This is a genomic window from Hymenobacter sp., from assembly GCF_036387835.1.
GTDB lineage: Bacteria > Bacteroidota > Bacteroidia > Cytophagales > Hymenobacteraceae > Hymenobacter.
In genome coordinates this window covers 1-41,940 of the sequence record NZ_DASVSY010000003.1, presented here as the reverse complement: position 1 = coordinate 41,940, position 41,940 = coordinate 1, and the positions used below count along the sequence as shown (strand labels likewise).

At 55.4% G+C, this 41,940-nt stretch carries 29 protein-coding genes and 1 tRNA gene; 18 read left to right on the top strand and 12 right to left on the bottom strand.

From position 1 onward, the window contains the following. Positions 1–157: 157 nt before the first annotated feature. Positions 158–233 (bottom strand) — tRNA-Lys (locus VF639_RS00475). Positions 234–313: 80 nt separating this feature from the next. Between VF639_RS00475 and VF639_RS00470 the strand changes: the two genes are divergently transcribed. Then, on the top strand, positions 314–1,030 hold the full coding sequence (locus VF639_RS00470; RefSeq protein WP_331143932.1) for an SH3 domain-containing protein: 717 nt from the start codon (positions 314–316) through the stop codon (positions 1,028–1,030). Between the two features lie 76 nt (positions 1,031–1,106). On the opposite strand, the gene VF639_RS00465 is transcribed toward VF639_RS00470, so the two are convergent. Beyond that, positions 1,107–1,910, bottom strand: coding sequence for an SDR family oxidoreductase (locus VF639_RS00465; RefSeq protein ID WP_331143931.1), 804 nt, complete (start codon positions 1,908–1,910; stop codon positions 1,107–1,109). A 212-nt stretch (positions 1,911–2,122) separates the two neighbouring features. Here VF639_RS00465 and VF639_RS00460 point away from each other — a divergent pair, with 212 nt between their 5' ends. The 5 genes from VF639_RS00460 to VF639_RS00440 all read left to right on the top strand — a co-directional run bounded on the left by VF639_RS00460 (position 2,123) and on the right by VF639_RS00440 (position 12,382). Further along, the gene (locus tag VF639_RS00460; RefSeq protein ID WP_331143930.1) at positions 2,123–4,372 is read left to right on the top strand and encodes a GEVED domain-containing protein; all 2,250 of its coding nucleotides are present in this window, start codon (positions 2,123–2,125) and stop codon (positions 4,370–4,372) included. A 124-nt stretch (positions 4,373–4,496) separates the two neighbouring features. Beyond that, complete coding sequence (locus VF639_RS00455) at positions 4,497–9,725, top strand: T9SS type B sorting domain-containing protein (protein WP_331143929.1); 5,229 nt, start codon at positions 4,497–4,499, stop codon at positions 9,723–9,725. Between the two features lie 316 nt (positions 9,726–10,041). Continuing rightward, positions 10,042–11,454, top strand: a complete 1,413-nt coding sequence (gene rlmD, locus VF639_RS00450) for a 23S rRNA (uracil(1939)-C(5))-methyltransferase RlmD (RefSeq protein ID WP_331143928.1) — start codon at positions 10,042–10,044, stop codon at positions 11,452–11,454. A 2-nt stretch (positions 11,455–11,456) separates the two neighbouring features. Then, positions 11,457–12,035: a hypothetical protein gene (locus tag VF639_RS00445; RefSeq protein WP_331143927.1), complete on the top strand. Its 579-nt coding sequence runs from the start codon at positions 11,457–11,459 to the stop codon at positions 12,033–12,035. Continuing rightward, positions 12,008–12,382: a hypothetical protein gene (locus VF639_RS00440; protein ID WP_331143926.1), complete on the top strand. Its 375-nt coding sequence runs from the start codon at positions 12,008–12,010 to the stop codon at positions 12,380–12,382. Before VF639_RS00445 ends, VF639_RS00440 begins: the two co-directional genes overlap by 28 nt. Positions 12,383–12,565: 183 nt before the next feature. On the opposite strand, the gene thiL is transcribed toward VF639_RS00440, so the two are convergent. After that, positions 12,566–13,594 (bottom strand): thiamine-phosphate kinase, encoded by a 1,029-nt coding sequence (gene thiL / locus VF639_RS00435; RefSeq protein ID WP_331143925.1) that lies wholly within the window; start codon positions 13,592–13,594, stop codon positions 12,566–12,568. Positions 13,595–13,933: 339 nt separating this feature from the next. Here thiL and VF639_RS00430 point away from each other — a divergent pair, with 339 nt between their 5' ends. Beyond that, the gene (locus VF639_RS00430; protein WP_331143924.1) at positions 13,934–14,530 is read left to right on the top strand and encodes a hypothetical protein; all 597 of its coding nucleotides are present in this window, start codon (positions 13,934–13,936) and stop codon (positions 14,528–14,530) included. Positions 14,531–15,279: 749 nt separating this feature from the next. Here the strand turns inward: VF639_RS00430 and VF639_RS00425 are convergent. Together VF639_RS00425 and VF639_RS00420 are read right to left on the bottom strand one after the other, a co-directional pair. Next, complete coding sequence (locus tag VF639_RS00425; RefSeq protein WP_331143923.1) at positions 15,280–17,022, bottom strand: M3 family oligoendopeptidase; 1,743 nt, start codon at positions 17,020–17,022, stop codon at positions 15,280–15,282. 159 nt (positions 17,023–17,181) lie between these two features. Continuing rightward, positions 17,182–18,291 carry a ferredoxin--NADP reductase gene (locus tag VF639_RS00420; protein WP_331143922.1) on the bottom strand — a complete coding sequence of 370 codons (1,110 nt, stop codon included), beginning with the start codon at positions 18,289–18,291 and terminating at the stop codon, positions 17,182–17,184. A gap of 218 nt (positions 18,292–18,509) precedes the next feature. On the opposite strand from VF639_RS00420, the gene VF639_RS00415 reads away from it, so the two are divergent. Continuing rightward, the gene (locus tag VF639_RS00415; protein ID WP_331143921.1) at positions 18,510–19,202 is read left to right on the top strand and encodes a peptidoglycan DD-metalloendopeptidase family protein; all 693 of its coding nucleotides are present in this window, start codon (positions 18,510–18,512) and stop codon (positions 19,200–19,202) included. Between the two features lie 150 nt (positions 19,203–19,352). Here VF639_RS00415 and VF639_RS00410 read toward each other — a convergent pair whose 3' ends face one another. Then, positions 19,353–20,501 (bottom strand): ABC transporter permease, encoded by a 1,149-nt coding sequence (locus VF639_RS00410; protein ID WP_331143920.1) that lies wholly within the window; start codon positions 20,499–20,501, stop codon positions 19,353–19,355. Positions 20,502–20,615: 114 nt separating this feature from the next. Here VF639_RS00410 and VF639_RS00405 point away from each other — a divergent pair, with 114 nt between their 5' ends. The 3 genes from VF639_RS00405 (at position 20,616) to VF639_RS00395 (ending at position 23,455) form a co-directional block, all read left to right on the top strand. Continuing rightward, positions 20,616–21,854 (top strand): exo-beta-N-acetylmuramidase NamZ family protein, encoded by a 1,239-nt coding sequence (locus tag VF639_RS00405; RefSeq protein ID WP_331143919.1) that lies wholly within the window; start codon positions 20,616–20,618, stop codon positions 21,852–21,854. An 89-nt stretch (positions 21,855–21,943) separates the two neighbouring features. Next, positions 21,944–22,891 (top strand): methionyl-tRNA formyltransferase, encoded by a 948-nt coding sequence (gene fmt, locus VF639_RS00400; protein ID WP_331143918.1) that lies wholly within the window; start codon positions 21,944–21,946, stop codon positions 22,889–22,891. Positions 22,892–22,969: 78 nt separating this feature from the next. Beyond that, positions 22,970–23,455, top strand: coding sequence for a dihydrofolate reductase (locus tag VF639_RS00395; protein WP_331143917.1), 486 nt, complete (start codon positions 22,970–22,972; stop codon positions 23,453–23,455). Positions 23,456–23,561: 106 nt separating this feature from the next. On the opposite strand, the gene porU2 is transcribed toward VF639_RS00395, so the two are convergent. Further along, on the bottom strand, positions 23,562–28,721 hold the full coding sequence (gene porU2 / locus VF639_RS00390; protein ID WP_331143916.1) for a putative type IX secretion system sortase PorU2: 5,160 nt from the start codon (positions 28,719–28,721) through the stop codon (positions 23,562–23,564). 84 nt (positions 28,722–28,805) lie between these two features. Then, positions 28,806–29,906 carry a putative type IX sorting system protein PorV2 gene (locus VF639_RS00385; protein WP_331143915.1) on the bottom strand — a complete coding sequence of 367 codons (1,101 nt, stop codon included), beginning with the start codon at positions 29,904–29,906 and terminating at the stop codon, positions 28,806–28,808. Positions 29,907–30,293: 387 nt separating this feature from the next. Between VF639_RS00385 and VF639_RS00380 the strand changes: the two genes are divergently transcribed. Then, positions 30,294–30,656 (top strand): PadR family transcriptional regulator, encoded by a 363-nt coding sequence (locus VF639_RS00380; RefSeq protein ID WP_331143933.1) that lies wholly within the window; start codon positions 30,294–30,296, stop codon positions 30,654–30,656. A 52-nt stretch (positions 30,657–30,708) separates the two neighbouring features. Beyond that, on the top strand, positions 30,709–33,312 hold the full coding sequence (locus tag VF639_RS00375; protein ID WP_331143914.1) for a PspC domain-containing protein: 2,604 nt from the start codon (positions 30,709–30,711) through the stop codon (positions 33,310–33,312). Between the two features lie 324 nt (positions 33,313–33,636). On the opposite strand, the gene VF639_RS00370 is transcribed toward VF639_RS00375, so the two are convergent. Continuing rightward, the gene (locus VF639_RS00370) at positions 33,637–35,055 is read right to left on the bottom strand and encodes a CCA tRNA nucleotidyltransferase (RefSeq protein WP_331143913.1); all 1,419 of its coding nucleotides are present in this window, start codon (positions 35,053–35,055) and stop codon (positions 33,637–33,639) included. Positions 35,056–35,241: 186 nt separating this feature from the next. Here VF639_RS00370 and VF639_RS00365 point away from each other — a divergent pair, with 186 nt between their 5' ends. Next, positions 35,242–36,096 carry a DUF2306 domain-containing protein gene (locus tag VF639_RS00365; RefSeq protein WP_331143912.1) on the top strand — a complete coding sequence of 285 codons (855 nt, stop codon included), beginning with the start codon at positions 35,242–35,244 and terminating at the stop codon, positions 36,094–36,096. A gap of 95 nt (positions 36,097–36,191) precedes the next feature. Here VF639_RS00365 and VF639_RS00360 read toward each other — a convergent pair whose 3' ends face one another. Further along, positions 36,192–36,770: an L-threonylcarbamoyladenylate synthase gene (locus tag VF639_RS00360; RefSeq protein ID WP_331143911.1), complete on the bottom strand. Its 579-nt coding sequence runs from the start codon at positions 36,768–36,770 to the stop codon at positions 36,192–36,194. A 106-nt stretch (positions 36,771–36,876) separates the two neighbouring features. Continuing rightward, entirely contained in the window at positions 36,877–37,278 is a 402-nt protein-coding gene (gene mce / locus VF639_RS00355) for a methylmalonyl-CoA epimerase (protein ID WP_331143910.1), read from the bottom strand. Positions 37,279–37,456: 178 nt separating this feature from the next. Here mce and VF639_RS00350 point away from each other — a divergent pair, with 178 nt between their 5' ends. From VF639_RS00350 to VF639_RS00335, 4 genes are all read left to right on the top strand, one after another. Continuing rightward, on the top strand, positions 37,457–38,671 hold the full coding sequence (locus VF639_RS00350) for an IscS subfamily cysteine desulfurase (protein WP_331143909.1): 1,215 nt from the start codon (positions 37,457–37,459) through the stop codon (positions 38,669–38,671). 118 nt (positions 38,672–38,789) lie between these two features. After that, positions 38,790–39,206: a Fe-S cluster assembly scaffold IscU gene (iscU, locus tag VF639_RS00345; protein ID WP_331143908.1), complete on the top strand. Its 417-nt coding sequence runs from the start codon at positions 38,790–38,792 to the stop codon at positions 39,204–39,206. 92 nt (positions 39,207–39,298) lie between these two features. Continuing rightward, positions 39,299–39,709: a hypothetical protein gene (locus VF639_RS00340; protein ID WP_331143907.1), complete on the top strand. Its 411-nt coding sequence runs from the start codon at positions 39,299–39,301 to the stop codon at positions 39,707–39,709. Between the two features lie 73 nt (positions 39,710–39,782). Then, complete coding sequence (locus tag VF639_RS00335) at positions 39,783–40,109, top strand: HesB/IscA family protein (RefSeq protein ID WP_022826102.1); 327 nt, start codon at positions 39,783–39,785, stop codon at positions 40,107–40,109. 92 nt (positions 40,110–40,201) lie between these two features. On the opposite strand, the gene VF639_RS00330 is transcribed toward VF639_RS00335, so the two are convergent. Further along, positions 40,202–41,443 carry a T9SS type A sorting domain-containing protein gene (locus tag VF639_RS00330; RefSeq protein WP_331143906.1) on the bottom strand — a complete coding sequence of 414 codons (1,242 nt, stop codon included), beginning with the start codon at positions 41,441–41,443 and terminating at the stop codon, positions 40,202–40,204. Positions 41,444–41,940: the final 497 nt, after the last annotated feature.

The following is a 41,940-nucleotide window of genomic DNA, read 5'->3' as shown; positions in this document are numbered from 1 at the left end:
CGTACTCTTTGCAAAGGGTATAGAAGGCGTGCTCAGCCGCTATGCTCTTGCGATACAAGTTAAAATACTCACGGTTCTCAACCCTTCATCTACGCGCGGCTCCACTCATGGTCCCATCAACAAAAAGCCCCGTTTGCAGTTTGCAAACGAGGCTTCGTGGTGATCCCGCTGGGATTCGAACCCAGGACCCATACATTAAAAGTGTATTGCTCTACCAGCTGAGCTACAGAATCAATTACTTTACAACCAAAACTTGTCTGGTTGGCTAATGGTGGCACAAAAGTAGCCGGCCAATTTCTACGCTCCAAACGTTTTGCTGAAAAAGCTCTTTCTTTTTTTCCTGGTTTTATTCTGGCTTTCTCAACCCGCTACAGCCCAGAATGTTACTCCCGAACTTGTTCGCGCTGATTCGGCCTTCGATGCTGGCGCCTATCAGCTAGCCTATCGGCAGTATAAAGCATTGTTGCGGCAGGATGCCGTGGCGTCACCTCGCTTGTTGTTGCGTATGGCGTATGTACAAGAGGGTTTGGGCCATTATCCGGCGGCGCTGTACTATTTGAGTATGGCGCTGGCCCGGCAACCCCGTTTGTCGACCTGGCACAAGATGGCCGACTTAGCCCGCGACCAGCGCCTGGCGGGCTACCCCGAAACCTGGCGGCAGGACTTGCAGCTTACCTTCCGGCGCTACTACTATTTCGGGCTACAAGCGCTGCTGCTTGGCGCCGTGGTGGGTGGCACCTTGCTACTGGTCCGGCGACGGCAGGTAACGCGCGGCTGGTGGGTGGCCTATGGGTTGTACTTAGTGCTTACGGCAGTTTACCTCAACCTGCTAGGCACGGAACGGGCTGCCTTGGTTGTACGCCCCCGGGCGGCCCTGATGGCCGGCCCTAGTGCCGGAGCTGCCTGGCTCACCACCGCCGCCGCCGGCGACCGGCTGGTTGTGCAAGGCCAGCAAGACACTTGGTATCAAGTGCAATGGCAAGGTCAAGAAGCCTACATCCGCACCCAGGATTTGCTGCTGGTGGAGTAGCGGTGAATTTGTGAAATGGCACGGACGGTGCAGGTAGAACCTTAAACCCACCATTTCACAACTTCACAATTTCACCTTACAGCTCCCCTTTTTCCTCTTTGCGGAAATGATTGAGGACCAGCTTATCGGTTAGGGAGGGGAGCCATTTGTTTAGGAAGACGGTGAGCTTGCCCTGGCTGGTGAGCACCAGGTCGCGGCGGCGGTGGCGGACGGCTTCGAGCAGGTGACCGGCTACTTCCTCGCTGCTCATCATCTTCTGCTCGTCGCGGGGCGACTCGCCTTGGGCAGAGCCGTCGGCGGCTAGGGCTACTTGGCGGATGTTGGAGGCGGTGAAACCAGGGCAGGCCAGCAGCACGTGTACGCCCTGAGGCAAAAGTTCCGTACGTAGCGCTTCCAGAAAGCCATGCATAGCAAACTTGGAAGCGGAATAGCCTGTACGGCCCGGCAGGCCCCGGTAGCCGGCAATGCTGCTGATGCCCACCACCGACCCTTTGCTGGCGAGCAGGTGGGGCAGCGCAAACTTGGTGGTGTACACCGTGCCGAAAAAGTTGGTTTGCATCAAGCGGCGGATAACCTCCAGGTCAACGTCCTGAAAGCGGGCGCGCATGCTGATACCAGCATTGTTGAGCAATACATCGAGCTGCCCGAACATCTGCACCGTTTCTGCCACCGCCCGTTCAGAATCCGCTTCTACGCCTACATCGGCGCGGATGGTATGATGCGTAATACCAAGATCAGCTAGCTCGCGGGCGGTGTCCTGAAGGCGGGCTTCGTCGCGACCCGTAACCACAATGCGGGCTCCCGCCTGCCCGAAGGCCACGGCGCAGGCGCGGCCGATGCCAGATGTCCCCCCGGTGATGAGGACCACTTTGTTTTTCATGTCTAACAGAACGCGTTGCCTGCCTTATAGCAGAGCGGTAAAACTACTTATTTCATGGTAAGTGAGCGGTATTTTGTATTAAATCACTGATTTTTATCACCCTTTAAATTAACAAAAACATATATTGTATTTACTATACAAGAAGCTGCGCTTTTGTCGTGGCAATGTGCCTACATTTAGAGTTTATTACGTGACCTTCTCCGCCCTATTCTATGGCCTTAACTTTACGAATGCAACGTCTGGTGCCAGCTTCTTGGCCCGGCACTTTACTGCTAAGTTTATGCCTGCTGCTAGCCCCACTTGTGGGCTGGACCCAATGCCCGCCAACAGCTAGCGCCTGCACACCGGGTTCGGCTCCGGCTTCCAACTATCCCTTCGGGATGGGGATACTGAATGTAACGCTGGGCTCGATCAACAACACGACTCCGGGGGTGCAGGATGGCTTTCAGGATTATTCCTGCACCCTTGGCGCAACCCTCACGGTAGGTCAGAATTATACCCTTAGCGTGCGCACCAATGCAAGCGTCAACGAGACGGTTCGGGTGTGGCTGGACAGCAACAACGATGGGACCTTGAACCCGATGTCGGAGTTGATTTTTTCCTCTAGTGCCTTGCAGTCCCACTCGGGCACTATCTCGCTACCAGCAACCACTGTGCTCGGGACCCGGCTACGGTTGCGCGTCGCCTCCGATTGGGTGAATTCGCTGGTCCCGACCCCCTGCTCTACGCCCCAATACTCGCAAACCGAGGACTACGCCATAACGGCAGTAGCCAACACGGCCGCCCCCGTGGCAGAATTTGTGGCCGACCAAACCACGACTTGCTCGGGCTGCGTGCAGTTTACCGACCAAACGCAAAATGCTCCTACTAGCTGGCTCTGGAATTTTGGCGACAACACCACCAGCACCCTGCAAAACCCCAACCATTGCTACACTACGCCTGGCACCTACACCGTGACCCTGACGGCGACCAACGCAACGGGTTCTAACGTGCGCACGCGCACCGGCTACATCGTCTATAACAGTTCACTACCTGTAGCGGCCACTTGCACCCCGACCACCACGGCTTACTGCTGCGACTACGGCATCACCCGTTTTTCGCTAGGCGCCCTCGTTAAAACGTCTCTTAACGGGCAAGCGGGCTACGAGAATTTCACTTGCGGCAGCCGCGTGCAGCTCACCGAAGGCACTGCTGTTCCAATTAGCGTTACCACGGGCGGCACTACCCCGCACGACACGCGGGTATGGCTGGATTTAAACAACGACGGTGCTTTCACGGGCAACGAGCTGCTGTACACCGCCCTGAACCGTGTCAGCCCTTCAGGCACGTTGACTATTCCGGGTTCGGCAGTGAAGAACGTACCCCTGCGCCTGCGGGTGCTGGCCGACTTTGTGGGCGGTGCCAGCGGCCCCTGTGCTAACCCGCAGTTAGGCCAAGTGGAAGACTACACGGTTACGGTAACGGCCAACACCAACCCACCCGCGGCAGCTTTTACTTCTAATTACGTGCTGGGCAACTGCCAAAACCCAGTGCAGTTCACCGACCAAAGCACCAATGCCCCCACCAGCTGGCTTTGGAACTTCGGGGATGGCAGCACCAGCACGCTGCAGAATCCTTCGCATATATACTCGGCAGCGGGCGTATTCAACGTAACCCTGACGGCCACCAACTCTTTCGGCAACAACGTAGCCACGCAGAACAGCTCCGTCGTGTTTATGCAGCCCTGCGTGTCGTACTGCACTGCTACGGGTACGACAGGCAATATCTGGCTAACCAACGTAGCTGTCCGCCGCGGCACCGCCACCGACCTTAGCAACATCTCGGCAGCTTCTGCCAACGGCTACGGCAACTACGTCAACCAAGTGGTAAATCTGTACCAGGGACAGAATACTACGCTCAGCTTAGACGTGAATACCAACATCCAGCACGTGTTGTGGGCCTGGGTGGACTGGAACCGCAACGGCACCTACGACACGTCAGAGCTGGTGCTTAACGGGGTGACTTCGGCCACAACTTACACGGCCCCCATAGCCATTCCAGCTACCATGAGCAGCCAGGGCTTTACGCGGATGCGGGTGATGGTGCGGCTCAACAACTTGCCTACGCCTACGGCCTGCCAAATCAACCAAAATAACTCGGAAACCGAAGACTATTCGGTGCGCGTGAACCCCGTGCTGGCCACAACGCCCGAGGCCCGCATGTTGCCGGCGCTAACCATCTTCCCCAATCCCGCCGCCGATGGCCATCTGCGCCTGCGCCTCCCCGACCCGGCCGCGGCCGGTACCTACGCCGTGCGTGTCGACAATGTGGTAGGCGCCCAGGTGATGCAGACTTCCGTGAAGCTGACTCCAAGCCAAGAAGTTGAACTAGACCTTTCGGCGCTGCCCCGCGGCTTGTACTTAGTGCGCCTGCAAAACAGCGAAGGGAAAATGGCCACCCGCCGCATCCAAATAGGCTACTAACTGAGTTTTGGCTACTACTTACTGGCTGCCCTTTATTGTTTTATGAGCTTGTGAAGCTTAGTACAACAAGGGGTAACCAGTAGCAGTGTCCTCGCCTCTATCAGCAACAGTTACTCTTTATCGTATGATCAAAACTTTACTCCGCGCCATATTCCTGCTGCTCCTGCTAACGGAGCTGCGCCCGGAGTCGGCGGTGGCTTCTCACTTGTTGGGAGGCGAAATGACCTATCAGTACCTCGATGCCAATGGTCCGACTGGCAACCAGTTTCGCTACCGCATCACCGTCTTTATTTACTTGAATTCGGAATGTGTTGTACCGGGAGTGCCTTCCCAAACCGTGTCGAACGTGCCCGACGGGCGCTGCAATATCTTTCTGAACCTTTATAACAAGACCACCGGGCAGCGCATCATTAGCTCGGAAGGGTCCAACAGTTTTCAATGTGCACAGCTGGTTTGTGGGGGGGGCGTGCAGTTCGACCAACAGCCAGCGGGCACGTTCCGGCTGCCGCGCATCTCTAACCCAAGCATTACGCCGCCGCAGCCGGGTGGATGCAGCATTCCGGCCGGCACGGTACCGTCGGTGCGGTTGGCCCGCTACGAGACCATCGTGAACCTGCCCGTGTCGCTGGCAGGCTACTACGCCGTGTACACCGATGGTACGCGCAACTTCAACATCGACAACCTAAGCAACCCCAGCAGTCAAAACCAGACGCTGTACGTGGACATGGCCCCGCCGCTGCTGCCTAACTCGTCCCCCACTTTCTCGGATACGGCGGTTGTGGTTATCTGCCAGGGCGATACCAGCATCTTGGTCAACAACGCCGTAGACCCCGATGGTGACCGATTAATTTATTCGTTCAGCACTCCTTACAATAGCTTCCAAGGAACCACCCCCACGTTTACCCCGCCGCCGCCGAGCGTCAACTACGCACCGGGATACTCGGCTATCAACCCTTTTGGTACCACTCCCGGCAACTATGCTTTCTTGAATGCCAGCAACGGCATCAGCCGCTACGCCACTTCCCGGGTGGGACGCTTTGTGGTAGCAGTGGAGGTGAAAGAGTACCGATCCATCAACGGCAATGAAGTGCTGATTGGCTCTACGCGCCGCGAGATTCAGCTGGTTTCGCGCACCTGTCAGCCCAACAATTCGCCGCAGTTTACGCCGGCCACCGTAGCTACCCGCACTTTCACCATTGAGGAAGGTCAGCCGCTAACGTTCAACCTGGCCGCCACCGACCCCGATGGCAATCCTATCAACCTGAGGGCGAACAGCGTGCTGCTCGATGGCACGGGTCCGTTCAATGCCACCTTCGGGGGCAGCCAGGGCACGGTGCTGCCGGGGGCACCCACGGGTAGTGCCACGGTGCAGGGCCCCAACGGCAGTGTCAACAGCCAGTTCGTATTCAACAGCCAATGCGGCAACGCCCGCAGCACGCCCTACGACGTGGTCGTAACGGCTACCGACGTGGCTTGCGGAGCCAAAACTGTGGCCGAAGTATTTCAGATTTTGGTAACCAAGGCGGCCGGACCGACGAGCATTACGGGCGAAGCCGTTATCTGCGACCGGACCACCCCGCGGCCGTACACGGCGGGCGGCCCAACGGCCAGTTCCTACCGCTGGACCGTGCAAGGCGGTACTATTCAGGGTTCCAGCACCGGCAATACGGTGCAGGTGCTTTGGAATGGTACCGGCGCGGGCCGCGTGACGGTACGCGGTGTATCAACCTTGAACTGCCCCACCGATTCGGTGTCGCGCACGATTGATGTGCGGCCGGCCGGTGCTTTGGCCGTTACGCCTGCCAATGCCGCTATTTGCCAAGGAGCTTCCACTACGCTTACCGCCTCGGGTGGCGTCAATTATACCTGGACCAGCAGCACCGGCCAAACTTTCACGGGCGCTACTATTACCGTAACGCCTTCGACCACCACCACCTACACCGTCACCACCTCGGACGGAACCTGCACCAACTCGCGAGCCGTAACCGTGACGGTAAATACGCAGGCAGTAGCCAATGCCGGGGTTGATGCCACGGTTTGTTCGGGCGTGGCTACCACGCTAGGCACGGCGGGCCTGACGGGCTATACTTACCAGTGGAGCCCGGCTACTAACTTAAGTAGTGCCACGGCTGCCCAACCGGCTCTCACGTTCACCAACACGGGCACTACGCCTCAATTGCTGACTTACGTGGTAACGGCTACCACCACCCAAGGCTGCATAGCCCGCGATACGGTGACGGTGCTAGTGAACCCGGCCGCCCTAGCGCAAGCCGGCGTCGACCGGGTGTTTTGCTCGGGCGGCGCGGCCACTCTTGGCAACTCGGCCAGCGCCGTGGCAGGCAGCACCTACGTCTGGAGCCCGGCCGCTGGTTTAAGCACCACCAACACGGCTACCACCAACGTCACGCTCACCAACACCACATCGGCGCCTATTGTCAACCAGTATATTCTGACCGTAACCACCAGCAACGGCTGCGTGGCCCGCGATACAGTGCGCGTTACGGTAAACCCCGCGGCTACTGCTGATGCCGGCACCGACCGGACCGTGTGTTCCGGCGTGGCTACCACTCTCGGCACGACGGGCCTGACGGGCTACACCTACGCCTGGAGCCCGGCTACCGGCCTGAGCAACAGTACCGCCGCCACGCCCACTCTGACACTCACCAATACGAACCCGACGCCACAGGTTCTGACGTACACCGTAACGGCCACCACTGCTGAAGGCTGCACCAACACCAGCACCGTCCGCGTGACCTTGAACCCGGCCGCTGTTGCAGCAGCGGGTGCCGACCGGGCCGTGTGCTCGGGCGTGGCTACTTCCTTGGGAGCTTCTGCTTTAACCGGCTACACGTACGCCTGGAGCCCAGCCACCGGCCTGAGCAGCGCCACCAGCGCCAACCCTACGCTCACCTTACCGAACACCGGCACCACGCCGCAGGTGTTAAGCTACATCGTGACGGCCACAACCAGCAACGGCTGCGTAGCGCAGGACACCGTACGCGTCACCATCAACCCGGCCGCCGTAGCCAATGCCGGCGCCGACCGGGCCGTATGCTCCGGCGACCAAACAACCCTTGGCGCGGCCTCGCTTACCGGCTATAGCTATCAGTGGAGCCCGGCTACGGGCTTGAGTAGTGCCACCACTGCCCAGCCTATCTTCTTGCAAATTAACACTGGTACTACGCCCCAGGTTGTAGTTTATACCCTCACGGCCACTACCGCCGAGGGCTGCGTGAATACCAGCACCGTGCGCGTGACAGTCAATCCGGCCGCGGTTGCCAACGCGGGTACCGACGCCGCGGTTTGCGACGGCAGGCGCATAACCTTGGGCACAACGGGCCTGACGGGCTATACCTATCAGTGGAGTCCGGCCACCAACTTAAACAACGCCACGGCCGCCCAGCCCACTTTCACGGGCGTAAACACCACCCAGAATCCGCTCACCTTGACCTACATTGTGACGGCCACTACGGCGCAGAACTGCGTTGGCCGCGATACGGTGCGCATCACGGTGAACCCACGTCCGCTGCCCGATAGTATTCAGGGGTCGGCTTCGGTGTGCCCTACGGTGCAGGGAGTAGCTTACTCGATTCGGAATGCGCGCGGCACGGCGTATCAGTGGCTGGTAACGGGTGGCACTATTGCCAGCGGACAAGGTACGGCGGCTATTACCGTCAATTGGGGCACAGCCTCTACCACCGCCAGGGTGCAGGCTTTCCGTTTGAACGCGCTCGGCTGCTCTTCCGACACGGTCACGTTCCCGGTACGCGTCAATCAGCAGCTTACCACGCAGCGGCCAACGGGCCCTTTGAACGTGTGCTTGGCTGATGGCCCCTTCACGTACCAAACTCAGCTTACCAGCGGCTCGACCTATGGCTGGCAGATAGTAGGAGGCACGCAGGTAGGCACCAACCAAAACACGGTGCAAGTGAACTTCACTCGTGCCGGCATTGCCAAGCTCATCGTGACGGAATCGAGCAACCCAGCCGGGGGCCGCTGCTTGGGTCAGAGCGATACGCTGTACGTAACGGTCCGGCCTTCTCCGGCCAGCAACCTGGCCATCAGTGGTTTAACGCAGGCTTGCGCAGCGGGGGGGAATCTGACCTTTACGCTACCGGGCGCCACGACTTCTACGTATCAGTTTCAGTTGAATAATGTGGCCATTACCAGCACTGGCAACACCCTCACGCTGCCAACACCAGCCGTGGGCACCTACACCCTCACGGCCCGCGAAACCAACGCCAGCCTCTGCGCCGGTCCGCTTTACACAAAGACCTTTACGGTAGTGCCCGCTCTGGCAGTAGCTGGCCCGGCCAGCTACTGCCCTGACGCACGCACCGGTCTGAGCTACACAATAGGAACCGGCCAACCAGGCGCCGTTTACCAATGGACGGTAACGGGCGGCACCATCGTCAGCGGCCAGAACTCCACCACTATCCGGGTTGATTTCCCGGCAGGCACCGCCCCAGCTACTATTCAGGTAACGGAAACCACCAGCGTCGGCTGCGCCGCTTCGCTCACGGTGCGCCCCGACAATGCCAGCACCAACTTGGTGGTAGCGTCCGTCGAAACACAGGATGACCGCCGAATCACGCTTACGCTCAACGTGCCCAACAACACCGGCAATACCAACCGCGTGAACATCATGCGGCGGCCAGTGGGCAGCACGGGCGCCTTCGCTGCGGTGGGCACTGCCGCTACCACCGCCACTACCTTCACCGATACGAATGTGGACGCCGATGCCAGTGCCTATGAATACCGCCTGGACCTAACCAACGCCTGCGGCCAGCAACTCAGCAGCACCCAGCACACCACGATTCGCACGCAGGCTACCGCCGCAGAAGGTGGGGCCGGGCGCGATGAAGGCAAGGTCACTGTAACGTGGAATCCGTACGTGGGCTTCTCGGTGCGCGAGTACCAGATTTTCCGCCGCGTCAGCAACGGCACCGAGGAGCTGGTACAAACCGTAGCCGCCAGCGCCACCAGCATCACCCTAACCACTGGCAGTGCCGGCTTCGACCAGTGTTTCCGGGTGCAAGCCATTGGAGCCACGGCCGGCACGCCCCTTTCTTCCTCCAACTCGGCCTGCGTAGAGTTTGCCAACGACCTGGTGTTCTACAACGTGGTGACGCCAAACGGCGACGGCCTCAACGACCAGTTTATCGTGAAAAACGTGGAACTCTATAGTGGCACGACCCTCACCGTATTCAACCGTTGGGGCAAGGAGATTTACAAGACCAGCAACTACCGCAACACCTTCGACGGCGCCAACTCCCCGGCCGGCGTGTACTACTACCAGCTCCAACTGGCCGGTGGCCGCTCCTACAAAGGCTGGTTTGAAGTGGTCAAATAGGATCACGGATTTTTTCGAATTAGATGGATTGATTGGATTTTGTGAACGGTTCTTTGGTTGGAAAAGGCGCTTCGCTAGAGGCGCCTTTTTCTATTTCATGAACTCCGGCTATTATCTGGCTAACTGGATTGAAGCAACCCTACTTCATGGCAACCGGTATTCTGCTATGAACACGGACGACGGGAGCACGACTACTCTTCATTCTCCGTTCTGTAATTGAATAATAAACGATGATAGCTTAAACTCATATCCGACCCAGCCACAAAATCCGATCAATTCGTCTAATCCGAAATAATCCGTGACTAGCTTTGCCCCTGTGAATAAAGCAGCTAAGAACATTCCCGCGCAGGCTTTGCGCGAAGTTGAGATTCAAGACATGGTGGCCGAGGGCAAATGCCTCGTGCGCATTGATAACCTGGTGGTGTTTGTGTCGCAGGTAGCGCCCGGCGACGTGGTGGACCTGCGTATCACCCGCAGCAAAAAGAACTTTCTGGAAGCCGTGCCCACGCACTTCCACAAATACTCGGAGCGCCGGGTACAGCCATTCTGCGAGCATTTTGGCACCTGCGGCGGCTGCAAGTGGCAGCATATCGGCTACGATACGCAGCTGCAATACAAGCACCAGCAGGTAGCCGACACGCTCCAGCGCATTGGCAAAGTGGCCCTGCCCGAAATTCAGCCCATCATGCCTTCGCCGTCCCAGACCTACTACCGCAACAAGCTGGAATACACCTTCAGCTTTATAGGCTGGCTGACCGAAGAGCAGATCAAGGACGAAACCACCGACTACGACCGGCGCGTGCTCGGCTTCCACACCCCCGCCCGCTTCGATAAGATTCTGGACGTGAACCACTGCTGGCTGCAACCCGACCCAAGCAACCAGATTCGGCTGGCCGTACGCGACTATGCGCGCCAACACGATCTGCGTTTCGGCAACATTATCAAGCAAACCGGCTTGCTGCGCAACCTCATCATCCGCACCGCCAACACCGGCGACATCATGGTGATTTTGCAATGCTACCGCCAGCACGAGGCCATCGAGCCGCTGCTGAACTACCTCTATGAGCGATTCCCCCAAATCACTTCGCTCAATTACGTCCTCAACAATAAAGGCAACGAAACCTTCCACGACCTAGAGGTGGTGTGCTACAAAGGCGAGCCGTACATTCATGAGGAAATGGAAGGTTTACGCTTCCGCGTCGGCCCGAAATCGTTCTACCAAACCAACTCCGAAGGCGCCTACAACCTCTATAAAGTAACCCGCGACTTCGCTCAGCTCACTGGCAACGAACTGGTATACGACCTGTACACCGGCGCCGGCACCATCGCCAATTTCGTAGCCCGCCAGGCACAGCACGTGGTGGGCGTCGAGTACGTAGAGCAAGCCGTGGCCGACGCTCGCATCAATTCCGAAATCAACGGCGTTACCAACACCGAATTTTACGCCGGCGACATGAAAGATGTGCTCAACGCCGACTTCATTGCCCAGCACGGCCGCCCCGACGTTGTTATCACTGACCCGCCCCGCGCCGGTATGCACGAAGACGTGGTGCGTCGCTTGCTGGAAATGCGTGCCCCGCGCATCGTGTACGTCAGCTGCAACCCCGCCACCCAGGCCCGCGACTTAGAGCTATTGGATGAAGCGTATAAAGTGTCCCGCGTACAGCCCGTAGATATGTTTCCGCACACTCACCACGTAGAAAATGTGGTGGCGTTGGAGCTGCGGTAGTTATGGCAAAGGATATGAGCTACGAAGAAGTCACCGAGTCTATTCGACAAGGTAAACTTGTCATTGCACGCGACTGGCTTGACGACTTCACAAGTATCTTCCCGCTTTTTTGCCTTATCACCCTGAGCATAATGATGCTCCTTGATGCACCTCCTGATTCACGTCAGATAGCTGTTTCACTTGTTTTATTTTCAGGCGGTCTTTTTCTGTATGGATTATATTGTTTAATCCAAGAACGAAATTTGACAACTGTTGAAACCTACTTGAGCGCAACTGAAAACAGACAATTAGTTACGCATGTATTTGAAAGCTCAGGCTGGAAAATCATTCATAACAACAGCCAACTTGTTGTGGCCACTATTCCCCACAAGTGGTATGGCTTCGTAGGACAAACAGCAAGAGCAATAATTCAAAATGATAGTGTCCTCTTGAATGTAATGCATCATAGCTCAAATAGAGGAAGATCTGCTTTCTCTTTTGGGCTTAATAGTAGAGAATTGTCTCTGCTCATAGACATGCTTAGAAAGAAGCCACCATCTAATATTGAACTAACATGGACTACGCCAACGACCCCGAGCTGAACGGCAAATACCTCGGTACCATCACCAAGGATTTCGCCACCGTCTCCGATACCATCATGGAAGCCTCTTCCCAAGTACGGAAGATGGATATTTCTAAATACCCGATTTTCGTGTTTGCCCGGCAGGAAGTACCGCTCGGCAGCCTGCTCATCAATGCCGACGAACTGAACCTGGAGTGGCACGTGTTTGCCTCGTTTCTGGAGCTGTTCGTGCAGCAGGGCATCATCAGTGCCGAGGGCGTCGAAGCCTTTCAAAGCACCTACCGCGACGCCGACGAATACTGCTGCCTGTTCGTACTGGACAAGGAGTTCACCAACTTCGTCTATATCCCCTACCCGGAAGACTAGATCACGGATTTTTCGGATCAGGCGGATAGGTCGGATTTCGTGGACGATCGAGCGCCGAGGTCAGGTTTGACTTCGGCGTTTGCTTTTAACAACACTGTAAAACAACGGGCTTAGCACAGTGTTAAGCTTGGTTGAAATCGTCCACAAAATCCGACCTATCCGCCTAATCCGAAAAATCCGTGATTAGAAGTGGTTGAAGCCTTGGGCCCGCAACGGCACGGGCTGGCCAGATTTGGTGACCAAGTTGGAGCCTTCGCTCTTCTCTACCATGTGGCCGATGATGGTGATGTCGGGGTGGTTTTTGAGCAGGGCGTGGGCCGCGAGGGGGACGGTAAAGAGCAATTCGTAGTCTTCGCCGCCGTTGAGCATGCACATGATGGGGTCGAGGTTGAACTCCTCAGCAACCTCTAGTGTGGGATTCGCAATGGGCAGGTTTTCAGAGAAAATGCGGGCCCCGGTGCCACTGGCCTGGCAGAGGTGCAAGGTTTCCGAAGCCAGCCCGTCGGAAATATCGATCATGCTGGTGGGCACTACGCCGAGGTCGCGCAACTCGTGAATGACGTCCATGCGGGCCTCGGGGCGGAGCTGGCGCTGGAGCACGTAAGGATATTTGCCGAGTTCGGGTTGCGTTTCGGGGTCGGCTTGCCAGGCTTGCTTTTCGCGCTCCAGCACTTGCAGGCCAAGATAGGCGCCGCCCAGGTCGCCGGTTACGCAGATCAGGTCGTTGGGGCCGGCCCCGCTACGGCGTACGGCTTTGCCAGCCGCCACCTGCCCGAGGGCCGTGATGCTGATGGTGAGGCCGCCCGGGCTGCCCGTGGTGTCGCCGCCCACCAAATCCACGTCGTAGGCTTCGCAGGCGAGGCGCATGCCTTCGTAGAGTTCCTGCACGGCTTCCACCGAAAACCGCGCGCCAATACTTACCGCTACCACTAGTTGGGTGGGCGTGGCATTCATGGCCGCTATATCCGATACGTTGACAGCCACGGCTTTGTAGCCCAGGTGCTTGAGTGGGCAGAAAGTGAGGTCGAAGTGTACTCCTTCCACTAGCATATCGGTGCTGATTACTATTTCATGGCCCGCCGGCGGAGCCAGGATGGCCGCGTCATCGCCAATACCAAGCTTGGTACTAGGCTGGCGCAGTGTAATGGTATCCTGGATGCGGCGGATAAGGCCGAATTCTCCTACACTATCAAGAGGCGTGATGTCGCTCATAAAACCGCTAATTGGCGCTGGTTAATTGTTTCGTTGGAAAGCCTGGTTCAGGCTCAGCCGACGGGTCGCAAAGGTAGGCAGAGCGACACTAGAGGTGCTTGTTGGTTGAAACTTTGCGCTGCTATTTACGCCGGCTTGTAGCAACAACGGGTAGCTTCCAGCATAGTTTCAACCCGGCATCTGGACTTGCTTGGTCTGAGGGCACTATCCGGGGTTGCCTGGGCGTTACGACCTAGGCGAATGATTTAATGCCTTATGAAAGGAAATAAATTTTACCTCACTCCTCTTATTTCGCCGGCCGTTGCTGTTCTTGCCTTACTAACTATCTTGAATTCATACGTGAAACCTGTGCTAAAACAACCAACTTGGCTGGTGTTGCTGTTAGTGGCCGCCTTAGCCGCTTGCAACCGCACCCCCAAAGCCCTCGATCCTGCCTCGGCTACCGCCGCCAAACAACAGCTTGAGGTGCTACGCGACTCCGTAGACGCGCGCTGGACCGAAATGACGGCCAGCGACGATGCCAAAATAACGGCTACCAACCAAATGCTTAATGAGTTGGAGCGCTGGCCCGCGGCCGATAAAGCGCAGCTAAAGCAGCTCACCCAGGCCAACAACCGCCTCAAAGGGCTGCGCTACCAGCAGCTCAGCATGCAATCCACCCAAATCGACCGGTATGATACGGCGCAGGATTCGCTGCTGAGCGTGTTGCGCGCCATGACGTCGCGCCCCGATGGCCCTGCGCCCAGTACCACCGTGCTGAATACGCTAGACACCATTGGGCAGTACGATGGGGAAGTAGTAGGCTACCGGGTGAAATACGATCAGGCCGCCAAACGATTCAACAACTACATCCAGCTTCACCAAGCTGAGTTGCAGAGCTTGGGCGGCAAGTACAAGCAGCTAACCCCACTCCCGCTTTTCGAGCTACCTGAATAGTGATAGTACCAGTTTGTAAACCCTGCTGAACCAATTATTTAGCAGGTTTTTAAATTTTATTGCATTGATTCTCAACTAGAAGAGTTTTTTTATGCATTTGCATGCAACCGATCTACAGCCTGTAAGCTCTTCTTAGTACAGCCAGTGGCCCTAGTGCCGCTGGTGTTGGTTGAGTTGGTTGTGGAAAGGCGACCGGAATTTTCCGGCCGCTTTTTTTACGCCCAATCAATTCCCAACGGCTTGTCCTTCTGCAGCATCCTTGCAACCTATTGCAACCAGGTAGGCTCCTTCTGTTAAATCCACCTGATTTACTATGTATGGTACAGCATTACCGTTTCTGCTTTGCGCTACTAATAGGGTCAGTGCTTGCTACTAGCTGCGCAATGGAAACCTGCATAGACCCTCCATTACCCAACAATTGTAGTATCCCGGCTACTGTAATGTACCCGGTCTGCAACGTGTTGCATTGCCCTTCTCATCCGGTCCTCCTTGTCTTGGCTGATGGGAAGCAGCTTAACCCTTCAGGGCCCGTGTGGGATAGTTTTTGGGCTCAGATGAAAAACAAAGCGCCGCAAAATTTAAAGCTAGAATATAAGCCTTTAGCGACCCAAGCACTTTATAGTTGGGGTAATGCTGAAATCACCTGCATCAGAGAGGTAGAGACAACGGCTAGTGGTCAATAAAACACAAAAAGGCCTGACAGTAGTACTGTCAGGCCTTTTTGTTTCTCGTTGCGTCCAATCAAGCTCTTACAGCTTTGCCATTTCTTCGCGCACGAAGTCGGCAAGCGTACGCAGGTAATCGGTGCTGAAGTCGAAGCGGATGCCGGCGGCGGCGTAGATTTCGCCGATGGGCGCGGTGTAGCCCATGGCCAAGGCGCGCTTGTAGGCGTCGAGGCCTTCCTGTGGGTTTTGGCGGAAGTTGCGCCACACGGCAATGGCACCGAGCTGCGCCATAGCGTATTCGATGTAGTAGAACGGCACTTCGTAGAGGTGCAACTGCTTTTGCCACAAATACGGCTTGAACCCTTCCAGCCCTTTCCAGCTTACCGTCCGCTGGTTGAACTCGTCGAAGATGCTGGTCCAGCACTGATGGCGCTCCGCTTCGGTGTGCTGCGGATTCTCGTACACCCAATGCTGAAACTTGTCGATGGTAGCTACCCAGGGGAAGGTTTCGAGCACGCTCTCCAAGTGCGTTTTTTTAGCACGGCGCAGGTCTTCCGGATCGGTGAAGAAAACGCCCCAGTGGTCCATGCTCATCAGCTCCATGCTCATCGAAGCCAACTCCGCCACCTCGGACGGTGGGTGCTTGTCGGCACCGAGCGGTAGGTTACGGGTCAGAAAGGAATGAACCGCGTGGCCGCCTTCGTGCAGCATGGTTACCACGTCGCGTAAAGAGCTGGTGGCATTCATGAAAATGAAGGGCACCCCGGTTTCGTCGAGCGGATAGTTGTAGCCGCCGGGCGCTTTGCCCTTGCGCGACTCCAGGTCCAGCTGGCCCATCTGGCGCATCGTGCGCAGACAGTCGCCGAGGTACGGGTCCAGATTCTGGAACACCGTAATAGTCTTCTCCAACAGCTCCGCGCCGGTATCAAAAGGCCGCAGCGGCGCCTTGCCCGACACGTCTACGTCCAGGTCCCAAGGCCGCAATTCCGCCAGCGCCAGGTCTTGCCGCCGTTCCAGGTCGAGGTCGTCGATGAGCGGCACCACCGTTTCGCGGATGGCTTTATGGAAGGCGAAGCAGTCTTGTGGCGTGTAGTCGAAGCGGCCGAGGGCCGCAAACATATAATCCCGGAAGTTGGCAAAGCCTGCATTCAACGCCACCCGGTGGCGTAAGCTCACCAGACCGGTAAACAAGGCGTCGAGGGGTTCGGCATCGCGCAGGCGGCGCGCCTGAATCGAGCGGTAGGCTTCTTCGCGCACGGCGCGGTTGGGACTCTTGAGGCGGTCAGCGGCACGGGGCAGCGTCATTTCCTCGCCGTCGAGCGTTACCGTCATGGCACCGGCAATGGCGGCGTACTGCTGCTGCTTGGTGCTGATTTCGGTTTTGAGCGGAATATTTTCCACCCGATAGATTTCCAGCGCTTGCCGCACCGAGCGTAAGAACACGCGGTATTTGCGCGGGTCGAGTTCGGGCAAAAAGTCCGAGCTCATCATCTTCTCGTTCAGGGCATGGTCGTGAGGGGCTACGTTGGGCTCGATCTCACTCACAAAAAATTGAAAAGCAGCAGCCCGCTGTTCGTCTTGCGTGTCGCAGGTCATGCGGATGTAGCGCCAGGCCAAATCCTCACTCAGAGCGGCTTCCAGCTCCGAACGGTCGAGCAGCCAGCGCTCCAGTTCCACTCCGGAGGTAATGGTTCGTTCGCGCAGCTCCGTAAAGAAAGGCTCCAGTGCAACCCAATCAGTCACGTGAAAATCCTCAGGTAAGTAGTGCCGTGGCGGGCGCTGAGTTTCGGTGGCAGAAGCGGTAGCAAGTTCAGTAGTAGGCGTCATAAGAGAGAATATACGGAAAGTTTTCCGGTACGGTGCAGTTTGGTCTTACGAGCGGCGGCAGACCTAAAAGAACCACTAGTTTGAAGGGAATAAGCGGCGCACAGGCGGTAAATACGAGAAGCAAACCTCAGCCTTTCACCTTACACGCCAAACTGTTTTTTAGTCGATTTCAATTACTACGTCGCTCGTGAGTGGATGGGCAACGCACACCAGCACATAGCCTTGTTTCATTTCTGAGTCAGACAAGCCTTCCCGCTCATCCAAATGAACTTTGCCGGAAAGGCACTTGCCACGGCAAGCCGTACACAGGCCGGCCTGGCAAGAGTACGGCAGGTCGATATCCTGGTCGAGGGCCGCTTCCAGTACGGTTTGGTTGGGCGTTACCTCGAATTGATACTCTGAGCCTTCGTAGTTAATGGTTACGGTACGGGTCTTGATTTGGCCGTCGTCATCGTCGGCCGATACGTCGCCGTGGCCGTTGGGCTGAGCGGCACTGGCTTCCTGCGTTTCGGCGGCGGCCACAAAACTCTCGCGGCGGACGCGGTTATCGGGCACGCCTAGCAGGTCGAGGGCGGCTTTGGCCTCCAGCATCATGCCTTCGGGACCACACAAATAGTATTCGGCTTGCGCCGCCGGAAACTGGTGGCGCTGCTCCAGAATGCGCAGCAGGGTGGTCCGGTTTAGCCGGCCTACGTGCTGGTGCGCCGCTGCCGGCCCAGTGGGCTGACTATACACGTGCTCCACTTGAAAGCGGCTCGCAAACTGGCTTTCCAGCTGTTGCAGCTGCTCCTTAAATATCACCGACTTTTCGTTGCGATTACCATACACGAGCAGTACGTGGCTTTGCGGCTCTTCGCGCAGCACGGCCTTGAGCATGCTCATCAGGGGGGTGATGCCAGAGCCCGCCCCCACCAGCACCAACGAACGAGCCGATTTCGGGCTGGTTTTGAGGGTGAAATTGCCAAGGGGAGCCATTACCTCCAGCTGCTGACCTACCCGCACCGTATCGAGCAGGTAGTTGCTGACAAGTCCCCCCGTTACCCGCTTCACGGTGACCGACAAACGCGGGGCTTCGCTTGGGGTACTGCTGAGTGAGTAGGCCCGGCGCTCTTTCTTGCCGCCGGGGCCACACGGGAGAATCAGGGTCAGAAATTGACCAGCTTCGCTAGCAATTACCTGGCGACCAGGATGTTCTAGATGAATGGTAACAGCATCGCCGGTTTCGTGGGTAAGCTCGACGACGTTGAGGGACAGGTACGGTGTGCTCATTGGGTGCGCAGGAACTGAAGCTTATTTTTTAGAAGCAGGATGATAACTGTGCCTTGCCCCAAAGGGTTTGCACGAATTGCAAATTACGGCAATCTGTACCGGATGCCTTAGCTTGCAGCCCTACGATGCCCGGTGCAAGATATTGCCTTAGCCGCTGCCTTTCTTTCCTCGTTTACTAGGGCATACTCTCACTTTAACTCACCTCGTCATTCATTTATATGCTCGCCGAACTTCTTGAGCGCCACCAGCACGAATTTCACTCTATTCTGCCCGTCGACCTGAACGCGCCCGATGTGGCCCGCCTCGATTTCACCGCCAAAAATCAACTGGTACTCAACGCCGACCTACGTGACACGGATGCCTTCGAGGCCCTGGTAGCACAGTTGCTGGCCGAACAGGAGGCGCACATCGGCATTGGCGGTTACCTTGAAAACCGGGTTATCTACCGCCGCAGCCCTGGCTTGTTCGGCAGCCCCACGCTGGCAGCCCGGTCACTGCACTTAGGCGTGGATGTGTGGTTGCGCGCCGGCACCCCCGTCATGGCCCCACTCGATGCCCTAGTGCACAGCACTCAAGACAACAACAACTTCGGCGACTACGGCCCTACGGTTATTTTGCAGCACCAACTAGAAGACGAAACGTTCTACACGCTCTACGGCCACCTTACCCGCCGCGAAACCGCTTTGCTACGGCCCGGCATGATCATCGAGAAAGGCACCATCTTCACGGAAGTAGGCCCAGCCCCGGAAAACGGTGACTGGCCTCCGCACCTGCACTTTCAGGTTATTGCCGATATGCAAGGCCTAACTGGCGATTTTCCGGGCGTAGCACTACCCGAGGAGCGGGATAAGTGGGCCACTCTCTGCCCCAACCCCAACCTAATCCTACGCTCACGGATTTTATCGGATTAGCCGGATTGATCGGATTTTGTGGACGGTCATCAATTTACCAATCGTTGGATTGGGGCAAAAGATCAGCTAGTAGATAGCATGAGCTGGCAGGACGAATCGTCCACAAAATCCAAAATCCGATCAATCCGGCTAATCCGATAAAATCCGTGATCAGTCGAACTTGATGGCTGCTACGGGCTTGATGCGCGAAATCAGGTAGGTTGGAATCAGGACGGCCAGCAGAGAGGCCGCGAAAGTGGCCACGTTGAGCAGAATGATGATGGTGGGGTCCCAATACACCGGCACCCGGTCCATGTAGTAGTTCTCGGGGTCGAGCGGGATAAGCTTGGTGTAGTATTGTATGGCGCAGAAACCCAAGCCTATTACATTGCCCACCACCATACCGCGAAACGTTAAACTCAGTCCCCGAAAGAAAAACATACTTCGGATTTGCCGGTCAGTAGCGCCCACAGCCTTCAGAATGCCGATCATGTTGGTGCGCTCCAAAATCATGATAAAGATGGTAGCGACCATGTTGAACGTGGCCACGAAAATGATGAGCAGCAGGAAAATCACCACGTTGCGGTTGAGCAATTGCAGCCAGTCGAACAGCTGCGCGTACTGCTCGGTGATTTTGTCGAGCTTAAGATCGTAGCGCAGATTTTCGTACATGTCTTCGGCCACTGGGTCGAGGCGGCTGAAGTCCTTAAGCACTACTTCCACCCCGCCCACCAACGAATCGGGCCAGGCGTTCAGGTCCCGAATCTGCCGCAAGTCTCCGATAACATACACGTCGTCGAATTCGTCGAGGCCGGTTTGGTAGATGCCGCGCACCGTGAACTTGCGCACTCGCGGCGGATTTTGGATGAAGTAGAACAACGCATCATCGCCCACCTTGAGGCGCAGCTTGTCGGCCACTTTACGCGAGAGCAGCACGTCGTTGGAGGCTGCCGAATCGGGGAAGCTGATGAAGGAGCCCGCCACCAGGTTCTGGCGCATGGGCGAGCGGCTATCAGTTTCCGAAACGCCCTTGAGCACAACCCCGAGTACCTCGTCCTTGGTTTTGATGATGGCCGTTTTGCGGGCGAAAGGCTGGATGGTAGCTACCTGCGAAAACCGACGCAAATCCTGCACCAAGGCCGGCCCGCTGATCGGCTCTATCTCGATAGAATTATTGGTGTCGTACTTGCTGACCGTCAGGTGCGCGCCAAACGAGAAGATCTTGCTTTGAATCTCGTTGCGGAAACCGGCCAGAATAGAAAACGACACAATCATCACGGCCAGCCCGAGGGCAATGCTGATGATAGCTATCTTTGTCACCGACGAAGTAAAAGACCCCGAGTCGGCTCCGTCAATCTTGTGGGATATGTACCGCGAGACATTCACTGCCGTAAAGCTACGTGTCTACGGCCAGTTTTCTAGCTTCGTTTTTTGATGCCTATATTTAACTTTGCCGTCTTGTTAAGTGTGCCGCTGCTGCTGTCTGACTGCAGCCAAACGCCGGCCACGATATCCGCTCCGCCCTCCGTTTCGTTTACCTCGGCCCCGCAGGTAGTAACCGACGCCCCTCCCGCGGCCCCTAGTCTGCGCGTGGGAGCCGAGCAATTTCAACAGTATGTACCGCAGCTCAAGGGCAAGCGGGTAGGGGTGGTAGTCAACCAGACGGCTCGCGTAGGCAAGGCCTTCCTGGTAGATACGCTGCTAACACAGGGCGTAGCGGTAAAGGCGATTTTCGGCCCTGAGCACGGTTTCCGAGGCGAAGCGGCCGACGGAGCGACCATCAAGGACGGCAAAGACGCGCGTAGCGGCCTGCCGGTGCGCTCGTTGTACGGCGCCACCAAGAAGCCTACCCCCGAAATGCTAGCTGATATAGACGTGCTCGTATTCGACATCCAGGATGTGGGCACGCGCTTCTACACCTTCATCAGCACGATGCACTACGTGATGGAAGCCGCCGCCGAGCTCAACAAGGAAGTGGTGATTCTGGACCGCCCCAACCCCAATGGCTGGTACGTGGACGGCCCGGTGCTCGAACCTGCACATAAGTCATTTGTGGGCATGCACCCCATTCCGGTGGTGCACGGCCTGACGGTGGGCGAGTTGGCGAAAATGATTAACGGCGAGAAATGGCTGGCTGGCGGCAAACAATGCCGCCTGACGGTGGTCCCGGTAGCGGGCTACACCCACGCCACGCGCTACACCTTGCCCATTGCGCCTTCGCCCAACCTGCCCAACCAGCATTCAATCCTTCTTTACCCCACCATTTGCTTGTTTGAGGGTACCGATGTAAGCGTGGGGCGCGGCACAGATGCCCCGTTCGAAGTAGTTGGGGCACCCACGCAGCCCAACACGCGGCCGTTCGGCTTCACGCCTAAGCCTAATGCTGGCTCGCCTACTCCGCCCCAAAACGGCAAAACCTGCTACGGCCTCGACCTTCGCGCTGCCGGCAACGACGTAGGCTTCACGCCGAAATACCTGATCGACTTCTACCAGCAAAGCACGGCCAAGGACAAGTTTTTCGGCAAGTACTTCGAACAGCTCAGCGGCACCCGCACTTTGCGCGAGCAAATAATTGCCGGCAAGTCAGAAGCAGAAATCCGGAAATCGTGGGAGCCGGCGCTAGGGCAGTACAAGGCTATGCGGAAGAAGTATCTGTTGTATCCAGAGTCTTAATGGTTGAATGGCTGTATTGTTAAATGGTTGCTTGTTTTAACGAATAATCGAACAGTCAACCATTTAACAATGCAAAAATCAAGCAATTCATGTTGAAAATCATCTTTATGGGCACCCCCGAATTTGCGGTGCCCACGCTCGAAGCTTTACTTGGTTGGATCGGTTGCGAAGTAGTAGCCGTGGTCACGGCGCCCGATAAGCCAGCCGGGCGCGGGCGGCAACTAGCCGAATCGGCGGTGAAGCAAGCGGCAGCGCGACACGGGCTACCCGTGCTACAGCCCACCAACCTGAAGTCGCCGGAGTTTCAGGCGGAGCTAAAAGGCTATGCCGCCGACTTGCAGGTGGTGGTGGCCTTTCGGATGCTCCCGGAGGCGGTCTGGAATATGCCGCCGCGCGGTTCTATCAACATTCACGCCTCGTTGCTGCCGCAATACCGCGGGGCGGCCCCTATCAATTGGGCGCTTATTTACGGCGAAACTCAAACCGGTGTCACTTCCTTTTTTCTGCGGCAAGAAATAGATACTGGTGACTTGATCTTCCAGGATGTGGTACCTATCACCGCTGATGATGATTTCGGGACGCTATACGAAAAGCTAAAAACGACGGGTGCTATTCTGGCCCTGCGTACCGTACAGGCTATTGCTGCTGGCACTGCACCTAGTTTGCCGCAAGCGGAGAGCGAAACGCTACGCTCGGCCCCCAAAATTCAAAAGGAAACAGGTCGCCTCGATTTCACTCAGCCGGCCACAGCGCTGGCCAACCTCGTACGCGGCCTCTCCCCTATTCCTACTGCTTTCACGCAGCTTCCTGACGGCCGCACGCTCAAAGTCTTCAAGGCGCAACCCCTATCTGACGAGGAAGCCAGCGGCCTCGATACCGGAGGTGTTGGCCGCTGGAACACCGATGGCCGCACCTATTTGCGCGTTCAAACCGCCAACGGCCTCCTCGACGTGCTTGATGTACAGCTCGAGGGTAAAAAGCGCATGCCCATAGCCGACTTCCTGCGCGGAATCAACGATTCAATATTTAACAGCTAACACCCAGCCTGATTGTGTTTGACTTTATCCCTGGCAAGGATAAGCTGTTAAGTAACTAAGTGTTAACTGATAAATGAAATGGTAGCTTTCGTAGTAGCAGCCGCTGAGAACGGGGTAATCGGACGTGACAATCAACTTATCTGGCACCTGCCCGCCGACTTGAAGCACTTCAAGCAGCTCACCCAGGGTCACCCCGTCGTGATGGGTCGGCGCACATACGAGAGTATCGGCCGGCCGCTGCCAAACCGCACCAACATCGTAATTACACGGCAGGCCGACTGGCAAGCCGAGGGCTGTGAAGTAGCGCCTTCGGTGCCCGCTGCGTTGGAGCGGGCCCGTCAATTCGACGAAGAAGTATTCGTTATTGGCGGCGCCGAAATATACCGCCAAGCCCTGCCCGCAGCCGACTTGATCTATCTAACGGAGGTACACCATAGTTTCGAAGGTGACGTCTTCTTTCCTGAGCTAGACCGCGCCGTGTGGCGCGAAGAAGCTCGTCAGCGCCACGAAGCCGACGACAAGCACGCTTATCCCTTTACCTTCGTAACTCTCCGACGCCGGTAGCAAGGGAATTAGTAATTAAGTGAAATGGTGAGGTTGATGTCTTAACTGCCCAATCAAGGTCAGCAAAACATCAACCTCACCATTTTACTTAATTATTAATGCCCTGCTAGCGCAAGAGCACCAGCTTACCCCAGTCTTTCTTGAAAGCCCTGTCTCCGGCAGTAGCTCGGCGGCTGAACTTGTCCTGCGGATCGTCGAGAATGACGCGGTAGAGGTATGTGCCGTTAGCTAGCTTGTCGCCAAACTCATCGGTACCATCCCAGGCATATTGCGAAATATTGTTACCGATGCGCAGAGGTCCTAGTTCCGCCATCATGATTTCCCGTACTACCCGGCCTGTCAACGTCAGCACCTGAATTTTCATGTTGCGCGGCGTCTCCTTACCCGTTAGCGTGAACACAAACTTGGTTTTACTGGTGACGGGGTTCGGATACGGATAGATGTTGCTGATGGCCGACTCGTTGATTACCTCGAACGTAATGCGGTACGGCAAATCCGCTGCTTTTTTATTAGTGGCATCTTGTCCCTGCACTTCTAGTGTGTAGATGCCATTCTCAAGGGGGGTATTCTGCCCCATTCGTATCTCTAGCTGCGCCGTTCCCTTTGTAGAGTCAGACGAAAAGCGAACGTTGGACCCAGTAAGGTCTACGGGAACAGTAACCTGATTGGCCGAAGTCAGCAGCACCTGAAAGTTACCAACGCCCTGAATCTTGCGTAGCCGGTCGTCATCGCGCAGCTGCACCGTAATAATCGGCGTTGGCGATACAATATCCCCGTTGAGGATGTGAATGCCATCGAAGGCTACGTCCAGCGTGGGAGGCACGTTGCGGTCGTCTACCCGGAAAGGATCTAGCAGCAACTCGTTGTTGAAGGCATACAGTTCTGGCAGGGCCCGCGGGCTTGGGTTCACCACGACATTGCCGCGCAAGGCGCCCGTCAGTCCTACCACATTTACTTTTGCGTCGAAGCTTACTTGGCTATCAGCTCGTAAGGCGCCGCCGGGCACATCCACCAACGCCTCCCGAACGTCGGTACCCTCGTTGCGCAGCAAAATTCTAGCCTTCATAGGGCCGCTGAAGTCGATGGACGACACGTTTTGAAATACAACTGGTACCGTAACAAAGCCTGTTTCGCTGGCTTGCCGGGCTAAAGTAGCGGGGTCGTAGGCGGAGGCCGGAGTGCCCAAATCCCGGCGCACAATACCTTCGGGCAAACCCTGATACGTTATCAGCCATTGTTCTAGCTGTGGCGCTGTCCGGTTCAAGGTGTCACGTAGCTCCAGCACCAGCTGCAGATACGGATACTGCCGGGCCGAAATATTCGCCAGTGCTAAGCTCCGGCTCGTAACATTGGCCTCAAGTACTCGCTCGGTATTAGTGCTGTCTATGCCAACTAGTTTCAGCGTGTAGCTGTCCGATGGCTCGGGCGTGCGAACGGTGTGAGAGAGGTTCAACCACTGCCGCGCCGGTCCAATCTGCGTCGAGGTAATCCGGCCCCGGCTGGCTCTAGTTAACAGCGTATCACTAAGAATCACTACCTGGTCAGCACGGGGAGTAGCGCTGGCGGGATCAGCTATAGCTTCTCGCACCACCCGCGGGTTTGGGCCTTTCTGGACCAATAAGGCGTAAGGGTCTCCGTCCTGCAGCTGATTAATACGCCGCGCGCCCAAAGAGGTCAGCGTGGCTTTCAACGAAGAAGAGAACGTAGAGAAGTTCACCTTGTTCATGGAAATCAACGCCACGTAGTCGCCGGGCCGTACATTGGTAAGCAGCGTTTGCAGTTGTGCCTGGCGGGCTGGCGCGTTGATGTTATCGGCACCGCCCCCGGCAAAGTGGTAGAAACGAAGGTTGCCCCGGCCGCAAGAGTCGTAAAGGCCGCCCGCCACATTGCGCACGGGCAGCAGAGTGCGCCCACTAAACACGGCTACCATCACGTTGGGCTGGTTGATTGCGCAATCGGCTACGTAAGATGAAATGGATGTGGTGATACCATCCGTTATTTGGTTGAACGTTTGGCTAGCGCCAGTGCTGCCCCCGCGGGTAGTCAACACAACGGCTTCCCGCTCGTCGTCGAAATCCCAGCGCCCCGAAGGAGCTTCCACCTTTACGCCTGCCAGTTGGTCGCGGCCAAACTGCCCATGATGACTCTGTGACCAACCACCAGCGCTACCCGGAATTACCCGGAAAGAGCTGGTAGCCCATTCCCGGCTTTCGTCGCCGGCAGGTGTCTGAAAACGCAAGCGCCAGTACCATACCACACTATCGCGGCCAGCTGTTGCAGGCAATGTTGGCCGCCAGTCCGGGACCAGAGTGGTTGTGACGGTGCGGGCTTGCTTTAGGGTGCTGTTAAAAGTTGGCACCGTATCCAGTTCCATCTCATACACGCGCGAAGCGCCGCGAGGGTCGTTGGTTTGACCTACCAAGCGAAGGTTGGGACCGGGTACAATCGCAAATTCTGGGGGCCAGACTGTTCTAACACCACCTTGCAGAAAGTTGAAGGTGATCTGGCCACTGTTGTTGGTTTCGCTTGTTTCCGTGACCCGGTTGCGGTAATCAAGCGCGACATCAAACCGGTTGTCGCCGAACACGTTGCCCGTGTTGTTTAAGATAAAGGTGTAGGTGGTATCGTGCCAGGCCTGGCGCACGGTACGCGTGATGATGTCGGGGGCACGGGTACCCATGCTGGTAGCCGGATAGGTGCGCGTAATGCGAACATCCACCGAATCGTACGTGATTTTGTCGGGATTTTTAAAGTTGACCAGCAGCTTGAAAGTGGGCGACGAGGCCTGGACCGGACCGGAACCATTGGGCTGAATCTGTACGTCGGAGTTGCTGGTTATAAAATCGGGGCGCTCCGGTGAAAAGAACCGCAAAGCTGGATCACCCAACCAGGTATTGATCATGGCCTGGGCGATAGCAGAAGGAGCCCCACCATTTATAATCAGCATCCGCCGGGCTGCCTCGGCCTGCAATGCTGGAATGGACTTGCCATACCAGGCAGCTTCGTTGAAAGCTACTTTGTAGAACTCCGTGGTAAAAGCATCCAAGTCCTGGGCAAAGCTTTCATCGGAAGCAGCCATGAAACCGATAGCGCCTTTGTTCTCGGCGAAAATCCAGTTTTCAGATACTGTTTTGATGTTAGTGTTTCGATCAACTGCATTCGCAGCACAACCATTTAGCAGAAATACTGGATATTTTCCTGCATTGTTGTAGCCTTTGCCTGGATCAGTGGGGTCACCGAAATTAAGGTCATAATCAGAGGTTGATCCATGACCGAAATATGTAACCAGCGATACACCCGCATTTATTTCTGGTGCGAGGGTAATGTTAATAGGAAAGTTCGTTCCACCCGATAAGCGTCGCCGGTATGTGTTTATTACCTGACCGCCAAACAGTGGCTGCTCAACTAGCTTCTTGTATTTATCAACGTAGCTCTCAAACAGCGTGTATTCATTGGCATCTCGACCGCCTCCCATGTGCACAATATGCTTGCGCCAGGGCTCGGCGCCTAATGCTTCATGCTCTTTGAGCTTATTTAAATACCGAACAATTTCCTGGGGCTGCGTGGCGGGCAAGCGCCCTGTGGGCATCCGGGCAACATAGTTGTTGTTTTCCCAGTCAGCAGAAAGAAAATTGTCGGAACCGCTACGCGTAGTAGAAGGCACTAAGTCGAGACTGGCTACTTGCCGGTTTCGGCTTTCATTTACTAACAGCCCTTTGCCCAGCAGAAGCAGGTAATTAGTTTGCGTAGCCGGCGAGTTAGCCAGTTCCCAGCGCACATAGTTGCGCATAGCCATCACCGATTTCTCCCCATAGTTGAATTGGTTATATAATTGGTCGGAAGTCACCACCACAGTATCATAGCGGCCGCCTGCTGTTGAATGCCGGTATTCGGCGTAAGCCCGTACTGGATTGGCAATGGTCCCTACTGGCCGCATCAGCGCCGTGTGGCTGATGATGAGAAAGTTGGAGGCTGCCGCATTTAACGTACGGAATCGCACGCGCACGGCGGGCCGAGGAGTAGCGGCCTGTGCTTCGTTGGCCAGGAGCAAGCGACGCGTCTGGTTGGCAGTAGCACTTGGGAAGCTATAGCCCCGCTGCTGACCAGCTAATGCTATGCCTTCTACACGCTGTAGGTTGTTGATGTCGGTTATATCGAATCCGCGCACCGTAGCTGGGATGGAGTCAAGCGTGTAATATGCTGGTCCAGCTAAAGTAGAATCGTTGAGGAACGCCATCTGCTTCATCCCAGTCCGCCACCGGCTGGCCTGCGGGAAGGTGTAGCGCACGTAGCCGACGCGGTATCCAAGGCGTTGAGTGGAAATTCTGGGACCAGTGTCGCGGGATATAGTATATATAGTGCCTGCGCCACTAACATCCGAATTTTGCAAAGCGTACCGAACTACACGCTTCTCGTAGCCATTGAATGTAATTGAACCTAATACTCGTTCAGTGTTAGTAGCCGGCTGTACAACTACGACTTGTATGGTGTGGGGCCCACTCCAAGAGCCCACAAATAGCAGTTCAACCTCTGGCCGAGTAGCTACCGTGCGTGCTACGGCCCAAACAGAGTCAACAAGCATACCTGCGCCAGGCTGGAACCCCGAGGTACCACCGTGTGGCAAAGACAAGAACCCCTCCCCAGCCTCTCCCCAAGGCTGATATACGTTTACAAATGGCTCATCATTCACATAAGCAAACTGCCCCGGATCCGGCAAGTTACCTCCTGTTCGGCCAGAAAATACGGCCTGGCGCTGTGCCAGCCGGGTAGGGTGTGGCGCCGCGGTAGGCGTAGTAGTTACTGCTGTCATCCGCTTCCCGTTGGTTGTGGCCGACCAGGTCAGGAAGTAGGCCGCCGTATCGGTGTAAAGGCTGTACAAATCATGAGGCTGGGTGGCAGCTCCGCCTTTGTAGAAGGCGCGGTCGAGTTTGCCGTCGTTGCGCTGGCCGTAAAACTCGAAGAACGTGGTGGCATCAAGCGTGGCCTGGTTACCACCAGCGTAAATGGCTACCTCCTGACCCCGCCGCCACAGTTGAATACGCTGCGGGCTAACGCCGCTGATGCCAGCTTGCGTCAGGTACTGTTGGTCGAGCCGGTAGAGGCCGTCTTTGGTTACTTTGATTTTATAATACTGCTGGCTTGGCACAATCCATTCATTGCCGAACAAATTGGTGTTCTGAGCCACCACCGGTTCTGCTGTTAGCAGACCAGTCAGTAGCAAGCTACACCAACCCAGAAGTTGCTTGAGATAGTATCGTTTCATCATAGATGTATCTGATTACTAATTGTTGAATAGTTGATTGCCCGACGCCTTATCATGAGGCACTTTCTGATAAAGCAGCCACTTCCCTTACTTGATGCCGTAGCCCAGCGACACGATGATATTGCTGGTTTGGGAGCGGCCACCAAGCTTTTCGATGGCCAATTGTGACAAAGCCAGATCGAGGCGGAGGCCGCTCAGCGCCACTCCTACCCCAAGGCTAGGCTGCATTTTCCATTCGTCTTTACCCGTGAATGCTTTTATCTTCTGAAAGTTGCTCACGCCGCCCCGCAGAAACACCAAGCTCTTGTAGCCGACTTCCAAGCCTGCCCGCGGATCGACATTAAGCAGCTTACTTGACACTAGCGTATTGCGCTGCCCATCAGTAGTTACTTCCAAGTCGATGGCCGCTAGGGCAGTAAACTCACCGGGCAGTTTCATCGAACGCCCGGCGCCTAGTATAAAGCGTGGCAGCGTCACCTCCGTGCTGTTGGCTGGTATTGCATTTGGATCGCCAACCACCGGAGTTAGTTTATCGGAGTTAATGCTCCACGCATTGACGGTGGTAGTAATGTCGCGGGCCATAAGGCCGAAGTGCCAGTCGTTTTTATCGTATTGCACGCCAGCGTCAATCCCGAAGCCCCAGGCATTGGCAAACTCGCCGATGTTGCGGTAAACCACTTTGGCATTGACCCCTACTTTCAAGCCTTCGATGTTGCCTATTTTGCGGGCATATGACAGCAGAAAGGCGTAATCGGCTACTGAGAAGTAACGAATCTGGTCGTATTGAATGTAGCCGTATTCATTAATTAAGCTGCGCGTGTCAGCAATATCATCGACGCCTAGGCGGACGGCGCTGATGCCAATGGCGCTTTTGTCGTCGAGCGGCATGGAGAAGGCCGCGTAGTCGTTCTTAACGATGCCCGAGAACAACTCGGAGTGCATCAGGACGGCATCGTATTTTGCTTTTTGGCTGAGCAGGCCTGCCGGGTTCCAGTAGCCGGCAGTAGCATCCTGGGCAAGACTAACTTGCACTTTACCCATACCTAAGGCGCGCCCCCCGACCCCAATATTTAGAAATTCATTGCTGTACTTTGGCGTTATATCCTGGGCCGAAGCAGCCGTGGGAGCGAGAATCAGTAGGCCGCTAGCACTTAATAGCAGCGCAGTAGCATAGAAGAAGTGCTTCATAGAAAAATGGGCTAAAAACGGGTAGTCCGCTTTTGAACGCAAGGTACTACATATTAGTACGTCACGCTTTAAAACCACTAGAAATTAGCTTTCTGTCAGTTGATTAAGGTTGGGCTTCGCGTGTAAGCACTAAGCCAACCTTATAGCATCGGCAGTCTTTCCCTTGATCCATAACAGGCCTGTATTTGCGCCTAAGCTCATGCTCGCTAATTTTTCCTAAGAGAGCAAACTCAGCGAAACTGCTTTAAACAGGCTAAAACGCCACATTTCTCACTCTTTGGTGAAGCAGAGAATTAAATCAAAGAAATATTTTTCAACAGTACCTTGCGTCACATAGTACCTTTCATTATCTTTGACTCATTCTTCACCGACTACTGCCTCAAGCCCATGAAAGTAGAGAACACCCAAGTGCAGATGCGGAAGGGAATTCTGGAATTCTGCATCCTGGAGATTATCGCCCGCGGCGAGGTATATGCGTCCGACATGCTCGAAGAACTAACCCAAGCCCGCATGATTGTGGTGGAGGGGACGCTCTACCCGCTGCTCACGCGCCTCAAGAATGCTGGCCTGCTCGATTATACCTGGAAGGAATCGATGAGTGGCCCGCCGCGCAAGTACTACACCCTCACCGAAGGCGGGCAGAGCTTCCTGCAGCAGTTGCGCCTTACGTGGGAAGAAGTACAGGACTCCATCCGCATCATCCGCCAAAAGCCTTCCGCCAACGGGAGCAGCGTACCGGTCGTGCTGTAGCACCCGGCCCTTCCTCCCGATTTTTTCCGACTAGTTGCAGCCCCTGACTGAGATGAAAAAGAACATCAGCATCAACCTCCAAGGCATCATCTTCCACATCGAGGAAGACGGCTACGAAGTTTTGAGCCGCTATTTGGCCGAAGTAAAAGCCCACTTCAGTGGCTACCGTGGCCACGAGGAAATCGTGGCGGACATCGAAGGCCGTATTGCCGAAATCTTTGCTGCTCGCCTCTCCGGCGTCAAGCAAGTGATTTCGCTGGAAGACGTGTTGGCGATGACTGCTAAAATGGGCCGCGTGAGCGACTTCCAAAGCGCCGACGACGCCGAGGACGACGAAGAACTGCTGGCCGACGCTGTAGCTAGCGGCACGGCTGCCGGTACCTACACCAGCACCGGTACCTACACCAGCTACACCAGCACGACTAGCAGCACCACCGAAACCACTTCCAATGAGCCCCGCCGCCTCTACCGCGACATGGCCAACCGCAAAGTGGCCGGGGTAGCTGGTGGTATTGCCCGCTATTTTTCCGTCAATCCGCTCTGGATTCGGTTGGGCTTTCTGGGCCTGCTTATCCTAGTGCCTTTGGCCTTCAACGACCTTGGCTGGCTAGAGGAAGTAGGTGAGAAACTAGCCGCCTTGTCGGTTATCTCTTATATCATCCTCTGGATCGCGCTTCCCAAACGCTACGATACTACGCCAGAGCAGGAAGACCGGAGCTACAAGAAGTTCTACCGCGACACCGACAATGGCAAAGTCGGAGGTGTGTCGGCTGGCTTGGCCGCTTACCTCAACTCTGATGTGACGCTGCTTCGGGTGCTGTTCATTGCCGGCTTGTTTATAGGCGGCATCTCTTTCATCCTGTATCCGCTGCTCTGGATTCTGGTACCCGAGGCCAAGACCATATCGGATAAGATGCGCATGCGCGGCGATGCGGTAACACTGTCGGGTATTGACAACAACGTGCGCAACAACGCTTTTGAAGCCGGACCTGGCAATAACCGCCCCGTAGGCACCTTTTTCGAGGACTTGGCCGGGGCCTTGAATCCGCTTCTTGGTTTCGTGGGAGCTGCTATCCGGATTTTCGCGGGCGTTATGCTCACCATACTTGGGTTTGGTTTTCTGCTTGCCTTGGTTGTTCTGTTGGGTGTAGGAATAGGGTTGATTCCTGATTCCCAAACCATCATAGCCGGCGACGTACCCGCCCATGTGTTCCTAAACGGGGTGCCTGGCTGGGCCCTGCTCTCGGGTTTTCTAGCCTTCGGAATTCCGACGCTGGCGATGCTGCTGCTCGGCATTGGACTGTTGATGCGCCGCGCCGTATTGACGCGTACCATGGGCTGGTCCTTGTTTGGACTGTGGCTGCTGAGCATTATCGGTGTCACGGTGGCTGCTGCCCGCCAGAGCCGCGAGTTTCAGTACGGCGCCGATGTCGAGCAAAGCCAGCAGTATCCGGCGCTCCGGGCCCGCGTATTACGGCTCGAAACCCGGCACGTAGACCGCGAATGGGACCAGTGGGTGGACGTAGACCTGGTTGCCGCCGACAGTGGCCGGACCGTGGACGTGATACGCCGCCTCTCAGCCAAAGGCGCTTCTGAAACTGAAGCCAGCAACACCGCTGCTACCACCGTGGCCTACACCATCCGGACCCGAGGCGATTCGACCCTAATTTTCGACGACCATTTCTCGTTCCAACCGAATGCTCGCTACCGTGACCAGGATCTGGAGCTAACGATCCGCCTGCCCCGCGACCGTACCTTCCACCTCAGCCAGGATTTTGCGAACTGGCTGAACGACGACAACTTCGTGGGCAACCACACCCCCGAAAACGTGGAGGAGCACACGTTCCGGATGCGGGGCAACAAGCTCGACTGCATCGACTGTACTCTGGAAGAAATGGGAGGAAGCGTCGATGATAGCAGCAACGACAACGACGATGACAACGGTGAGGCCAACATAAACCTAGATTTCGGCGATGCGGCTGCGTTCGACACCGATGAAAGCCACTACGGCTCTGATCGTCGCACCTACGACGAAAATGATTTCGACGGAGTCAGTGTGCTAGGGCCCTACCGCGTTGTGATACGGGCGGGCAGCACCTACCAGGTGAAGGCGGCTGGCAGCACAACTGACCTCAACGAGCTGCGGGTGTTGCGCGAGGGCAGCAAGCTGGTGGTTCGGTCTCGCAACCGCAACTTCCTGGGCGGCTCTAACTGGCGAGGTGCCGGCAAGATTCTGGTAATTATTGAAACGCCGGAACTCGATAAACTAGAACTGGTAGGCGCTGCCCAAGCCGACGTGCACGGTTTCGGGACGGGCGACTTGCAAGTGGAACAAGCCGGTGCCAGCCAGCTGCGTCTGCAAGGCGACTTCAACAAGCTCGACATCGACCTAGCTGGTGCCTGCCGCGCTTCGCTGGAAGGCAAAGCCGATGACCTGAGTGTTGACGGCGCAGGTGGCTGCGAACTAGCCGCTCGCAACTTCACTGCTCGTCGCGCCGACATCGATATGGTGGGCGGCAGCAAAGCCCGTCTGCGGGTGACCGAAAACCTGAAGGCCGACGCTGTAGGAGCCAGCGTAATCGAATACAGCGGTAACCCCAGCGACGTAACCAAGGATGCTACGGGTGCTTCGAGCGTGCGCTCTGTAGAAGAGTAGAGTTCTAAGCCTGGCCTTCACTAAACAGACATCTACGAGCCGTAATATTTAGTGAAACAAGATTTTAATCTAAAATAAATCTGGTGAGTAAGGCAACGCTCACTAACAAGCCGGCATCTATGTTGCTGGTGAAATGAAAAAGAGGGTCCAATTTTTCTGGTGAGTGAAAGGCAGACCCCCGAGGAAGTTCTTTCGCCGTTTGTGCTGCAACCGAACGGCGAAAGGCTTCCTCAAATTTTAAAGTGAATGAGTAAGTGAGTGAATGAGTGAAGTAGCTTATGGCGCGGACAACTACGCCATAAGCTACTTCACTCATTCACTCACTTACTCATTCACTTTTAAAAGTCCCTTCTGCTGTCCTAACTCCAGCAGGAGCGCAAACGCTTCGTCGTATTCGTTGCGGACCTTACCATCCAGAATGGCTTCCAATACGGCATCTTTCAACTCTCCTACCTCGCGGGAAGGCTTCAAGCTGAAGGTTTGCATGATAACTTCGCCGGTAATAACGGGCTTGAAGTTGCGCAAGTGGTCTTTCTCTTCCACTTCCTTCAGCTTTTGCTCTACCACATCGAAGTTGCGCAGGTAACGGTTCTTGCGGTCGTAGTCTTTGCTGGTAATGTCGGCGCGGCAGAGCAGCATGAGGCGGTCGATATCATCGCCGGCCTCGAAGAGCAGCCGTCGTACCGCCGAATCCGTGACAATTTCCTTGGACAGCACAATGGGGCGCAGGTGCAGGCGTACGAGCTTTTGCACCTGACGCATTTCTTCGCCTAAGGGCAGTTTGAGGTCGGTGAAGATGCCGGGTACCCAGCGGGCTCCTTTGTCTTCATGGCCGTGGAACGTCCAGCCCACGCGCTTGTCGTAGCGCTTGGTGGCGGGCTTGGCTATGTCGTGCAGAATAGCGGCCCAGCGCAGCCACAGGTCGCCACCGGCGGCTACCACGTTATCGAGCACTTGCAGGGTGTGGTAGAAATTGTCTTTGTGGGCGTGCTGGCCTACTTTCTCGACACCGTAGAGCTGCGCCATCTTCGGGAAGATGAGGTGCAATAAGCCACATTGAAACAGCAGCTTGAAGCCGTAGCTTGGCTTCGGCGCCATAATAATCTTGTTGAGCTCGGTGGTAATCCGCTCCTGCGACACAATCTTGATACGCTCCTTGTTGCGAGCCAAGGCATCGTAGGTATCGGGCTCGATGTCGAAATCCAGCTGCGTGGCGAAACGAATGGCGCGCAGCATCCGCAACGGGTCGTCGGAGAAGGTGATGTCCGGGTCGAGAGGGGTGCGGATGGTGCGGCGCTCTAAGTCGCCCATGCCGTCGTAGCGGTCCACGAGGGCCCCAAAGTCGGCGGGGTTTAAACTCAGGCCGAGGGCGTTGATGGTGAAGTCGCGCCGGGCGAGGTCCTCTTCTAAGGTACCAGCCTCTACTTCCGGCTTCCGGCTTTCGGCGCGGTAGCTTTCTTTGCGGGCGCCCACAAACTCCACTTCGATTTCAGGCGTGGGCAGCATAGCCGTCCCGAAGTTCTTGAACACCGTCACCCGGGGTCGGCCGGGTAGCTTACGCCCCACTTCCTGCGCCAGCCGGATACCGTCGCCTACGCACACGACGTCCACGTCCTTGCTTTCTCGCGCCAATGCCAAATCGCGTACAAATCCGCCAATGACATAGGCTGGGTAGCCTAGCTCGCCGGCGGCGTCAGCAATGGTTCGGAACAAAGGAAGGTCAGGAAGCTGCGGGATTTTCATGCGGCAAAGTTCGGCAACTGTCGGCTAGTAACCATAATCAGGCCGCTGGACCCTAACAGTTGAGGTGTCATATCTGGCACTTCGGCGGGCTTGCTCTACGCTTCAGCAACCAGTAATTGGCTGGCTGCCAACAAAAGCGGAAGTTCGACCTGTTCTATTCTGTTTCACTGCTAACTGGTGGCTCCCATGCTTCTCGCTCCATTTTTCTCTTTGCCTGCCACGGCTCTGCCCGTTCGCCTACTGCTCGGTGCCCATATTGCGGCGGGTACCATCGCTCTGCTTGCGGGCTTGGTGCCTATGCTCGGCCGCAAGGGCGGCCAAACGCACATACGGGCGGGCCGACTTTACACGTACTGCATGGTGGCGGTGGCTGCTACGGCGGTGCTGCTCTGCCTGTTGCAGCCGCTTACGCTTGGCCGCCTCTTCCTTACGGGCATAGCGGTGCTGAGCTTCTACCTGAGCTTCACCGGCTGGCGGGCAGCGCGGCGGCACAGTATCTTGCTGCCCCTCCCCGACCGGCTCTTGGCCATGGGCACGGTGGTGGTGGGGTTGCTGATGGTGGCAACGGGGCTGCATCTGCAAGCCGTGCTGTTCGCCTTCTTTGGGGGCCTGCTCTGCCTGTTTGCCGGCCTCGACACTAAAGCGTTTCTGCGGCCCTCCGCGGCTCCTGCGCCCTGGACGCAACGGCACTTCACCCGGATGGGTGGCTCGTATATTTCAGCTTTCACGGCTTTTGTTGTGGTGAACCTAAGCCGGTGGCTACCAGTTGGGGCCCCGGCATGGCTGAACCTGGTGGGCTGGATGGCTCCTACCTTTATCGGCACTTTCCTGATTTTCCGGGCGGTGCGCCACTTCAAAGCCACCCAGAGAGCCGTCAAAACTTCTGGTGCATCGGCTCCGGTTGGGTTGCTGCCGCTCTTGCTGTTCGGACTACTAGCAACCAGGCCGGTAGCAGCCCAGGCGCCTGTAGAGCATCAACTTCCCGCTCACCTGACTGATCCGGTGGGCAAAGCCTTACCTATGCCCGCTGCCTACCGCTAGGAGCTGCCCACAAGTGGCGACGCTTCCCTCCATGAGTACCGCCATGGAGTTGCTAGAATGAGGTAGCTACGACAGGCAATCTGTTGCTTAGTGGGTTAATCACGTAATATTTCCAAAGCCCCATCGTCCAGCACCCGAACTACCCGGGAGGGTGTGGTTCGGGCTGTTTCGTCTTGGCGCCAATTCACTACGTAGTCGGCGCCGCGTATCAGGGCCGGATTTACTTCCGAGTATAGCCCCGGCGTAGGCTCACCACTAAGGTTGGCTGAAGTAGATACCAAACCGTGTCCTAGTCGCCGCACCACCTTGTGGCAGAATTCATCGTTGAGCACCACCCGCAGCCCAATAGTGCCATCGGCAGCCAGCAAGTTGGGCGCTAAGTGGCGGCTGCCAGGCACCACGTACGTGGTGGGTTTCGATTGCGCTGCAAGCAGCATCCGCAAATGCGATGGCACCACGGCCGCATAGCGCGCAAACATCACCTCATCCGCTACCAGCACAATGCACGATTTCTCGGGTGGGCGCTGCTTGAGCTTGTATAGGCGCTCCACTGCCGGTGGCACTTCCGCATCGCAACCCAGGCCCCACACAGTATCAGTGGGGTAAAGAATTACTTGCTGAAGTAGCAAAGCGTCTACGGCTGCATCCACTTCCTGACGGAAAAACGTGCTCATAGGTTAGGTGTTGATTGTTGGTTGCTGGTTGTTAGTTGCTGGGTGTTGGTCACTTTGTTGACTAGCAGTTTGTTAACCTAACAAGCAACAACCAGCAACCAACACCTCAAATAGATTGACACAGTTCTACCAATACGCCGTGGGCGCTCTTCGGATGTACAAAACACACGAGCTTGTTGTCGGCTCCTGGCTTGGGCTCTGGATTAAGCAAAACAAAGCCTGCTTCGCGCAAACGAGCCATTTCCGCCCGGATATCAGTTACCTCAAAGGCCATGTGGTGAATGCCTTCGGGTTTCTTCTCTAGAAACTTACTGATGGCACTGTTGGGGGAAGTGCCGGCCAATAACTCAATCTTGGAATTTCCTATTTGGAAAAAAACCGTATCCACCGCTTCGCTCGCCACATGCTCGCGCTTGTACGGCTCTTGTCCGAGCAAGGTAACATACAGAGCAGTAGCCTTTTCAAGGTCCTGCACGGCTAAACCGACGTGTTCAAGATTCGTTAGCATACGTGGGGCCGCCAACTATAGTACGGCTTCTTTGGATTTGTTCTACTTTTGCAGCGGCAAAGTAAAACCACTTCATTGATTTCTGTGTTTTACCTTCGAACGATTCTCTACTGGTTTTCTTTGGTGTCCCTTAGTTGCCACTGATTATCAGATTTCCACTGCAACCTGATTGTGCGCCATGCTCAAGCTCCCTATCTACCTTGATAACAACGCTACCACGCCCCTCGACCCTCGGGTTCTGGAGGCGATGATGCCTTACCTGACGGAAGTATTTGGCAATGCCGCTTCTCGTAACCACCCCTTCGGTTGGGCCGCCGAAGAAGCTGTTGACTATGCCCGCGACCAAATTGCCTCGCTGATCAACTGCGATGCCAAAGAAATCATCTTCACCTCGGGTGCTACTGAGTCCGATAACCTCGGCATCAAAGGGGTATTCGAGATGTACTCGCAGAAAGGTAACCACATTATCACGGCCACCACTGAGCACAAAGCGGTGCTTGATACCTGTAAGCACATCGAGAAACTAGGTGGCCGCGTTACTTATCTGCCTGTAAACTCGGAAGGCCTTATCAGCCTCGACGACCTGGAGGCCGCCATGACTCCTCAGACCATTCTGGTGACTATCATGTACGGTAATAACGAGACGGGCACTATTCAGCCCATCCGCGAAATTGCCGCTATTGCCCACAAGCACGGTGCCCTGTTCATGACCGACGGCACCCAGGCGGTTGGTAAAATTCCGGTGGACGTTGTTGCCGACGGCATCGACCTGATGGCTTTCACGGCCCACAAAATGTATGGCCCCAAAGGCGTTGGTGCGCTGTATGTGCGTCGCAAAAACCCACGGGTGAAAGTTACCGCCCAAATGGACGGTGGCGGGCACGAGCGTGGCATGCGCTCGGGTACTCTCAACGTCCCTGGTATTGTCGGCCTCGGCAAAGCCTGCGAACTATCTCGCCTCGAAATGGTAGCCGACACCGAGCGCCTAGGCAAAATGCGCGACCGGCTCGAGAAAGAGTTGCTGACGCTGGAAGAAAGCTACGTGAATGGCTCCCGCGAGCATCGACTGCCCCACGTTACCAATATCTCGTTTAAGTATGTGGAAGGTGAGGGCCTGATGATGGGCGTTAAGGACTTGGCCGTATCTTCGGGTTCGGCTTGTACCTCAGCCTCTTTGGAGCCATCTTACGTACTGAAAGCACTAGGACTGAGCGACGACCTTGCCCACAGCTCCCTGCGCTTCGGCCTAAGCCGCTTCACCACTGATGAGCAAATCGATTATGCCATTAACCACGTAAAAGAAGCCGTAACCAAGCTCCGTGAAATGTCGCCGCTATGGGAGATGTTCAAGGAAGGCATCGATCTAAGCAAGATTGAGTGGGCTGAACACTAAGGCCATTTGACAATTATCAATTAACATTTATCAGTTGTTCTTGAACTGGACTTGTTATCTGCCAATTGTCATCAGACCTTTAAAATGATAAATGTTAAATATTAAATAACCCAAAGCCATGGCTTACTCCGATAAAGTAATTGACCACTACAGCAACCCCCGCAACGTGGGCACGCTGGACAAAAGCAAGAAGAACGTGGGCACCGGCCTAGTTGGTGCGCCTGAGTGCGGTGACGTAATGCGTCTGCAAATCGAGGTAGACGAAACCACCAATACCATCACCGACGCCAAGTTCAAGACTTTCGGATGCGGTTCGGCCATTGCCTCGTCGTCGTTGGCGACGGAGTGGCTGAAAGGCAAAACCGTTGATGAGGCGCTGGCCATCGACAACATGGAGATTGTGGAAGAGCTGGCTTTGCCGCCCGTTAAGATTCACTGCTCTGTGCTAGCCGAAGACGCTATCAAGTCGGCCATCAACGACTACCGCGTAAAGAACGGTTTGCCTGCTCTGGAAGAGGCCAAGTCGCACCACTAGTTTATTGTTGAAAGGTTGATTGTTGAATTGTTGATTGTTCAAACTTGTATTGAACGACTAACAATTTAACAATCAACCTTTAACCATTAAAAATGGACGTTTCTGCTTCCGACATACACGTTGAAAGTGCTCGTATTCAGCAGCAGATAGAGCAGTATCTAGGCATGGGGCCGGGTAGCTTGCTTTTCGAGTTTCGGCAGTTAGATGGGCTAACCCGGTTGGACCTCATTACGGTAAATCCGCGCCACCAGCAGAGTTTCCTGTTTCGCTACGAAACCGGCTACGACAAGCTGGATGCCCTGCGCAAGATGCTGGCTTATGTACAGCGCTACCGCGACACCGAAAGCTCGTATACTATTCAGTGGCGTGCCCGCGGCGACAAGGAGCTCCAAACCTCCTACTTCCGTGCCCACAATGCCTATGAAGCGCTTGACAAGCTCTACTACGGCCGTGACCTGAATATCATTACCGTGTTCAGCGTGGTGCTCAACCCTTCTTCCTAAAGAACAGAGTTGGGTACTTTTTCACTCTTTCTGTTGTTTATAGTTTGCTTACCAATCATCGACTACCAAACTCATGATTACCGTTTCTGATAAAGCCAAAGAAAAAGTTGAAAGGCTCATGCACGATGCAGAGCTGGACGCAACTTACCGCTTGCGTGCCTCCGTGGCCGGCGGCGGCTGTTCGGGCCTGAGTTATAAGCTCGATTTCGACAACGAAGTAAAGCCTATGGACCAGGAGTTCGAGGATAAGGGTGTGCGCGTAGTAGTAGATATGAAAAGCTTTCTTTACCTAGCTGGCACCGAGCTCAACTTCTCCGACGGCCTCAACGGCAAAGGCTTCTATTTCGATAACCCAAACGCCTCCCGTACCTGCGGTTGCGGCGAGAGTTTCTCGGTGTAGACAGGCATATCGAAAGAATACTGAGGCTTCACACATTAAAAAAGTCCCTGCTTCTTGTTTGAAGCAGGGACTTTTTATTTAACCTGTTAGCTCTATTCGCGCACAAAGCGCTGAATACTACGTCCACTAGTTGACTGCAATTCTAGAAAATAAGTGCCAGTCCGAAGCGATTTTACATCAAGTGTGCTACCACCATTAGTTTTGCCCGTAAGCAGTGCCTGGCCAAGATTGTTAATAACGCGGTACTGCACATCGCCCAAGGTAGGCGCCAAGGTGATAGAGCCGGTGCTTGGATTAGGGAAGAAGCTGGCTGCCGGCTGATCTGTTGCTTGCTGCACCGCCACTACGGGCGAGAAAGACTCTGTACCATCGTAGTCAAGCTGGCGCAAGCGGTAGTAGCTCAGCCCGGCCAACGGCTGCTTATCGAACCACTCGTACTTGTGGCCTTGGCTACTAGTGCCTTGCCCGCTGATGCTGCCAATAGTCTGGAACTGTTCGGCCGTGGCTCCACGCTGCACCTCGAAACTGGCATTATTCTTTTCTGAGGCCGTTGCCCACTGCAGTTGTGTGCCTTTTGTAGAAGCTGCTGCGGTGAAGCTCTTCAACTCGACAGGAAGTGGAGAGTTGCTACCTATAAGAAACTCATCCATTGTCCATCTTTCATCGTTGTCGGTTGTGCGAGCTTCAACATAAAAGCGAACTTCATTAACTGTAGATGGTAAAGTGACGCGGACTGTGCTTAACCCTTGGCCAGTGTTATCTCCTAAAGTTCTTGGCCGGAAAACAAAAGGAGTATTATCACCATCATAAACAGTGTTTGCTACAGAGCTCTCGCTGGAGTAGTTCCACCAACTATTGTTCTGACGAGTAATTTCTTGTTGATTTCCGCGTACCTCAAGTGTATTTTGATAACTAATTCCTCCATCAACGCTGACAAACACCCTTACAAAGTCATTGTTGTCAACACCGCCATTGCGGCTGTTCATTGACCAAGCCGCTAAACGAAACTGAATATAATTACCGGAGGTGTTAGAGAAGTAACGAGGTTTGAACAATACTGACTCAGTGGTCTGTTGTACATACCATGCCTGACCATATGTGGTGTAGAAGTTTGCATTAGCTGGTCTGTCATTACCGTTTGCACCTTCGCCAATCCGAGTTAGCGACGGTGTACCGTCGTATCCTAAAGATGTACTGTTATTAACATTTGGCCCATCAAATCCTTGTACTACTGTGTTCTGTGCATGAGCCGTCAGGGGCCTAAAAGCAGACAAAGCGGTAATCAGTAGGGTAGCACAAGTTTTCCCTTGCATAATAGAGAGGGCGTGTTTCATGATAACAAAGTAGTGACGAGCCAATTTTTTATAAATAAAGTTTAATTAAAATAGATTTACAACATTATCTTATGACAATCTTTAGATGAAATTTACTTTATCAGGTTTCATGTTCATTTTCAATGTGTTAGCTCAACTATAAACCTCATAATATTTTTATTAAATCTGAACATAATTATAAGGAGCTTACTATCGATTGCGAATGAAATCATAATCCTTACAAAGAATATGTCAGCTGTATCATTTTTAGACAAGTCCTTGCGGACAGGACGTATCGGCTATAATTCTATATGAAGAGTCCTTTTATGAGTTCAAGCTCTTGACTTAGTGTAGAGGCTATTTCAAGGCTTATCTTTATAACTGATGTTACGCAGTCGTCAGATGGGGTTTCGCGTTTAGTAGGCTTATGAAGAGTTGCACGCTGGACTTGTACACGGATTATTTGCTGAGTTCAACGGGGCCGACGACGGCCACCGGCTTGTCGCGGCTGCTGGAGG

What these genes read in the sequence shown, in the direction of transcription:
- VF639_RS00465 (WP_331143931.1), bottom strand. Translation starts at nt 1,910, where the DNA reads ATGAAAAACAAAGTGGTCCTCATCACCGGGGGGACATCTGGCATCGGC.
- VF639_RS00460 (WP_331143930.1), top strand. Translation starts at nt 2,123, where the DNA reads ATGGCCTTAACTTTACGAATGCAACGTCTGGTGCCAGCTTCTTGGCCC.
- VF639_RS00455 (WP_331143929.1), top strand. Translation starts at nt 4,497, where the DNA reads ATGATCAAAACTTTACTCCGCGCCATATTCCTGCTGCTCCTGCTAACG.
- VF639_RS00445 (WP_331143927.1), top strand. Translation starts at nt 11,457, where the DNA reads ATGGCAAAGGATATGAGCTACGAAGAAGTCACCGAGTCTATTCGACAA.
- VF639_RS00440 (WP_331143926.1), top strand. Translation starts at nt 12,008, where the DNA reads ATGGACTACGCCAACGACCCCGAGCTGAACGGCAAATACCTCGGTACC.
- thiL (WP_331143925.1), bottom strand. Translation starts at nt 13,594, where the DNA reads ATGAGCGACATCACGCCTCTTGATAGTGTAGGAGAATTCGGCCTTATC.
- VF639_RS00425 (WP_331143923.1), bottom strand. Translation starts at nt 17,022, where the DNA reads ATGACGCCTACTACTGAACTTGCTACCGCTTCTGCCACCGAAACTCAG.
- VF639_RS00420 (WP_331143922.1), bottom strand. Translation starts at nt 18,291, where the DNA reads ATGAGCACACCGTACCTGTCCCTCAACGTCGTCGAGCTTACCCACGAA.
- VF639_RS00415 (WP_331143921.1), top strand. Translation starts at nt 18,510, where the DNA reads ATGCTCGCCGAACTTCTTGAGCGCCACCAGCACGAATTTCACTCTATT.
- VF639_RS00405 (WP_331143919.1), top strand. Translation starts at nt 20,616, where the DNA reads ATGCCTATATTTAACTTTGCCGTCTTGTTAAGTGTGCCGCTGCTGCTG.
- fmt (WP_331143918.1), top strand. Translation starts at nt 21,944, where the DNA reads ATGTTGAAAATCATCTTTATGGGCACCCCCGAATTTGCGGTGCCCACG.
- VF639_RS00395 (WP_331143917.1), top strand. Translation starts at nt 22,970, where the DNA reads ATGGTAGCTTTCGTAGTAGCAGCCGCTGAGAACGGGGTAATCGGACGT.
- porU2 (WP_331143916.1), bottom strand. Translation starts at nt 28,721, where the DNA reads ATGATGAAACGATACTATCTCAAGCAACTTCTGGGTTGGTGTAGCTTG.
- VF639_RS00385 (WP_331143915.1), bottom strand. Translation starts at nt 29,906, where the DNA reads ATGAAGCACTTCTTCTATGCTACTGCGCTGCTATTAAGTGCTAGCGGC.
- VF639_RS00380 (WP_331143933.1), top strand. Translation starts at nt 30,294, where the DNA reads ATGAAAGTAGAGAACACCCAAGTGCAGATGCGGAAGGGAATTCTGGAA.
- VF639_RS00375 (WP_331143914.1), top strand. Translation starts at nt 30,709, where the DNA reads ATGAAAAAGAACATCAGCATCAACCTCCAAGGCATCATCTTCCACATC.
- VF639_RS00370 (WP_331143913.1), bottom strand. Translation starts at nt 35,055, where the DNA reads ATGAAAATCCCGCAGCTTCCTGACCTTCCTTTGTTCCGAACCATTGCT.
- VF639_RS00365 (WP_331143912.1), top strand. Translation starts at nt 35,242, where the DNA reads ATGCTTCTCGCTCCATTTTTCTCTTTGCCTGCCACGGCTCTGCCCGTT.
- VF639_RS00360 (WP_331143911.1), bottom strand. Translation starts at nt 36,770, where the DNA reads ATGAGCACGTTTTTCCGTCAGGAAGTGGATGCAGCCGTAGACGCTTTG.
- mce (WP_331143910.1), bottom strand. Translation starts at nt 37,278, where the DNA reads ATGCTAACGAATCTTGAACACGTCGGTTTAGCCGTGCAGGACCTTGAA.
- VF639_RS00350 (WP_331143909.1), top strand. Translation starts at nt 37,457, where the DNA reads ATGCTCAAGCTCCCTATCTACCTTGATAACAACGCTACCACGCCCCTC.
- iscU (WP_331143908.1), top strand. Translation starts at nt 38,790, where the DNA reads ATGGCTTACTCCGATAAAGTAATTGACCACTACAGCAACCCCCGCAAC.
- VF639_RS00340 (WP_331143907.1), top strand. Translation starts at nt 39,299, where the DNA reads ATGGACGTTTCTGCTTCCGACATACACGTTGAAAGTGCTCGTATTCAG.
- VF639_RS00335 (WP_022826102.1), top strand. Translation starts at nt 39,783, where the DNA reads ATGATTACCGTTTCTGATAAAGCCAAAGAAAAAGTTGAAAGGCTCATG.
- VF639_RS00330 (WP_331143906.1), bottom strand. Translation starts at nt 41,443, where the DNA reads ATGAAACACGCCCTCTCTATTATGCAAGGGAAAACTTGTGCTACCCTA.